52 protein-coding genes, 2 tRNA genes and 2 pseudogenes (1 of these 56 only partly in view) are annotated in these 57,146 nt (G+C 72.3%); 42 read left to right on the forward strand and 14 right to left on the reverse strand.

Translation table 11 applies throughout. From position 1 onward, the window contains the following. On the reverse strand, positions 1–226 hold the 5' portion of the coding sequence (locus tag OVA02_RS05470) for a dolichyl-phosphate-mannose--protein mannosyltransferase (protein WP_082460598.1). The gene continues 1,514 nt to the left of window position 1, outside the view; 226 of the gene's 1,740 nt are visible here — the first part of the coding sequence; it begins with the start codon at positions 224–226; its stop codon lies beyond the left edge, outside the window. A 46-nt stretch (positions 227–272) separates the two neighbouring features. On the opposite strand from OVA02_RS05470, the gene rsmI reads away from it, so the two are divergent. The 7 genes from rsmI (at position 273) to OVA02_RS05505 (ending at position 7,297) form a co-directional block, all read left to right on the forward strand. Further along, entirely contained in the window at positions 273–1,100 is an 828-nt protein-coding gene (gene rsmI / locus OVA02_RS05475) for a 16S rRNA (cytidine(1402)-2'-O)-methyltransferase (protein ID WP_056048904.1), read from the forward strand. Positions 1,101–1,193: 93 nt separating this feature from the next. Next, the gene (locus OVA02_RS05480; protein WP_082460597.1) at positions 1,194–2,186 is read left to right on the forward strand and encodes an NADP-dependent oxidoreductase; all 993 of its coding nucleotides are present in this window, start codon (positions 1,194–1,196) and stop codon (positions 2,184–2,186) included. Positions 2,187–2,282: 96 nt separating this feature from the next. After that, the gene (gene metG / locus OVA02_RS05485; protein ID WP_056049295.1) at positions 2,283–3,851 is read left to right on the forward strand and encodes a methionine--tRNA ligase; all 1,569 of its coding nucleotides are present in this window, start codon (positions 2,283–2,285) and stop codon (positions 3,849–3,851) included. Next, positions 3,848–4,825, forward strand: coding sequence for a TatD family hydrolase (locus tag OVA02_RS05490; protein ID WP_082460596.1), 978 nt, complete (start codon positions 3,848–3,850; stop codon positions 4,823–4,825). Before metG ends, OVA02_RS05490 begins: the two co-directional genes overlap by 4 nt. Further along, positions 4,825–5,727, forward strand: a complete 903-nt coding sequence (gene rsmA, locus OVA02_RS05495; protein ID WP_056048901.1) for a 16S rRNA (adenine(1518)-N(6)/adenine(1519)-N(6))-dimethyltransferase RsmA — start codon at positions 4,825–4,827, stop codon at positions 5,725–5,727. The genes OVA02_RS05490 and rsmA overlap by 1 nt, the downstream gene beginning before the upstream one ends. 3 nt (positions 5,728–5,730) lie before the next feature. After that, a complete protein-coding gene (locus OVA02_RS05500) occupies positions 5,731–6,345 on the forward strand; it encodes a hypothetical protein (RefSeq protein ID WP_056048896.1) in 615 nt (204 codons plus the stop codon). Between the two features lie 13 nt (positions 6,346–6,358). Further along, the gene (locus tag OVA02_RS05505; RefSeq protein WP_159827195.1) at positions 6,359–7,297 is read left to right on the forward strand and encodes a 4-(cytidine 5'-diphospho)-2-C-methyl-D-erythritol kinase; all 939 of its coding nucleotides are present in this window, start codon (positions 6,359–6,361) and stop codon (positions 7,295–7,297) included. Between the two features lie 75 nt (positions 7,298–7,372). Here the strand turns inward: OVA02_RS05505 and OVA02_RS05510 are convergent, their stop codons facing one another. Next, a complete protein-coding gene (locus tag OVA02_RS05510) occupies positions 7,373–9,040 on the reverse strand; it encodes a glycosyltransferase family 39 protein (protein ID WP_056048895.1) in 1,668 nt (555 codons plus the stop codon). Between the two features lie 31 nt (positions 9,041–9,071). Between OVA02_RS05510 and OVA02_RS05515 the strand changes: the two genes are divergently transcribed. After that, complete coding sequence (locus OVA02_RS05515) at positions 9,072–10,325, forward strand: ThiF family adenylyltransferase (protein WP_267659384.1); 1,254 nt, start codon at positions 9,072–9,074, stop codon at positions 10,323–10,325. 8 nt (positions 10,326–10,333) lie between these two features. On the opposite strand, the gene OVA02_RS05520 is transcribed toward OVA02_RS05515, so the two are convergent. Next, positions 10,334–10,663: a MoaD/ThiS family protein gene (locus tag OVA02_RS05520; RefSeq protein WP_267659385.1), complete on the reverse strand. Its 330-nt coding sequence runs from the start codon at positions 10,661–10,663 to the stop codon at positions 10,334–10,336. Between the two features lies 1 nt (position 10,664). After that, positions 10,665–11,759, reverse strand: coding sequence for a GTP 3',8-cyclase MoaA (gene moaA, locus OVA02_RS05525; protein WP_123571616.1), 1,095 nt, complete (start codon positions 11,757–11,759; stop codon positions 10,665–10,667). A 158-nt stretch (positions 11,760–11,917) separates the two neighbouring features. On the opposite strand from moaA, the gene OVA02_RS05530 reads away from it, so the two are divergent. Genes OVA02_RS05530 through OVA02_RS05545 form a run of 4 tightly spaced genes read left to right on the forward strand, consistent with a single transcriptional unit; the run spans position 11,918 to position 15,016 of the window. Next, positions 11,918–12,322, forward strand: a complete 405-nt coding sequence (locus tag OVA02_RS05530; RefSeq protein ID WP_056048887.1) for a TOBE domain-containing protein — start codon at positions 11,918–11,920, stop codon at positions 12,320–12,322. Between the two features lie 2 nt (positions 12,323–12,324). Next, on the forward strand, positions 12,325–13,140 hold the full coding sequence (modA, locus tag OVA02_RS05535) for a molybdate ABC transporter substrate-binding protein (protein ID WP_056048882.1): 816 nt from the start codon (positions 12,325–12,327) through the stop codon (positions 13,138–13,140). After that, positions 13,137–13,961 carry an ABC transporter permease gene (locus tag OVA02_RS05540; protein ID WP_056048879.1) on the forward strand — a complete coding sequence of 275 codons (825 nt, stop codon included), beginning with the start codon at positions 13,137–13,139 and terminating at the stop codon, positions 13,959–13,961. Before modA ends, OVA02_RS05540 begins: the two co-directional genes overlap by 4 nt. Then, entirely contained in the window at positions 13,958–15,016 is a 1,059-nt protein-coding gene (locus OVA02_RS05545) for a sulfate/molybdate ABC transporter ATP-binding protein (protein WP_267659386.1), read from the forward strand. The genes OVA02_RS05540 and OVA02_RS05545 overlap by 4 nt, the downstream gene beginning before the upstream one ends. Here the strand turns inward: OVA02_RS05545 and OVA02_RS05550 are convergent. After that, a complete protein-coding gene (locus tag OVA02_RS05550; protein WP_267659387.1) occupies positions 15,004–16,473 on the reverse strand; it encodes a glycosyltransferase 87 family protein in 1,470 nt (489 codons plus the stop codon). The genes OVA02_RS05545 and OVA02_RS05550 overlap by 13 nt on opposite strands. A gap of 75 nt (positions 16,474–16,548) precedes the next feature. Between OVA02_RS05550 and OVA02_RS05555 the strand changes: the two genes are divergently transcribed. Together OVA02_RS05555 and OVA02_RS05560 are read left to right on the forward strand one after the other, a co-directional pair. After that, on the forward strand, positions 16,549–17,907 hold the full coding sequence (locus OVA02_RS05555) for a molybdopterin-dependent oxidoreductase (RefSeq protein ID WP_056048872.1): 1,359 nt from the start codon (positions 16,549–16,551) through the stop codon (positions 17,905–17,907). Beyond that, complete coding sequence (locus tag OVA02_RS05560) at positions 17,904–18,410, forward strand: hypothetical protein (RefSeq protein WP_056048869.1); 507 nt, start codon at positions 17,904–17,906, stop codon at positions 18,408–18,410. Before OVA02_RS05555 ends, OVA02_RS05560 begins: the two co-directional genes overlap by 4 nt. Here OVA02_RS05560 and OVA02_RS05565 read toward each other — a convergent pair. From OVA02_RS05565 to OVA02_RS05585, 5 genes are all read right to left on the reverse strand, one after another. After that, the gene (locus OVA02_RS05565; protein WP_267659388.1) at positions 18,359–18,832 is read right to left on the reverse strand and encodes a class I SAM-dependent methyltransferase; all 474 of its coding nucleotides are present in this window, start codon (positions 18,830–18,832) and stop codon (positions 18,359–18,361) included. The genes OVA02_RS05560 and OVA02_RS05565 overlap by 52 nt on opposite strands. A 223-nt stretch (positions 18,833–19,055) precedes the next feature. Further along, positions 19,056–19,742 (reverse strand): TIGR04282 family arsenosugar biosynthesis glycosyltransferase, encoded by a 687-nt coding sequence (locus OVA02_RS05570; RefSeq protein WP_056048862.1) that lies wholly within the window; start codon positions 19,740–19,742, stop codon positions 19,056–19,058. Next, positions 19,739–20,407 (reverse strand): glycosyltransferase family 2 protein, encoded by a 669-nt coding sequence (locus OVA02_RS05575; protein ID WP_056048859.1) that lies wholly within the window; start codon positions 20,405–20,407, stop codon positions 19,739–19,741. The genes OVA02_RS05570 and OVA02_RS05575 overlap by 4 nt, the downstream gene beginning before the upstream one ends. A gap of 80 nt (positions 20,408–20,487) precedes the next feature. After that, a complete protein-coding gene (locus OVA02_RS05580; protein WP_235452831.1) occupies positions 20,488–21,585 on the reverse strand; it encodes an NAD-dependent epimerase/dehydratase family protein in 1,098 nt (365 codons plus the stop codon). Continuing rightward, positions 21,582–22,496 carry an MTAP family purine nucleoside phosphorylase gene (locus OVA02_RS05585; RefSeq protein WP_082460594.1) on the reverse strand — a complete coding sequence of 305 codons (915 nt, stop codon included), beginning with the start codon at positions 22,494–22,496 and terminating at the stop codon, positions 21,582–21,584. Before OVA02_RS05585 ends, OVA02_RS05580 begins: the two co-directional genes overlap by 4 nt. A gap of 38 nt (positions 22,497–22,534) precedes the next feature. On the opposite strand from OVA02_RS05585, the gene glp reads away from it, so the two are divergent. The 6 genes and pseudogenes from glp (at position 22,535) to OVA02_RS05610 (ending at position 27,285) form a co-directional block, all read left to right on the forward strand. Further along, positions 22,535–23,812 (forward strand): gephyrin-like molybdotransferase Glp, encoded by a 1,278-nt coding sequence (gene glp, locus OVA02_RS05590; RefSeq protein ID WP_082460593.1) that lies wholly within the window; start codon positions 22,535–22,537, stop codon positions 23,810–23,812. After that, positions 23,809–24,321 (forward strand): cyclic pyranopterin monophosphate synthase MoaC, encoded by a 513-nt coding sequence (gene moaC, locus OVA02_RS05595; RefSeq protein WP_056048856.1) that lies wholly within the window; start codon positions 23,809–23,811, stop codon positions 24,319–24,321. Before glp ends, moaC begins: the two co-directional genes overlap by 4 nt. Then, positions 24,318–24,923 carry a MogA/MoaB family molybdenum cofactor biosynthesis protein gene (locus tag OVA02_RS05600; protein WP_082460592.1) on the forward strand — a complete coding sequence of 202 codons (606 nt, stop codon included), beginning with the start codon at positions 24,318–24,320 and terminating at the stop codon, positions 24,921–24,923. Before moaC ends, OVA02_RS05600 begins: the two co-directional genes overlap by 4 nt. Further along, positions 24,920–25,414 (forward strand): molybdenum cofactor biosynthesis protein MoaE, encoded by a 495-nt coding sequence (locus OVA02_RS05605; RefSeq protein WP_082460591.1) that lies wholly within the window; start codon positions 24,920–24,922, stop codon positions 25,412–25,414. The genes OVA02_RS05600 and OVA02_RS05605 overlap by 4 nt, the downstream gene beginning before the upstream one ends. A gap of 122 nt (positions 25,415–25,536) precedes the next feature. Continuing rightward, positions 25,537–25,939 (forward strand): annotated as a pseudogene (locus OVA02_RS18130) (ATP-binding cassette domain-containing protein); the annotation flags it as partial. 11 nt (positions 25,940–25,950) lie between these two features. Then, positions 25,951–27,285 (forward strand): ABC-F family ATP-binding cassette domain-containing protein, encoded by a 1,335-nt coding sequence (locus tag OVA02_RS05610; RefSeq protein WP_402752482.1) that lies wholly within the window; start codon positions 25,951–25,953, stop codon positions 27,283–27,285. A 55-nt stretch (positions 27,286–27,340) separates the two neighbouring features. Here OVA02_RS05610 and OVA02_RS05615 read toward each other — a convergent pair whose 3' ends face one another. Further along, positions 27,341–27,835 carry a MarR family winged helix-turn-helix transcriptional regulator gene (locus OVA02_RS05615; protein WP_056048853.1) on the reverse strand — a complete coding sequence of 165 codons (495 nt, stop codon included), beginning with the start codon at positions 27,833–27,835 and terminating at the stop codon, positions 27,341–27,343. 126 nt (positions 27,836–27,961) lie between these two features. Here OVA02_RS05615 and OVA02_RS05620 point away from each other — a divergent pair. From OVA02_RS05620 to OVA02_RS05635, 4 genes are all read left to right on the forward strand, one after another. After that, a tRNA-Gln gene (locus OVA02_RS05620) sits at positions 27,962–28,033 on the forward strand. Positions 28,034–28,126: 93 nt separating this feature from the next. Beyond that, entirely contained in the window at positions 28,127–28,615 is a 489-nt protein-coding gene (locus OVA02_RS05625; RefSeq protein WP_056048850.1) for a DUF4126 family protein, read from the forward strand. Between the two features lie 121 nt (positions 28,616–28,736). Beyond that, positions 28,737–30,170 (forward strand): bifunctional UDP-N-acetylglucosamine diphosphorylase/glucosamine-1-phosphate N-acetyltransferase GlmU, encoded by a 1,434-nt coding sequence (glmU, locus tag OVA02_RS05630; protein WP_056048847.1) that lies wholly within the window; start codon positions 28,737–28,739, stop codon positions 30,168–30,170. A gap of 41 nt (positions 30,171–30,211) precedes the next feature. Further along, positions 30,212–31,189, forward strand: a complete 978-nt coding sequence (locus OVA02_RS05635; RefSeq protein ID WP_056048844.1) for a ribose-phosphate diphosphokinase — start codon at positions 30,212–30,214, stop codon at positions 31,187–31,189. Positions 31,190–31,920: 731 nt separating this feature from the next. On the opposite strand, the gene gndA is transcribed toward OVA02_RS05635, so the two are convergent. Next, on the reverse strand, positions 31,921–33,324 hold the full coding sequence (gndA, locus tag OVA02_RS05640; protein WP_123571738.1) for an NADP-dependent phosphogluconate dehydrogenase: 1,404 nt from the start codon (positions 33,322–33,324) through the stop codon (positions 31,921–31,923). Positions 33,325–33,525: 201 nt separating this feature from the next. Between gndA and OVA02_RS05645 the strand changes: the two genes are divergently transcribed. The 13 genes from OVA02_RS05645 to OVA02_RS05705 all read left to right on the forward strand — a co-directional run bounded on the left by OVA02_RS05645 (position 33,526) and on the right by OVA02_RS05705 (position 48,304). Next, complete coding sequence (locus OVA02_RS05645) at positions 33,526–34,068, forward strand: gluconokinase (protein ID WP_267659389.1); 543 nt, start codon at positions 33,526–33,528, stop codon at positions 34,066–34,068. 296 nt (positions 34,069–34,364) lie between these two features. Beyond that, positions 34,365–35,000 carry a 50S ribosomal protein L25/general stress protein Ctc gene (locus OVA02_RS05650; RefSeq protein ID WP_056048841.1) on the forward strand — a complete coding sequence of 212 codons (636 nt, stop codon included), beginning with the start codon at positions 34,365–34,367 and terminating at the stop codon, positions 34,998–35,000. A 60-nt stretch (positions 35,001–35,060) separates the two neighbouring features. After that, positions 35,061–35,651, forward strand: coding sequence for an aminoacyl-tRNA hydrolase (pth, locus tag OVA02_RS05655; RefSeq protein ID WP_123571603.1), 591 nt, complete (start codon positions 35,061–35,063; stop codon positions 35,649–35,651). Positions 35,652–35,804: 153 nt separating this feature from the next. After that, the gene (gene mfd, locus OVA02_RS05660; protein ID WP_159827150.1) at positions 35,805–39,416 is read left to right on the forward strand and encodes a transcription-repair coupling factor; all 3,612 of its coding nucleotides are present in this window, start codon (positions 35,805–35,807) and stop codon (positions 39,414–39,416) included. Positions 39,417–39,418: 2 nt separating this feature from the next. Further along, positions 39,419–40,219: a MazG nucleotide pyrophosphohydrolase domain-containing protein gene (locus OVA02_RS05665; protein ID WP_267659390.1), complete on the forward strand. Its 801-nt coding sequence runs from the start codon at positions 39,419–39,421 to the stop codon at positions 40,217–40,219. A gap of 425 nt (positions 40,220–40,644) precedes the next feature. Then, positions 40,645–41,226, forward strand: coding sequence for a TetR/AcrR family transcriptional regulator (locus tag OVA02_RS05670; protein WP_056048830.1), 582 nt, complete (start codon positions 40,645–40,647; stop codon positions 41,224–41,226). Between the two features lie 253 nt (positions 41,227–41,479). Next, positions 41,480–42,721 (forward strand): histidine--tRNA ligase, encoded by a 1,242-nt coding sequence (hisS, locus tag OVA02_RS05675; RefSeq protein ID WP_159827144.1) that lies wholly within the window; start codon positions 41,480–41,482, stop codon positions 42,719–42,721. Positions 42,722–42,823: 102 nt separating this feature from the next. Further along, positions 42,824–44,104, forward strand: coding sequence for a phosphopyruvate hydratase (gene eno, locus OVA02_RS05680; RefSeq protein ID WP_267659391.1), 1,281 nt, complete (start codon positions 42,824–42,826; stop codon positions 44,102–44,104). Positions 44,105–44,189: 85 nt separating this feature from the next. Beyond that, positions 44,190–44,747: an FtsB family cell division protein gene (locus OVA02_RS05685; RefSeq protein WP_056048823.1), complete on the forward strand. Its 558-nt coding sequence runs from the start codon at positions 44,190–44,192 to the stop codon at positions 44,745–44,747. Then, positions 44,744–45,301, forward strand: a complete 558-nt coding sequence (locus OVA02_RS05690; protein ID WP_123571598.1) for a DUF501 domain-containing protein — start codon at positions 44,744–44,746, stop codon at positions 45,299–45,301. Before OVA02_RS05685 ends, OVA02_RS05690 begins: the two co-directional genes overlap by 4 nt. Positions 45,302–45,306: 5 nt before the next feature. Continuing rightward, positions 45,307–46,554, forward strand: coding sequence for a S8 family serine peptidase (locus OVA02_RS05695; RefSeq protein WP_267659393.1), 1,248 nt, complete (start codon positions 45,307–45,309; stop codon positions 46,552–46,554). Between the two features lie 39 nt (positions 46,555–46,593). Continuing rightward, entirely contained in the window at positions 46,594–48,102 is a 1,509-nt protein-coding gene (locus OVA02_RS05700) for an NAD(P)/FAD-dependent oxidoreductase (RefSeq protein WP_173152865.1), read from the forward strand. Positions 48,103–48,230: 128 nt separating this feature from the next. After that, positions 48,231–48,304 (forward strand) — tRNA-Leu (locus OVA02_RS05705). Positions 48,305–49,314: 1,010 nt separating this feature from the next. Here the strand turns inward: OVA02_RS05705 and OVA02_RS05710 are convergent. Further along, complete coding sequence (locus tag OVA02_RS05710) at positions 49,315–51,534, reverse strand: Ig-like domain-containing protein (RefSeq protein WP_267659394.1); 2,220 nt, start codon at positions 51,532–51,534, stop codon at positions 49,315–49,317. Between the two features lie 236 nt (positions 51,535–51,770). Here OVA02_RS05710 and OVA02_RS05715 point away from each other — a divergent pair, with 236 nt between their 5' ends. Then, positions 51,771–52,352: a LemA family protein gene (locus tag OVA02_RS05715; protein ID WP_267659395.1), complete on the forward strand. Its 582-nt coding sequence runs from the start codon at positions 51,771–51,773 to the stop codon at positions 52,350–52,352. Between the two features lie 25 nt (positions 52,353–52,377). Continuing rightward, on the forward strand, positions 52,378–53,283 hold the full coding sequence (locus OVA02_RS05720) for a M48 family metalloprotease (protein WP_056048814.1): 906 nt from the start codon (positions 52,378–52,380) through the stop codon (positions 53,281–53,283). Here the strand turns inward: OVA02_RS05720 and OVA02_RS05725 are convergent. Next, positions 53,280–54,530: a winged helix-turn-helix domain-containing protein gene (locus tag OVA02_RS05725; protein ID WP_267659396.1), complete on the reverse strand. Its 1,251-nt coding sequence runs from the start codon at positions 54,528–54,530 to the stop codon at positions 53,280–53,282. The genes OVA02_RS05720 and OVA02_RS05725 overlap by 4 nt on opposite strands. Before the next feature lie 232 nt (positions 54,531–54,762). Between OVA02_RS05725 and OVA02_RS05730 the strand changes: the two are divergent. From OVA02_RS05730 to ilvA, 3 genes and pseudogenes are all read left to right on the forward strand, one after another. After that, positions 54,763–55,053 (forward strand): annotated as a pseudogene (locus OVA02_RS05730) (AI-2E family transporter); the annotation flags it as partial. Positions 55,054–55,174: 121 nt separating this feature from the next. After that, on the forward strand, positions 55,175–55,843 hold the full coding sequence (locus tag OVA02_RS05735; protein ID WP_267659397.1) for an AI-2E family transporter: 669 nt from the start codon (positions 55,175–55,177) through the stop codon (positions 55,841–55,843). Beyond that, entirely contained in the window at positions 55,836–57,074 is a 1,239-nt protein-coding gene (gene ilvA / locus OVA02_RS05740) for a threonine ammonia-lyase (protein WP_267659398.1), read from the forward strand. The genes OVA02_RS05735 and ilvA overlap by 8 nt, the downstream gene beginning before the upstream one ends. Positions 57,075–57,146: the final 72 nt, after the last annotated feature.

A 57,146-nucleotide genomic window follows, 5' to 3' on the forward strand; every position in this document is an offset into this window, starting at 1 on the left:
GGGTGCGCAGCACGCGCCCCCACCAGGCGTCGAGCCGGGTCGGGGGAGCCTCGCGGGCGTGGGCCGCGGTCGCGTCGTCGACCGGGGTGCCGACGGGCGGGACGGTCACCCGGTCGGTGAGCGGGTCGGCCGACGCGAGGCCCGGCTCGCCCGCCGTCGGACGGGCAGGAGGCGCGGTGCCGGCCTCGACGAGCGCGTCGAATTCGCGCTCGGGCCCGGTCGTCATCGGGCCATCGTAAGTGGGCGGTCCGGGACCGGGGGACAATGGGCGGGTGATCGTGCTCGCCGCCACCCCCATCGGAAACCTCGGCGACGCCAGCCGTCGCCTGATCGAGACGCTGTCGAACGCCGAGGTCGTCGCCGCGGAGGACACGCGCACGGCGATCCACCTGATGCGCGCCCTGGGCGTCGAGAACCGCCCCCGCCTCATCGCCCTGCACGAGCACAACGAGCGCGAGAAGGCGGGCGAGATCGTCGAGCTGGCCCGCGCCTCCGACGTGGTCGTGCTCACCGACGCCGGCATGCCCGCCATCAGCGACCCCGGGTTCCCGCTCGTCGAGGCCGCCGCGGCCGCGGGCGTCACCGTCACGGCGATCCCCGGCCCGTCCGCGGTGCTCACCGCGCTCGCCGTGTCGGGACTGCCCACCGACCGCTTCAGCTTCGAAGGCTTCCTGCCGCGCAAGCAGGGCGACCGTCTGCGCGTGCTGGGGGCGCTCGCCGACGAACGCCGCACCATGGTGTTCTTCGAGTCGCCCCACCGCCTGGCCGACTCGCTCGGCGACCTGGTCACCGCTCTCGGGGCCACGCGCCGCGTGGTCGTCTGCCGTGAGCTGACGAAGCTGCACGAAGAGGTGCGCCGCGGCAGCGCGGCCGAGCTCGCCGAGTGGGCGGCCGAGGGCGTCCGGGGCGAGATCTGCATCGTGGTCGAGGGCGCCCCCGAACGCGTCGTCGACCTGGCCGCCGGGCTCGCGCAGGTGCAGGCCCTGGTCGCCGACGGCACCCGCCTCAAAGAGGCCACCGCCGACGTGGCCGCCGCCACGGGTCTGTCGAGGCGCGACCTCTACCAGGCCGCCCTCGCCGCCCGCCCGCCCCGCGCGTAGGGCGTGGCGTACCCCGCCCAGCCCGGCGGGTGCAAGCTCGGAGGAGGCGCGTGCCCGGAGGAGGCGCGGCCCACCACGAGCAGGAGGTACGACATGAAGGCGGTCCGTTTCGAGCAGTACGGCGACATCGACGAGCTGAAGGTCGAACAGGTGGCGAAGCCCGAGGCGGGTGCCGGCCAGGTCGTGGTCGCCGTCAAGGCGGCGGGCCTGAACCCCGGTGAGGCGGCGATCCGCGCCGGACTGATGCACGACGCGTTCCCCGCGGCGTTCCCGTCGGGGCAGGGGACCGACTTCGCCGGCGTGGTCGACGAGGTCGGTGCGGGGGTCGACGAGTGGACCGTCGGTGACGAGGTCGTCGGGTGGGCCAACCGGTCGTCGCACGCCGAGTTCGTCGTCGTCGACCACGACGAACTCGTGGCGAAGCCCGAGAACGTGGCGTGGGAGGTCGCGGGCAGCATCAGCGTGACCGGACCCACCGCCTACGCCGCGCTGCGTGCCGTGCAGGCCACCGAGGGCGACACGATCGTCGTCTCGGCCGCGGCCGGCGGCGTCGGCGTGATGGTGTCGCAGCTCGCCGTCCTCGGCGGGCTCACCGTGATCGGCACCGCGAGCGAGCGCAACCACGACTTCCTGCGGCAGCTCGGCGTCACGCCCGTGGAGTACGGCGACGGCGTCGTCGACCGCATCCGTGAGGCCGCCCCCCAGGGCGTGGACGCGTTCGTGGACTGCTTCGGCCAGGGCAACGTCGGGTACGCCCTCGAGCTCGGCGTCGCGCCGCAGCGCATCGACACGATCATCGACTTCGCGGCCGTCGAGCAGCACGGCATCAAGGCCGAGGGCAGCGCCCAGGCGACGTCGCAGGCCGTGCTGTCCGAGCTGCTCGAGCTGATCTCGACCAACAAGATCATGGTGCCGATCGACGGGATCTTCCCCCTCGACGACGTCAAGGACGCCTACCGCGACCTCGAGGACGGCCACGCCCGGGGCAAGTACGTGCTCGGCATGGACGTCGTCGAGTACCCGGGCGAGCACGCCGGCGAGCGGGCGGGTTCCGACGACCGCACCGAGGAGCACGACGCGACCTGACCGGTCGACGCGACCCGCGCCTCCTCGTCCCCGGCGGCGGACGCAGGAGGCGCGGGTCGCGTCATCACGTCGGTGCCCCCACCTAAGATGGTCCCCATGCCCGCCGGCGACTCCTTCTTCATCGCAACGCCCATCTTCTACGTCAACGACGTGCCGCACATCGGTCACGCCTACACCGAGGTCGCAGCCGACGTGCTCGCCCGGTGGCACCGTCAGCGGGGTGACGACGCCTGGCTGCTGACTGGCACCGACGAGCACGGTCAGAAGATCCTGCGCACGGCCACGAGCCACGGCGTGACCCCGCAGGAGTGGGCCGACAAGCTCGTCACCGAGTCCTGGAAGCCCCTGCTCGAGACCGTCGACATCGCCAACGACGACTTCATCCGCACGACCGACGCCCGCCACGAGGCCGGCGTGCAGAAGTTCCTGCAGAAGCTCTACGACGACGGCTTCATCTACCAGGGCGAGTTCGAGGGCTTCTACTGCGTCGGCTGCGAAGAGTACAAGCAGCCGAGCGACCTGGTGCCCGGCACCGGCGCCTACGAGGGCGAGCAGGTCTGCGCGATCCACAGCATCCCGGTCGAGGTGCTGCAAGAGAGCAACTACTTCTTCCGCATGAGCGACTTCGAGCAGCGACTGCTCGACCTCTACGAGGCCCAGCCCGACTTCGTGCAGCCCGACTCGGTGCGCAACGAGGTCGTCTCGTTCGTCAAGCAGGGTCTGCGCGACCTGTCGATCTCGCGACAGAGCTTCGACTGGGGCGTCAAGGTGCCCTGGGACGAGAAGCACGTCGTCTACGTGTGGTTCGACGCCCTGCTCAACTACGTCACGGCCATCGGCTACGGCGTCGACGACGACGAGTTCCGGCGTCGCTGGCCGGCCGTGCAGCTCGTCGGCAAGGACATCGTGAGGTTCCACGCCGTCATCTGGCCCGCGATGCTCATGGCGGCCGGGCTGCCCGTCCCCAAGAACGTCTTCGGCCACGGCTGGCTGCTGGTCGGTGGCGAGAAGATGTCGAAGTCGAAGCTCACGGGCATCGCCCCTCAGCAGATCACCGACGTCTTCGGTGCCGACGCGTTCCGGTACTACTTCATGCGCGCCATCACCTTCGGTCAGGACGGCAACTTCAGCTGGGAAGACATCGCGGCCCGCTACCAGGCCGAGTTGGCCAACGGGTTCGGCAACCTGGCCTCACGCGTCGTGGCCATGATCACCCGCTACTTCGACGGCACCGTGCCCGTCGCCGGCGACCTCACCGAGGCCGACCTGGCCGTCCGCGAGACCGAACTGCGGGTCACGGCCGAGGCCGACGCGGCGATCGACCGGTTCGCCATCAACGAGGCGCTCGCGTCCATCTGGCAACTGGTCGACCAGCTGAACGGGTACATCACCGAGCAAGAGCCCTGGGCCATCGCGAAGGACGAGTCGCAGCGCGAGCGCCTGGCGACGGTCCTCGCCACCGCGCTGCGGGGTCTCGGCACCCTCACCGTGCTGCTGTCGCCGTTCATCCCGACGGCCACGCGCACCCTGTGGCAGTCGATCGGGCAGGGCGAGCTGACCAGCCAGCCCGTCGATCGTGCGGCCGAGTGGTCGAGCGCTCCCGACGTCCAGCCGCTCGCCGCCGGTCTCTTCCCGCGCATCGAACAGCCCGAGCCCGCGGCATGAGCGACGACACGTCCGGTGGCGGCGGCGCGACCTCCGGGCCGGCCGACGGAGTCCCGGCGACGCACGTCCGCCACCGCTCGTCGGGCGCGGACGGCCAGAAGCGCGACCTGACCTACCCCGCGCCTCCCCAGCCCCTCGTCGTGCCGGTCTACGACAACCACACGCACCTCGAGATCGCCGACGGCGTCGGAGACGACGGCGACGGCCCCCTCGACTACCGCGAGCACCTCGACCGGGCCTCGTCCGTGGGCGTGCGCGGCGTGGTGCAGGTCGGCACCGACCTCGAGACGTCCCGCTGGTCGGCCGAGATCGCCAGCCGCGAGCCCCGGGTGCTCGCCGCCGTCGCCATCCACCCGAACGAGGCCCCGGCCCTCGCGGCCGCGGGCACCCTCGACGAGGCGCTGTCCGAACTGGACGGGCTCGCCGCGAGGCCGCGCGTGCGCGCCGTCGGCGAGACCGGGCTCGACTTCTTCCGCACCGGCGACGACGGTCGGGCGGCCCAGCTCGAGGCGTTCCGCGGCCACATCGAGATCGCCAAGCGCCACGGCCTGGCCCTGCAGATCCACGACCGCGACGCCCACGACGACGTGGTCGACCTGCTGCTCGAGGTGGGCGCTCCCGAACGCACCGTCTTCCACTGCTTCAGCGGCGGGCCCGAGCTGGCGAGCATCCTCGCCGAGAACGGCTGGTACGCGTCCTTCGCCGGCACGGTGACGTTCAAGAACGCCCAGCCCCTGCGCGACGCCCTCGTGCAGTTGCCGCGCAACCTGATCATGGTCGAGACCGACGCGCCCTACCTGACGCCGGTGCCCTACCGCGGTCGCCCCAACGCGCCGTACCTGATCCCCTTCACGCTGCGGTCGATGGCCGAGACGATCGGCACCGACGTGTCCATGCTCGCGGCCCAGATCTCGTCGACGACCGAACTGGTCTACGGCAGCTGGGACAGCGAGCCCGTGACGGTCGAGGGCTGATGTCGCGCGCCACCCTGCTCGGCCCCGCCGAGATCCGTGACCTCGCCGACCTCCTCGGCGTGCAGCCGACCAAGAAGCTCGGGCAGAACTTCGTCCACGACGCCAACACCGTGCGTCGCATCGTCGCCGCGTCGGGTGTCTCGGCGGGCATGACCGTCGTCGAGATCGGCCCCGGGCTCGGCTCCCTGACCCTCGGCCTGCTCGAGGCGGGTGCCAAGGTCGTGGCCGTCGAGATCGACAAGCGCCTCGCCGAACAGCTGCCGAAGACCGTCGCGCAGCTGCAGCCGGCGGCCGACCTCACCGTCGTCGTCGACGACGCCCTGCGCGTGACGACCCTGCCCGACGAACCCACCCACCTCGTGGCGAACCTGCCGTACAACGTCAGCGTGCCGGTGCTCCTGCACTTCCTCGAGCACTTCGGCGGGCTCGAGCACGGGCTCGTCATGGTGCAGTCCGAGGTCGGTCTGCGCCTGGCCGCCGAGCCCGGCTCGAAGGTCTACGGCGGCCCGAGCATCAAGGCGGCGTGGTACGGCGAGTTCCGGGCCGCGGGCCAGGTCAGCCGCCAGGTGTTCTGGCCCGTGCCGAACGTCGACAGCATCCTCGTCGCGTTCGACCGCAAGCCGGCCCGCGGCAGCGAGCTCGAGCGTCGGGCGACCTTCGCCCTCGTCGATGCCGCGTTCCAGCAGCGACGCAAGATGCTGCGCCAGTCGCTGTCCTCCCTCTACGGGTCGTCCGCCGCCGCCTCCGAGGCTCTCGAGCGTGCCGGACTCGCCCCGACCCAGCGGGGAGAGCAGCTCACCGTCGACGACTTCCTCGCCGTGGCCCGGGTCAGCGACGTCGACGCCCTCGCCGGGGCGTCCGTCGCCGCCGTGCTGCACGCCGACGAGGGCGAGGCCGGCTGAGCCGTGCCCCGACGCAAGAACGGCCCCGACGGCGCGCCGTCCGGCAGGGCCAGGGGCAGGGACGGTGGCGGTGACGAGCGCGGGCACGGTGAGCAGCGGCTCAGTGACGCCCGGCTCGGGTCGGGCACCGGACGCGGTGCGGCCGAGTGGTTCGCACGGCTCGACGCCGCGGGGGCGGCGCGACTGTCCCACGAGCAGATCTCGCGCCTCCTGGTCGACGAGTTCGAGGTCGTGCCGTGGTGGGCCGAAGGGATCACGGTGCGCTACGAACAAGAACGCGGCGTCGAGCCGCCGGGGCGTCAGCCCGACGGCAGCTACGCGGTCACCGTCGGCCGCAGCCTGAGGGGTGCACCGCTCGAACTGTTCGACCTCGCCGTCGACCGGTTCGCCCGGTACGCCGGCGGTCCGCCCGAGGTCGTCGCCCGGTCCGCGACGCGTCCGACCGCCGACTGGACCCTCGCGCACGGGGACACGCTGCGCCTCCAGGTGGTGTCGACCGCCGGTCCGAAGTGCTCGGTGTCGTTGACGCAGGGCAGCCTGCGCCTGCCCGAACGGGTGCAGCCCGTGAAAGAGGGGTTGACGCGGGCGTTCGGCGTCATGAGTGATCGCCAGAACTGACTAGGTTGGACGCATGACGTCCGTGGCCGCCCCGACCGTGGTCCACACGCGTGCGCCGGGCAAGATCAACGTCTTCCTCGCCGTCGGTGACCTGCAGGACGACGGTTATCACGACCTCGCGACCGCCTACCAGGCCGTCTCCCTCTACGAGGACGTGCGCGCGCGTCGCGCCGACGACTTCACGGTCAGCGTCACGGGTGGCCCGTCCATCGACGTGTCGGGCGTGCCGACCGACGGGTCCAACCTGGCGATCAAGGCCGCCCGCCTGCTGGCCGAGACGACCGGCTACACGGGCGGCGTCGCCCTGACCGTCGACAAGGCGGTGCCCGTGGCCGGCGGCATGGGGGGCGGATCGGCCGACGCCGCCGCGACGCTGCTCGCGTGCGACACGCTCTGGGGAACCGGCGTCGGTCGTGACGAACTCCTGCGGCTCTCGGCCCGACTCGGTGCCGACGTCCCGTTCGCCTTCGCCGGGGGCACCGCGATCGGTACCGGTCGCGGCGACGAGCTCAGCCCGGCCCTGGCGAAGGGGCAGTTCCAGTGGGTCCTGGCCGTGGCCGACGTCGGCCTCTCGACGCCGCGCGTCTACGACGAACTCGACGCGCACCGTCTGCGGCACCAGGGCGAGATCCGCTCGGTGCGGCACCCCGTCGTCGACGCCGGCGTCCTGCAGGCACTCCGGGCGGGCGACCCGGGCATGCTCGCGGACGCCATGCACAACGACCTCCAGGCGCCCGCCCTGCACCTCCAGCCGGGCCTGGCCGACGTCCTCGAGCTCGGTGAGGGCAACGGGGCCCTCGCGGGCATCGTGTCGGGCTCCGGCCCGACGGTGGCGTTCCTCGCACCCGACCTCGACGGCGCTCTCGAGCTGCAGATCGCGCTGAGCGCAGCCCGTCTCACGGTCGTCCGCGCCACGGGCCCGGTCCACGGCGCCCGCGTCGTCACCGACTAGGCCCGGGCCCCAGGGCGTCGCCGAGCCCCCCCGCGCGCGCAGGGGGGCTCGGCGACGCCCCGGGGTCTCGCGGGCTCAGCGCTCGTACTTGAGCACGTTCGTGCGGGTGAGGTGCCACTCGTCGGCGACGTGGAAGCCCTTGGCGGCGAGGTCCGCGGTGACCCGGGGCCTCCAGTCCTGCTTGTCGCTCGTGATCAGCCAGACGACGTCGAGGTCGTCGGTGCGGTCGATGACGTCCTCGAGCGGGTGCTGGACCTCCCACAGCCCGCCGGTCTCGGCCGCGGGGGTCTCGAGCGTGAAGTCCGACATCCCTTCGAACGCCGCGGGGTACGTGTTCTCGATGATGCGCGACGTGGCCTTCGGGTGTCGACGCACGGGGCCGAAGACGACGCCTTCGGCCGTCCCGGCCGGTTCGAGCGCCCGTTGCTCGCTCACGAGGTCGGCCACCTGGTTCCACGCGGCCGAGTCCTTCGCCTCGGGCTGACGCTGACGTTCGTAGGTCGGGGCGGTGAGCACCACGGCGACCAGCAGGACGAGGGCGATCACCCGCCGCCAAGGGATGGCGGCCACGGCGACGGCCATCATGATCGCGACGGCCGGGGTGCCGAAGGTCAGGTAGCGGGGCGAGTAGAGCGGCTCGGTCACGAGCGAGACGCCCACGAGGCCGACGGTGGGCACGATCATCCAGGGCAGGACGACCTCGGCCAGTCCCCGGGCACGGGGCACGAGACCGGCGACCACGACGACCAGGCTGGCGAGCACCAGCATCCAGCCGAAGACGGCGAAACGGTCGTTCTGGTAGAACCACTGCGTCGTCAGCACCTGGTCGATCGTCGCGAAGCTCGGCCGGTCGAGCCAGCCGACCTGGCCGCTCTGCTCGGACGTGAAGTACACGACGGGCAGGCTCGCGAGTCCGGCGACGGCCGCACCGGCGAACCAGCCGAGGAACGAACCGCGTGCTCCGTGCGGTGCGCCGACGAGCGGGGTCGACGCCACGGCGTCCTGCGACGTCGCCACCGACCCCGAGGAGGCGCGGAGCCGGCGCTCGCGTCGCCACTGCACCAGCATGGTGACGCCGTGCCCCACCACGACGAAGGCGACGTACAGGAAGAAGAGAACCGAGACGACGGCGAGCACGGCGTAGGCGACCCACCAGCGGACGGCCGAGGCCCGGGTGCGGGTCTCGCCGACCTGGGCGGTCCGGCGCGAGGCGGTGACGAGGACGAGGGTCAGGGCGACGGCGAACATCGCCGAGAAGGCGTACGAACGGCCCTCGCCGCCCATCCAGGTCACGCGGGGGATCAGGCAGAACAGCAGGCCCGCCACGACGGCCGTCCGGCGGTCGGCCAGGGTGCGGGCGAGCACGACCGTGAACGCGGCGGCGAGCCCCGTGACGATCGTGCTGGGCACCCGGAGCGAGATCGGCGAGTACGGGAAGACGTCGAACCACAGATGCATGAACGCGTAGTACGTGGCGTGCACCAGGTCGACGGTCTGGACCATCTGCCAGAGCTGGCCCCAGCTGCGCGTCGCCGAGATGACCGTCGCGGCCTCGTCGTACCAGACGGACGGCACCCAGAGGAAGGCGCCCGACAGCAACGCGGCGAGCAGGCCGACGAGCACGGCGTCGAGATGACGCCAGTGCCGGAGGCGCGTGAGGGCCGTGCTGCGGCCGGTCCCGGGCGTCGTGGATACAGTGGGCGCGGTCGATCGACCGTCGGCCGGATGCAGGAGGTTCGTCATGTCGTCTCTTCCCCCTCTCGGAGGATCTCGCGTGCGACACGGGGGTGACGCGCGCGGGGCGGCCGTGCACGACGGTGGCGTGCACGGTGCCGGCGTGCGCGACGATGGACACGGCGGCGACCCCGTCGAGGGCGAACGCTACTCGCGAAGCGTGCGCCTGCCGGGGTTCGGTCTGGGCTCCCAGGGGCGCCTGGCGGCGTCGAGGGTGCTGGTGGTCGGGGCCGGCGGGCTGGGCGCGCCGGTCATCCAATATCTCGCAGCCTCGGGTGTGGGAACCCTGGGAATCGTCGACGACGACGCCGTCGATCTGTCGAACCTACAACGGCAGGTGCTCTTCCGCCCCGACCAGCTGGGCTTCCCGAAGGCCCGCGCCGCCGCCGACTGGGTGCGTGCCGCCAACCCGGACGTGACCGTCGTCGCCCACCCCGTCCGACTGAGCGACCGCACCGCCGACCTGCTCGACGACTACGACCTCGTGGTGGACGGCAGCGACTCGTTCGACACCTGCTACCTGGTGGCCGACGCCGCGGCCGAGCGCGGTCTGCCGGTCGTCTGGGGCAGCGTCAACCGCTGGGACGGACAGTTCAGCGTCTTCTGGGACGACGCCCCGGACGCCCGGGCGGTCGACTACCGCGACCTGCACCCTGCCCCGCCCGCCTCGGGCTGGGACGAGTCCTGCGCCGACGTCGGCGTGCTGGGGCCGCTGTGCGGGACGGTGGGCGCGGGCATGGCCGGAGAGGTCGTCAAGCTGCTGACCGGTCTCGGCGATCCGCTGCTCGGCCGGGTCGTGACCGTCGACGCCCTGGGCGGCACCTGGCGGGAGAGCCGGTTGGCCCGCGCCCCGCACCGGGCCGAGGCCCGGGCGACGGTGAACGACGCGCGCCGCGCCTCCTCGTCCTCGGTGCCCGAGGCGCAGGCGACCACCGCCGACGCGCCCGCGGCCCGTGGTCGCCGCGTCGGCCCCGACGTCGACGCGGCCGAGCTGACGACCCTGCTCGGGGCGCGAGCGACGGGCGATGCCGACTTCACGCTGCTCGACGTGCGCGAGGTCGACGAGCACGACTTCGCCCACATCTCCGGTGACGTGCAGGCTCCCGGGTACGGCACGCGCACCCGCCAGCGGCCCGAGCTCGATCCGGCGCAGCGGGTGGTCGTCTACTGCGCCCGAGGGCCGCGGGCCCGCGCCGCGGCCGACCTGCTGGCGGGCGAGGGCTTCGACGTGTCGGTGCTGCACGGCGGCATGCTCGGGTGGCAGCTCGCGCAGGGGGCACCCACGCGGCCGTAGGCGGGCGTTCAGCCGCCGGCGAACGGCGGCATGACGTCGATCACCGCGCCGTCGGGGACGAGCTGCTCGCGGTCCCGCGTGGTCAGGCCGTCGACGAGGAACGAGCAGCGCAGCAGCACGTCGCGGAAGTCCGCGGCCGATACGACCTCGACCGGGCGGACCTCGGTGAGCAGGCGCCCGATGGTCGGACGTTCGCCCGCGGGCACCTCGACGCGCTGGTCGTCGCGGCCCACGGCGGTGCGGGCGGCGGCGAAGAACCGCAGCGTCGCCGAGAAGGGGGCCGAGACGGGGGCCGGGGTGGCTCCGTCGACGGTGGGGGCGGGGTTCGTGGTCGTCATCTCAGCCTCCGATGGCGCTCATGGTGCGTTCCGGCTGCACGAAGTCCGGGTCGTCGATGCCGTGGCCCGAGGGCTTGGCCCACATGGCACCGCGCCAGGCGTCGGCCAGTTCGAGGTCGCTCGCCCCGCTCCGCAGCAGGTCGCGCAGGCCGGTCTCTCCGCCGCTGAAGAGGCAGCTGCGGATGCCGCCCTCGGCGGTCATGCGGGTGCGCCGGCAGTCGGCGCAGAACGGTTCGCTGACCGAGGCGATGATGCCGACCCGCCCGGCCAGTCCGGCGTCGTCACCGCGGCCGACGGCGTCGAACAGCTCGGCGGGTGCTCCGTCGCGCTCGACGTCGGCGGGGCTGAGGTCGAAGCGCGTGGCGATCAGCGAGTGGATGTCGCGTGAGGTGACGAAGGAGGCGCGGTCCCAGCTGCGGTCGGCGTCCAACGGCATCTGCTCGATGAACCGCAGCTCGTGGCCGCCGCGCAGGGCCCAGGCGAGCAGGTCGGGCGCCTCGTGGTCGTTGATGCCGGGCAGCAGGACGGCGTTGATCTTGACCGGGGTGAGGCCGGCCGCCGCCGCGGCGTCGACGCCGGCGAGCACCTTGTCGAGGAACGGACGACGCGAGACCTTCATGAACGTCTCGGCGTGCAGCGAGTCGAGCGACACGTTGACCCGGTCGAGCCCGGCGTCGGCCAGGGCCTGGGCGCGGTGCGCCAGGCCGATGGCGTTCGTCGTCAGCGACACCTCGGGCCGCGGGTCGATCGCGGCGACCCGTCGCACGATGTCGATCAGGTCGGCACGCAGCAGCGGCTCGCCCCCGGTGAACCGCACCTGCCGGACGCCGAGGTCGCGCACGCCGATGCCGACCAGGCGCACGATCTCGTCGGCGTCGAGCGCCTGTTCACGGGGGAGGGCCGGCAGGCCCTCCGCCGGCATGCAGTAGGTGCAGCGCAGGTTGCACTTGTCGGTCAGCGAGACCCGCAGGTCGGTCGCGGTCCGACCGAAGCGGTCGAGCAGTCCCGGAGCGGCGTCGCTCGACGGCCGCGCGGGCAGCAGGTCGTCGGCGGGGGCCCGGCCGGGCATGGTGGGCAGTCCGAGCGAGACGGTCATCCGTCGAGGTTAAGCCCGCGGGGCCGAACGTGGGGTGTCCATGGGAGGCGACCCGCGCCTCCTTTCGCTCCGCCGTGCACGACGCCCCGCCCCGCAGGCTCGTCCGGGGCCACTCGCTGCGGCTGCGCGACCGCGCATTCGGAACTAGGCTCGCGTCCATGACGCAGATACGGATCAAGGACGCGGCGGCGTTCCTCGGCGTGAGTGACGACACCGTGCGACGCTGGATCGACCTCGGCCTGCTCGAGAGCGAGAAAGACGATGCCGGGCGCGGCGTGGTCGACGGGCTCGCGCTCGCGACGCTCGCCCGGAAGAACGCCGTGCTGCCCGCCGACCCGTCCGAGGTGGGGCGGTCGGCACGCAACCGCCTGGTGGGCGTCGTGACCGAGATCACCGCCGACCGGGTCATGGCCCAGGTCGAGCTGCAGTGCGGCCCCCACCGCATCGTCTCGCTGATGAGCAGCGAAGCCGTCCGAGAGCTGGGCCTCGAACCCGGTTCGGTGGCCATCGCGGTCGTGAAGGCCACGACGGTCATCATCGAGACGCCCGGCGGGAAGGCCTGACCATGAGACGGACCCCCCGCGTCGTCACGGCGCTCGTCGGAGCCCTCGCGGTGGCGACGGCCCTCGCCCTGACGGGGTGCTCGGGCGCGACCGTCGACACGGCGACCAGCGCGACACCGACGGCCTCCGACCCGACCCTCGAGGGGTCGATCACCGTCTACGCCGCCGCCTCGTTGACGACGACGTTCACCGAGCTCGCCGACGAGTTCGAGAAGGCGAACCCGGGCACGACCGTCGACCTGACCTTCGCGGGCTCGTCCGACCTGGTGACGCAGATCACCGAGGGAGCCCCGGCCGACGTCTTCGCCTCGGCCGACGAGAAGAACATGGCGAAGCTGACCGACGCCGGACTCGTCGACCCGTCGGCCTCGGAGGACTTCGCCACGAACGTCCTCACCATCGCCGTGCCGCCGTCGAACCCCGCCGACGTCACGGGCTTCGCCGACCTCGGTAAGTCCGACGTGACGACCGTGGTCTGCGCGGCCCAGGTGCCCTGCGGTGCGGCGACGGTCGCGGTCGAGCGGGCCACCGGCGTCACGATCTCGCCGGTCAGCGAGGAGTCCTCGGTCACCGACGTGCTGGGCAAGGTCACCTCGGGGGAGGCCGACGCCGGGCTGGTCTACGTCACGGACGTCGAGGCCGCCGGCGACAGCGTGACAGGCATCGAGTTCCCCGAGGCCGACCAGGCCGTCAACACCTATCCCATCGCCCCTGTGGCCGACACGGCGAACCCGGCGGTGGCCGAGGCGTTCGTCGCCTTCGTCACCGGCGAGGTCGGGCAGGGCGTGCTGCGGGACGCCGGCTTCGGCGCGCCGTGACGCCCGCCCCGCACCGTGCCTACGCCGGCGTCCCGGTGTGGATCGCGGTCGTCGCGGCCCTGGGGGCGGCCTTCGTCCTGCTGCCCCTCGTCGCCATGGTGTCGAGGGTCGACTGGGCCGAGTTCGTGCCGCTGGTCACCTCCGAGTCGTCGGTCGCCGCGTTCTGGCTCAGCCTGCGCACGTCGGTCACGGCGACCCTCCTCTGCGTCGTGCTCGGCGTCCCGATGGCGGTCGTGCTGGCCCGCACCGGGTTCCGGGGCCAAAGGGTGCTGCGGTCGCTCGTGCTGCTGCCGTTGGTGCTCCCGCCCGTCGTCGGAGGCATCGCGTTGCTCTACACCTTCGGGCGCCGCGGCCTGCTCGGTCAGGCGTTCGACGCGCTCGGCGTGACGATCGCGTTCTCGACCACGGCGGTCGTGCTGGCCCAGACCTTCGTCGCCCTGCCCTTCCTGGTGCTGAGCCTCGAGGGCGCCCTCCGCACGGTGGGCACGCGCTACGAGGCCGTCGCGGCGACCCTGGGTGCCCGGCCCACGACCGTGCTGCGGCGGGTCACGCTGCCGCTCGTGCTGCCCGCCCTCGTCTCGGGCGCCGTGTTGTCGTTCGCGCGGGCCCTCGGCGAGTTCGGCGCGACGCTGACCTTCGCGGGCTCCTTGCAGGGCGTCACGCGGACCCTTCCGCTCGAGATCTACCTGCAACGCGAGACCGATCCCGACGCCGCCGTGGCGCTGTCGCTCGTGCTCGTCCTCGTGGCGGTCGTCGTTGTCGCCCTGGCCCATCGGGCGGGCGGGCCGTCCGGCGTCGCCACCCGGAGGCGCGGGTCGTGACGCTCGAGTTCGCGGCGGTCGTCGAGGACCGCGGCTTCGACGTCGAGCTGGAGGTGGCCGACGGAGAGACGGTGGCCGTCCTCGGCCCGAACGGGGCCGGCAAGTCGACGCTGCTGTCCCTGGTCGCCGGCCTCCTGCGACCCGACCACGGCACGGCCCGCCTGGGCGACCGCGTGCTGTTCGACGTCGACGGCCGCGGGCGCGGACCCTCGCTGCGCCCGCACGAGCGCGGCGTCTCGATGCTCGCCCAGGACGCCCTGCTCTTCCCGCACCTCAGTGCGCTCGACAACGTCGCCTTCGGTCCGCGCAGCACCGGGGTGCCTCGACGCGAGGCCGGCCGCCGAGCCCGCGACTGGCTCGACCGGGTCGACGCCACGGGGCTCGCCGAGCGGCGTCCGGCGCAGCTCTCGGGTGGACAGGCGCAGCGGATCGCCGTCGCCCGTGCCCTGGCCGCCGACCCCTGCCTGTTGCTGCTCGACGAGCCGATGGCGGCTCTCGACGTGTCGGTCGCGCCCGCCCTGCGACGGACCCTGCGCGACGTCCTCGCCGACCGCACGGCGGTGATCGTCACGCACGACGTCCTCGACGCCTACACGCTGGCCGACCGGGTCGTCGTGCTCGACGGCGGCCGGGTCGTCGACGCCGGCCCCACGCGCGCCGTCCTCGACCGTCCGACCACGCCGTTCGCCGCGGGGCTCGCGGGGCTCGACCTGCTGACCGGCACGGCCCGCGGGGGAGGCGTCCGGTTGGAGGACGGCACCCTGCTGACCGCCCGGTCCGCCGACGGGCTCCCGGCGGGCGCCGCGGCCGCGGTGGCCGTGCGGCCGAGCGCCGTGCGCGTGACGACCGGTACCCCCTCGGGTCCGACGTCGTCCGAGAACGTCCTCGACGTCGTCGTCACGGACCTCGAACCCCGCGGGGACGTCGTCCGGGTCCGGGCCGGCGACGTGTCGGCCGACGTCCCGCCCGGCGTGGTCGCCGGCCTCGACCTCGTGCCGGGCAGCGTCGTCCGGTTCTCCTTCGACGCCGGAGACGCCGTCGCCTACCTGGTCTGAGCGGGCCCGGGGCTCGACGAGGGGGCGGACCGTCGGCGGCCGACGACCCGACGCAACCGGTCGACGTCGCCCCCGACGGCGTCGAGCAACCGGTCCGTGAACCCGGGGCCGGCCCGCCAGAGCGTCACGAGCAGGATGACGAGCACGGCCGAGGCGAGCGACGCCCGCTGCAGCGCCATGCCCGGCTCGAGCTGGCGCACGAGCAGCGCGAGCGGGATCGCCAGCCACTCGACCCGCCCGGTCAGCGCGACGAACGGCACCAGCAGCAGGGCGTACCAGGGGTAGCGGGGGCTCACCGCCACGAGCGTCACGCCGATCATCACGAGCTGGCCGAGCCACGGGTCGTGAGCCGGGGTCTTCACCCACACGAGCACCGCCGTGACACCGACGATCAGCACGGCGACCGGTGTCGTCCACGCGTCCGGCATGAAGGCCGACAGGAACACGAAGCGCGAGCCGTCCTCGTAGCCCTCTTCGGTCAGGTAGCCCGGCAGGTACCCGAGCACGCCCCACCCGGTCATCGCGACGTAGGGCACGTAGAGCACGGCGAAGGTGACGACGGAGGCGCTGATCACCTTCCAGGGCTGCCCGCGCAGCAGGGCGGGTGCCGCGATCACCGGGATCAACTTGGTCGCGATGGCGGCCCCGAGGGCGATGCCGCCGCGGAAGCGCCGACCGGTGGCGACGAGCAACGACGCGGCGACCACGAGCACGGCACCCAGGAGGTCGACGTGCGAGTTCGTGACGCCCTCGCCGACCACGAGCGGGCACCAGCCCCACAGCGCGGCCCAGCGGGGGTCGAGACCCCGCCGGCGCAGGGTCGCCAGCAGGGCGACGGTCGTGCCCAGCACGAGCACGAAGCCCATCGCCTGCAGCGGGAAGAACCCGGCGTCGGGGCCGACCACGGCGGACACCGCCCAGAAGTACAGTTCGGCCATCGGCGGGTAGATGGTCGGCACGTCGGGCCGGTTGATCAGCGTGCAGACGACGTCGCCCGTCTGGCTGTCGTAGGCACGGTGGACCTGGCGGTCGGGTTCGCCGCAGCGCTCGCCGATCGTGCCGTCGTCGCGGGTGAACGGCGTCGACTCGGGGAAGATCCAGGCCGGCCGCAGGTCGCGCAGCTCGCCCGCGTCGGGCGTGTACTCGTACGGCGAGACGCCGGCGGTCTGCACGATGCCGTCCCAGGCGTAGCGCGCCGGGTCGGGGCTCGTGTTGGGCACGCCGGTCAGGCCCGCCCCGCCGACCAGGGCCGTGCCCGCCACGACGAGAGCGGTGACGTGGCGCACGGGCACCCGGCGCAGCAGCAGGACCGCCAGGGCGAACAACGCCCAGCACACGGCGGTCCAGACGACGAAGTCGGTCCGCAGGTCTTTCATGAGGAATCCGACGTTCACGACGCCCCAGGCGATCGCCCCGGCCAATCCGAGGACGGCCACGGCCGCGAACACAGTACGCACGCCCCCAGTCTGGCCGAATCGGCCCTGGGAGTCGTGCACATCGGAGATGATGAGCCACATGAGACGACCGACACCATGAGGCGCCTGCTGTACGAGGCGCGCCGCGCCGCCTCGTCGCCGAACCGCAACGCCCGGTCGGCGACCGTCTTCGGTCGCCTCCTCGGCGCCGCGTTCGTCATCTGCCTGCTGACCGGGCTCTACAGCCACTTCCTGCAGGAGCCGCTCGACGGGATGCGGTTCCCGACGAGTCCCGTCTGGCTCTACCAGGTGAGCCAGGGCGTCCACATCACCGCGGGCATCGCCTGCATCCCCCTGCTGCTGGTCAAGCTGCACTCGGTGTTCCCGCAGCTCTTCCAGCACCCGCCGATCAAGCACCCGGTCGACGTGCTCGAGCGCGCCTCCATCGCCCTGTTCGTGGCGACGTCGATCCTCCAGCTCGTCACCGGCCTGCTGAACACGTACCAGTACTACCCGTGGCCGTTCCCGTTCAAGCAGGTGCACTTCGCCCTGTCGTTCGTCATCATCGGCTCGCTCGCGATCCACATCGCCGTCAAGCTGCCGCTCATCACCCGCTACTGGCGGGCGCGGGACAGCTACGACGCCGAGGGGCGCTTCGTCGAGCCGTCGTCCGAGCTCGACGAGGCCCGCGCCGCGTTCGTGGCCGAGAGCGAGGCGACCGCCGAGCTCGCCCGGTTCCGTGCCGTGCGCGACGCCGACGGGACGCGACGCGACCGTGATCCGCACGCCGCGCCTCCTGCGCCCGCCCGCGGCCTCACCGGACGCGTCCTCCGCTGGATCGACTCCGCACACGAGGTCGACCGCGAACCGGGCCGCGCCCGGGTGTCCCGCCGCGGCTTCTTCACCGCCGCCGGCGTCGCCACCGGGGGAGTCGTCGCGCTCACGGCCGGGCAGTCCTTCGCCCCGCTGTCACCGCTCAACGCCTTCGGCCCGCGGCAGCGCGGGCTCGGCCCGAACGACCTGCCGATCAACCGCACGGCCGCCGCCGCCCGGGTGCTCGAGACGGCCATGGACCCCGACTGGCGGCTCGACGTCCTGGTGGGCGGCGTCGCGACCTCGTTCACGCTCGACGCGCTGCGCGGGTTCGACGGGGCCGACGAACGCCTGCCGATCGCCTGCGTCGAGGGCTGGAGCCAGACCGGCTCCTGGCGCGGCGTCCGCCTCGTCGACCTGCTGGCGGCTGCCGGCGCCCCGACCGACCAGCGCCTCCGGCTCACCAGCCTCGAAGAGAAGGGTGGCTACCGCGTGACCGAGATGGGCCCCGAGTACGCCTCCGACCCGCGCACCCTGGTCGCCCTCGAGCTGAACGGCGAGCCGCTCAGCATCGACCACGGCTACCCGGCGCGCATGATCGCCCCGGGCCGACCCGGCGTGCTGCAGACCAAGTGGCTCAGCTCGATCGAGGTGCTCTCGTGAGCGCCCGGGTGCCCTCGGCCGCGTCGAGTGCAGGAGGCGCGGGCACGTCGCGCACCGTCCGCGTCGTGCGCGGGGTGCTGATCGCCCTCGGCGTGGCCCTCGTCGGCCTCGGCGGCTGGGTGCTCACCGACACCGTCTCCCCGAACCGGTACGGCGGACTGCTGCTCTGGCTGGCCGGTTCGGTCGTCGTGCACGACGCCGTGCTCGCCCCCGTGGTCGCCGCGGTCTCGCTGCTCGTGCGGCGGACCGGACGCCGCGTCCGGCCCGCGGTCCTCTGGATCGTGCAGGGCGCGGTCGTCGTCGGGGCGATCTTCTCGCTCGTCGTCGTGCCCGAGATCGTGGCGAAGGCGAAGGGGCCGAAGAACGACACCGTGCTGCCGTTCGACTACGGCCTGCGCCTGGCCGTGCTGTGGCTCGTCATCGCGGCGCTGACGGCCGCTGTGGTCGCGCTCTACCTGGCGCGCAGGCGGCAGAAGGTGCGTCCGTCGACCGACCAGGTCTGAGCGACCCTCAGGCCCGCGCGTCGAGCGTGGCGGTGCAGCGCCTCGCGGCCGACCTCCGCCCAGGGGAAGGTCGCGCTGGCGTGACCCTGGTCGTCGACCACGTGGGCCTCGTAGCTGTCGTCGAGCGACGCCTCGGGGGCGGTCTCGACGACGACCGAGCCGGTCGCGGTGAGGATCTCGGCGCAGCGGGTCAGCAGCGCCGTCGGGTCGCCGCCGATTCCGACGTTGCCGTCCAGCAGCAGCGCGAGGTTCCACTGGCCCTCGCGGGGCAGCGGGTCGAAGACCGACCCGCCGGCCACGGGCAGTCCGGCCTCGCGGGCCATCGCGACGGCCGTGGGCGAGACGTCCAGCCCCAGGACGGTCAGGCCGCGGTCCACGGCGGCGCGGACCATGCGGGCCGGCCCGCAGCCGATGTCGAGCACGGGGCCGGTCTCGCCGTCGAGGGTGGTGAGGTCGGCCGCGTCGGCGTCGGCGCTCCAGCGCGCGACGTCGAACGCCTCGTCGTCGCCGGCCTCGGGGGCGACGCGGGGAGTCCGGCACCGCCGGCCGCGCGGACGAGTTGCAGGAGCCCCTCGTGACGCAGGGCGCGCGCGTACGGCTCCGCGCCTCCTGAACCGAAGGTGGCGGGCTGTTCGGGGGCGATGGTCATGAGGTGACCCCTTCGGTGGCGGGATCGGTCGTGCGGGCGACGCCGTTCGTGGTGGTGGTCGTGGGGGGCGCCTCGGCGTGCCGCAGGGCGGCGGCGAAGCGGCTGTCGGGTGCGACGGACGCGACGAGGCGGGCGTCGTCGATCGTGTCGACGTCGACGAGCTCGGGCAGCATGCGCACGGTCAGGCCAGCGTCGGCGAGTCGGCGGAGCTGGTGGGCACCCGTGTCGTCACGCGACATGGGGACGCCGCGCAGCAGGTCGCCGGTCGGCCGGGAGAGGCCCAGCGCCCAGAATCCGCCGTCGTTCGCCGGGCCGAACCAGGCGTCGACGTCGTCGGTCCACGCGTCGAAGACGGGGGCGAGGGCCTCGACCGTGACCTGGGGGGTGTCCATGCCGATCAGCACGGTCTTCCCGTCGACCTCGTCGAAGAGGGCGCCGAGGCGTGCGTCGAGGTCGCCACCGATCTGAGGGATCACATCGAAGTCTTCGGAGCCGACGGGCCTGCGGTTGCCGTCGAACAACAACACGCGACGCGTGGCGGGCAGCCGACGGACGACGTCGAGGGTGTCCTGGATCGCGGCGGCCGCGACGTCGGCGGCCTGCTCGAGGCTGAGCGGGGGGTGCAGGCGCGTCTTGACCTTGCCCGGGATCGTCTCCTTCGCGATCACCACGAGGGTCGTCATCGGCCGACCTCCCTCAGGAGTCGGGACATGTCCTTGATCGCGACGGACGTGCCGCGGATGGTGCCGGTCACCTTGCTGCGGCCGACCCGGGGCGAGTAGGGCGCGTCCTGTTCGACGATCCGCCAGCCGGCTTCGCTCGCGCGCAGCACCATCTCGAGCGGGTAGCCGCTGCGGCGGTCCTTCAGGTCGAGGTCGAGCAGTGCCCGGCGCCGCGCCACGCGCATGGGGCCGAGGTCGTGCAGGGCGACGCCGCTGGCCCGCCGCATGAGGTGCGAGAGGGCGAGGTTGGCGATGCGGGCGTGCACCGGCCAGGCGCCCCGGGTCGTCGGGCGCCGGCGGCCGAGGACGAGATCGGCGTCACCGGCCATCACGGGGGCGGCGAGGGCGACGAGGTCGGCGGGGTCCATCGACGCGTCGGCGTCGCAGAACGCGACGTAGTCGGCCGTGGCGGCCTCGAGACCGGCGTGGGCGGCGCTGCCGAAGCCGCGCCGCGCCTCCTGAACCACGGTCGCGCCGTGCTCGGCGGCGACGCGGGCGGAGTCGTCGGTCGAGCCGTTGTCGACGACGATCGCGTGCCAGCCCTCGGGCAGGCGGCCGAGGACCCAGGGCAACGCGCCTTCTTCGTCGAGACAGGGAAGCACGACGTCGACTCGGGGGCTGCTCATCCTCTCGACTGTACGGATGCGATCCCATGAAGGTGATGGGAGCGGGCGGTGCGCACCCGAACGGGGGCGGCCCCGCCCGCCTAGCGGACGACCGCGGCGCGCAGCGGGGCCGAGGCGAACTCGTGCATGCCCTGCTCGAAGGTCACGCTCGGTCGCCAGCCCAGCTCGCCCTGCAGCCGCGCCGACGACGCCGTCACGTGCCGCACGTCGCCCGCGCGGTACTCGCCGGTGACGACGGGCGTCGGTCCGCCGGCCTCGCGCGCCAGGGCCTCCGCCATCTCGCCGATCGTGTGCACCGTTCCGCTGCCGACGTTGAACGCGCGGAACGTGTCGGCCGGCTGGTTCGCGGTCCACTCGAGGGCCGCGAGGTTGGCGGACGCGATGTCGCGGACGTGGACGAAGTCGCGACGCTGGGCGCCGTCCTCGAACACGCGCGGGGCCTCACCGCGTTCGAGGGCGGAGCGGAAGAGCGAGGCCACGCCGGCGTAGGGCGTGTTCTGCGGCATGCCCGGGCCGTAGACGTTGTGGTAGCGCAGGGCGGCGGCCCGACCGCCGGTGCTGCGCGCCCACGAGGTCGACAGGTGCTCCTGCGTCAGCTTCGTGATGGCGTAGACGTTGCGAGGGTCGAGCGGGGCCTCCTCGCCGATCAGCTGCGGCTCGAGCAGTTCACCCGCCTCGTCACGCGGGTCGAAGACGCCCGCGTCGAGGTCGGCGATGCGGCGGGGTGCCGGGCGTTCGGTCGCACCGGTCGAGGTGCGGTAGCTGCCCTCGCCGTAGACGACCATCGACGAGGCGACGACGAGGCGGTCGACGCCGGCGCGGTCCATCGCCGCGAGCACGACGGCCGTGCCGAGCTCGTTCGACGAGACGTAGTCGGGCGCGTCCTGGAAGTCCACGCCGAGCCCGACCTTGGCCGCCTGGTGGCAGACCGCGTCGACGCCCACGAGTGCCCGGTCGACGGTCTCGGCGTCACGCACGTCGCCGTGCACGAAGTCGACGCGCGGGTCGACGTTCGGCTCGCCGCCGTGCACGTCGGCCCGCAGGGAGTCGAGCACGCGCACGCGCCAGCCGCGGTCGAGCGCGAGGTCGACGATCGCCGACCCGATGAAGCCGGCCCCACCGGTGACGAGCAGCAGGCCCGGGCCGTCGGTGGACGAGGAGGCGCCGGTCGCGCTCACCGCGCGGCCTTCCGATCCGAGACGGGCCGGGCGAGCACCTCGGCCACCGCCCCGGGCGGCATGAGCTCGCGGGGCGAGTAGTCGTCGGGCATCGCGGCGACGATCGACTCGATGGCCGCGACGATGCGCGGTTGGGCGGCCGCGAGCCGTTCGAAGACGAGCGAGGCGCTCACGGCGTCGGCGTCGGGTGCGTCGCCCTCGGCCGGGGCCAGGCCGGCGTCGCTGTCGGTCACGTACGAGAGGTTGACGGCTCCCATGCCGAGTTCGAGGGTGAGCGGGATCTCGGGGTACATCGTCATGTTGACCGTGTGCGCGCCCGCGGCCCGGAACCACAGCGACTCGGCCCGGGTCGAGAACCGCGGCCCCTGGATCACCACGCAGGTGCCGGTCGGGGAGAACGGCTCACCCTGCGCCTCGAGGGCCGCGATCGCGGCGGCCCGGAGCACGGGGTCGAACGGGTCGGCGGCGATCAGGTGCTGAACCTGCCCCTCGACGTCGAAGAACGTGTCGCGTCGTCCCCAGGTGCGGTCGATGAACTGGTCGGTCACGACCATGGTGCCGGGGGCGACGTCGGGGCTGACCCCGCCGACCGCCGACGACGACACGATGGCCTTCGCGCCGAGCGACGCCAGTGCCCACACGTTCGCCCGGTAGTCGATCAGGTGCGGTGCCACCGCGTGGCCCGCGCCGTGCCGGGTGAGGAAGGCCACGCGCTTGCCGCCCAACTCGCCGATCGTCACCTCGCTCGAGGTCGGGCCGTAGGGCGTCTCGACGACGTGCCGGGTCGCCTCGCCCTCGGCGAAGAGCGAGTACAGCCCCGATCCGCCGATGACGGCGACGTCGACGGGCGGCGGCCCCGAGGAGGCGCGGGTGGGCTGGGGGACGTCGGGCTCGGTCGCGGGGTCGGTCACCCCCGATACGCTACTGACGATCGCCCGAGAGGAACCGCGTGCGCACCATCGAGACCCACCTCGCCGAGGTCACGGCCGTCGTCGAGGCGGCCGTGCGGGCCCGTCCGGTCGACGCGTTGGTGGTGAGCCCCGAGGCGCTCGCCTCGCGCTCCGACCGGTACCGCGACCGCGTCCTCGCCGCCGACGTCGTCGCCCCGATCGACCTGCCGCCCTTCGCCAACTCGCAGATGGACGGCTACGCCGTCTCGACCGCCGGGCTCGACCCGGACGCGCCCACCAGCCTCCGGGTCGCCGCGCGCATCCCCGCCGGGCGGGCCGCCCCCGACCTGGTCTCCGGCGCCGCGGCCCCGATCATGACCGGCGCGGCCGTCCCCGCCGGTGCCGACGCGATCGTGCCCATCGAGAAGGTCTCGCCGGACGCCTTCCCTCCCGTGGGCGTCGAGGCCGTCGTCGAGGTGCCGTCGGGCGTCGCCGCCGGGGCCTTCGTCCGCGCCGCGGGCAGCGACGTCGCCGCGGGCTCCGTGCTCTTCGCGGCCGGGACGCGACTGACGCCCGCGCGGTGGGGCGTGCTCGCCGCCTCCGGGATCGACGCGGTCGAGGTACGGAGCCGCCCGCGCCTCCTGCTGGTGTCGACCGGCGAAGAGCTCGCCGCACCCGGTGCCCCGCTCGGGCCCGGCCAGATCCACGACGCAAACGGCGTCGCCCTGGCCGCGGCGCTCGCCGAGGTCGGCGTCGTCGTCACCTCCGCCCGGGTGACCGACGACGCGGCCGCCCTGCTCGCCGTCGTCGCCCGCCACGCCGACGAGGTCGACCTCGTGCTCACGAGCGGCGGGGTCAGCGCGGGTGCCTACGAGGTCGTCCGCGACGCCTTCGAGGGTGCCGGCGTCACGTTCGGTCCGGTCGCCATGCAACCGGGCGGGCCGCAGGGCTGGGGGACGATCCGCGTGCACGACCGAGAGCTGCCCGTCGTCTGCTTCCCCGGCAACCCCGTCAGCTCGCTCGTGTCGTTCGAGGCCTTCCTGCGCCCCGCCCTGCAGGGCGTCACCGGCGTCGGCCTGCCCCGACGGCGATGGACCGTGCCGATGGCGCACCCCGTGGACTCGCCGGTCGGCAAGCACCAGCTGCGTCGCGGCCGGGTCGACGTCGACGGGCGCGCCCACCTCGTCGGCGGGCCGAGCTCGCACCTGCTCGCCGCCCACGCCGAGGCCACCGTGCTCGTCTCGATCCCCGTCGGGGTCGACCGCGTCGACGCGGACGACCGGGTCGAGGTCTGGGCGCTCGACGACCCCGCCCCCCACGAGAAGGCCGACCGATGACCCCGACCCCGCCCGACGTGCCGCCGACCGACGCCCCGACCGACGCCCCGCTCTCGCACGTGCGCGAGGACGGCACCGCGCACATGGTCGACGTGACCGGCAAGTCCGAGACGAAGCGGATCGCCACCGCCCAGGCCGTGCTGACCACCCGGCCCGACGTCGTCGCGCGACTGGTCGACGGATCGCTGCCCAAGGGCGAGGCCCTCGGCACCGCCCGCATCGCCGGCATCCTGGCGGCCAAGCAGACGCCGACGCTCATCCCGCTGTGCCACCCGCTGCCGCTCGGCGCGATCACCGTCGACTTCGAGACCACGGAGGCGCAGGTCACCGTGATCGCCCGCGTCTCGACCCGGGGCGTCACCGGGGTCGAGATGGAGGCCCTGACCGCCGCGTCCGTCGCGGCCCTGACCCTCTTCGACATGATCAAGGCGGTCGACGCGCTCGCCGTGATCGGCGAGATCAAGGTGCTCGACAAGCAGGGCGGCAAGTCGGGGGACTGGTCGCGATGAGCGGCGCCCCGCACGAGACGGCCGACGTGACCGCGCCCGGCGTGACCGCGCCCGGCGTGACCGCGCCCGGCGTGACCGCGCCCGACGAGACCGCGCGCCGTCGGGCCGTCGTCGTCGTGGCGTCCACCCGGGCCGCCGCCGGCACCGCCGACGACACGACCGGGCCGGTCATCCGCGACTGGTTCGTCGCGCGGGGGTGGCTGGTCGAGGGGCCCGTCGTCGTGGCCGACGGCGAACCGGTCGGCGCGGTGCTCGAGGCCGCCCTCGAGTGGGGCGTCGACGCCGTCGTCACCACCGGCGGCACCGGGGTGTCGCCGACCGACGCGACGCCCGAGATGACCCTGCCGCTGCTCGACCGCGAACTGCCCGGCATCGCCGAAGAACTCCGGCGCAGGGGTGCGGCCTCGACGCCCCTGGCCGTCCTCTCCCGGGGGCTCGCGGGCGTGGCCGGCGGCACCTTCGTCGTCAACCTGCCCGGCTCGCGCGGCGGGGTGCGCGACGGGCTCGCGGTCCTCGAGGACGTCCTCGACCACGTGGTCGACCAGTTGCACGGGGTCGACCACGCCCAGAACCGCCATCCCAGTCCCGAGGGGGCCGCATGACCACCGACGATCCGACCCTCCTGCCCGGCGGCGCCTCCGCCGGGGCGCCCGCCGCGCCTCCCGCCTCCGAGCGCGTGCTGCTCGCCCGCGTCGTCGACGTGACCGTGTCGGTGGCCGAGTGCTCCGCGCTCGTGACGAGCCGCGCCTCCGGGGCGGTCGTGACGTTCGAGGGCGTCGTCCGCGACCACGACGAGGGGCGGGGGGTCGAGGCGCTGCACTACGAGGCGCATCCGACGGCGACCGAGGTGATCCACGAGGTCGCGGTCGCCGTGGCCGAGGCGCACCCCGAGGTCGCGATCGCGGTCGAGCACCGCTACGGCGACCTCGTCGTGGGCGACGTCGCGCTGGCCTGCGCGGTGGCGTCGGCCCACCGCGCCGAGGCGTTCGCGGCCTGCGCCGCGCTCGTCGACGAGGTCAAGGCCCGCACCCCGATCTGGAAGCGCCAGGAGTTCACCGACGGCTCGGACGAGTGGGTGGCGTCGCTGGGCTGACCCCGGTCGCGCACCGTCGAGTCGGCCGCCCGGCCCGGGCCGTCTACGCTTCTGTGGTGGCTCATCTACTCGGCGCAGAAAACCTCCGTCTCGAATTCCCGACCAAGGTCGTCCTCGACGGGGTGACCCTCGGCATCGACGAGGGCTCCCGCATCGGTGTCGTCGGCCGCAACGGTGACGGCAAGTCGACGCTCATGTCGGTGCTCGCGGGTCGGCTCGAACCCGACGACGGTCGTGTCACGACCCGTCGCGGCCTGACCATCGGCATGCTCGACCAGCGCGACGTCCTGCCCGAGGGCGCCACGGTCGGCAGCCTGATCGTCGGCGACCGCGACGAGCACGAATGGGCCGGCGACGCGCGCATCCGCGACGTCATCTCGGGCCTCGCCACCGACATCCCGTGGGAGGCGCGGGTCGAGGACCTCTCCGGAGGTCAGCGTCGACGCGTGGCCCTCGCGACCCTGCTCGTCGGCGACTGGGACGTCCTGTTCCTCGACGAGCCCACCAACCACCTCGACGTCGAGGGCGTCGCCTGGCTGGCGCAGCACCTCTCGCGTCGCTGGTCGACGAATTCGGGCGCCCTCGTGGTCGTGACCCACGACCGGTGGTTCCTCGACGAGGTCTCGACCGACACCTGGGAGGTCCACGACGGCATCGTCGAACCCTTCGAGGGCGGCTACGCGGCCTACGTGCTCCAGCGCGTCGAGCGGGACCGCATGGCGTCCGCCTCCGAGGCCAAGCGCCAGAACCTCATGCGCAAAGAGCTCGCCTGGCTCCGTCGCGGGGCCCCGGCGCGCTCGACCAAGCCCAAGTTCCGCATCGACGCGGCCAACGAACTGATCGCCGACGAGCCGCCCGTGCGTGACGCCGTCCAGCTGTCGCAGATGGCGACCGCTCGCCTCGGCAAGGACGTCGTCGACCTCGTCGAGGTCGGCGTCTCGTTCGGCGACAAGCGCGTGCTGCAGGACGTCGAGTGGCGCATCGCGCCGGGGGAGCGCACCGGCGTGCTCGGCGTGAACGGCGCCGGCAAGTCGACGCTGCTGAAGGTCGTCACCGGGGCCATCGCCCCCACCGAGGGGCGCGTCAAACAGGGCAAGACGGTCAAGTTCGCGATCCTCGACCAGCAGCTCGCCGACCTCCACGAGGTCGCGCACGAGCGGGTGAACGACGTCATCGGCCGGCAGCGCACCTCGTACGTCACCGGGGGCAAAGAGATGACGCCCGGGCAGCTGCTCGAGCGCCTCGGCTTCACCAGCGCTCAGCTGCAGACCCCCATCAAAGACCTGTCCGGTGGCCAGAAGCGCCGCCTGCAGTTCCTGTTGATCCTGCTGAACGAGCCGAACGTGCTCATCCTCGACGAGCCCACCAACGACCTCGACACCGACATGCTCGCCGCGATGGAGGACCTGCTCGACGGTTGGCCCGGCACCCTGCTCGTCGTCTCGCACGACCGGTACCTGCTCGAGCGCGTCACCGACCAGCAGTACGCCGTGCTCGAGGGCCGCTTCCGGCACCTGCCCGGGGGCGTCGACCAGTACCTGCAGCTGCGTCGCGAGGCGACCCAGAACCAAGGAGGCGCGACCGACCGCCCGACGGCCGTCCAGGGGGCCTCGGCATCGGTCGCGGCCTCGGCCGCCGCCTCGGGCCTGTCGGGAGCCGAGAAGCGCAACGCCGAGAAAGAGCTCGGATCGATCGACCGCAAGCTCGCGAAGGCCTCGGGCGAGCGAGAGACCCTGCTGGCCCAGTTCGCCTCCTTCGACCAGTCCGACTTCGACGGCCTGGCCGCGTTGCAGGCGAAGCTGACGGCGCTCGACCACAAGACGGGCGAGCTCGAGGTGCGCTGGCTCGAGCTGAGCGAGTTGCTGGCGTAGCGAGCGAGCGAGCGAGCGGGCGAGCGGGCTGGCGTGCTCCGCAGGTCGCCCCGACTCAGTCGCCGAGCGTGAGGCTCAGCGTCCGCAGCAGGTCGGTCAGGCGGCGGCGGTCGTCGTCGCTGAGGTCGCTGAGCAGGGTGCCCTCGGCCGTGACGAGACGTTCGATCGCGGCGTCGACCGCGCGCCGTCCGTCGCCCGTCATCGTGACCAGGATGCCCCGGCCGTCGTTCGGGTCGGTGCGGCGTTCGACCAGGCCGCGGGCCACGAGCCGGTCGATGCGGTTGGTCATCGCGCCGCTCGAGACGAGGGTCTGCTGCAGCAGCGTCTTGGGGCTCAGCTGGTAGGGGGCACCGGCCCGACGCAGCGCCGAGAGCACGTCGAACTCCCACGACTCGAGGTCGCTGGCGGTGAACGCCTCGCGACGGGCGCGATCGAGGTGCTTCGACAGCCGCCCGACGCGCGAGAGCACCTGGAGCGGCGCGAAGTCGAGGTCGGGTCGCTCGTGGCGCCACGCCTCGACAATGCGGTCGACCTCGTCCTGCTCGGGCATCAGCCCATCATGCCCGAGGCCGTCGTCGGGTGCGGGAGGCGCGGTGCGGCCCGGCGGGCCCGTCGCCCCGCGCGGGCACCTCGGTCGAGTCGTGGTCTGGCAGAATGGACCGGCGCGCACGCGCGGTCCGCCATGGTGTAACGGCAGCACGACAGCCTTTGGAGCTGTTAGGTCTAGGTTCGAATCCTGGTGGCGGAGCCCCGAGCGTCGCAGGTCGCGGTCGGCTCGTCGGGTCCGTCCCGCCCCGACCGCGGGCGCCCTGGCGTCCATCCGACGACGAGGACTCCTGCCATGTCGAAGACCGATCCCACGCCATCCCTCGTCCGGGCCGTCCTGCTCGGCGTCCTCAGCGGGTCGCGCTCGGCGACGCCGCTCGCCGTCCTGGCCCTGAACCACGACGCCCAGGAGGCGCGGGGCCCCTGGCAGCGCTGGCGCCTGTTCCGCTCACCCCTCGGCCGCGGTGCCCTGGTGGCCGCGGGCCTCGGTGAGCTCGTCGGCGACAAGCTGCCGGCCACGCCGAGCCGGGTCGGTGCCGGCCCGCTGTTCGGTCGCGCGGTCTCCGGCGCCGTCGCGGGGATCGCGATGGCCGGCACCGGCCGTCGCGGCACCCCCGTGGCCGCAGCGCTCGCCGGGGCGTCCGGCGCCCTCGTCGGCAGCTGGCTCTTCTACCGGGCACGGAAGGCCGTCGTCGACGGGACCGGGTTGCCCGACGTCGCCGTCGCGCTCGTCGAGGACGCCGTCGCGGTCTCGGGCTCGGTCGCCGTCGTCCGCTCCCGCTGACTCCTCACCACCGCGTCTCGGCGTCGGCGGCGTCCCCACGCCGGGCGGGTGACCCGTGGTCGGGCGGCCTCCCGTGGGAGGATCGGCGGTGATCACGCGCCACCCCTCACCAAGGAGCACCATGCCCGAACGTCAGCTCGCCGTCGTCGTCCTCGCCGCAGGGCAGGGCACCCGCATGAAGTCCTCGACCCCGAAGGTCCTGCACCGCCTGGCGGGGCTGCCGCTGATCCAGCACGTGCTCGAGAGCGCCGGCGCGCTCCGGCCCGACCACCTCGTCGCCGTGGTGCGGCACGAGCGCGACCTGGTCGTCGCGAGCGTGCTCGACACCGCCCCGCACGCGCTCGTCGTCGATCAGGACGACGTGCCCGGCACCGGTCGAGCCGTCGAACAAGCGGTGGAGGCGCTGCCCGCCGAGTTCACCGGCGACGTCGTGGTCGTCAGCGCCGACGTGCCCTTCCTCGACCACGCGACGCTCACCGCCCTGCTCGACCAGCACCGTGCCGCCTCCGCCTCGGCGACGCTGCTGAGTGCCGTGCTGCCCGACGCCACCGGCTACGGGCGGGTCGTCCGCCGCGAGTCGGGCGACGTCGACCGCATCGTCGAGCACAAGGACGCCACCGACGACGAGCGGGCCGTGCGCGAGATCAACTCGGGCACCTACGTCTTCACCGTCGCCGCCCTGCGCACCCACCTGCCCCGCATCGGGTCGGCCAACGCGCAGAACGAGAAGTACGTCACCGACATGGTCGGCCTGCTCACCGGTGCCGGCGAGGTCGTCGCCGCACGGGCGATCGACGAGACGTGGCGCCTCGAGGGCATCAACGACCGCGTGCAGCTCGCCGCCGCGGCCCGTCGGCTGAACGACCGCATCGTCGAGCACTGGCAGCGCGAAGGCGTCTCGATCGTCGACCCGCAGACCACCTGGATCGACCGCGACGTCTCCCTCAGCCCCGACGTCGAACTGCTGCCGGGCACCCAGCTCCGCGGCGCGACCTACATCGCCCCGGGCGCGGTCGTCGGCCCCGACACCACCCTCGTCGACACCGAGGTGGGCGAGGGGGCGACCGTCAAGCGCACGGACGCGACGCTCGCCGTCATCGGTGCCCGCGCCTCCGTCGGGCCGTTCGCGTACCTGCGTCCCAACACGCTCCTGTCCGCCGACGGCAAGATCGGCACCTTCGTCGAGACCAAGAACGTGCAGATCGGCGCCGGGTCGAAGGTGCCGCACCTCAGCTACGTGGGCGACACCGAGGTGGGCGAGGGGTCGAACATCGGCGCCGGCACCATCACGGCCAACTACGACGGCGTGGACAAGCACCGCACCGAGGTCGGGTCGCACGTCCGCACCGGGTCGCACAACGTCTTCGTCGCCCCCGTTAGGATTGGCGACGGAGCGTACACAGGCGCCGGAACGATCGTCCGCAAAGACGTGCCGGCCGGTGCCCTGGCCTTGAGCATCGCTCCACAGCGCAATGCGAGCGGATGGGTCGAGGCGAACCGCCCCGGCTCGGCGGCTGCCGAGGCCGCCGCTCGCGCCGAACGAACGACCGACTGAACCCGGTCGGGTTGGCCCCTCGGGGCCGGAGAGCGAGTGACGTGTCCGGAATCAAGATCACCGGCGAGAACCGACTCGTTCTGATCTCGGGGCGTGCGCACCCCGAACTGGCCAACCAGATCGCCGCCGAGCTCGGCAGCGAGCTGATCCCGACCGACGCCCGCACCTTCGCCAACGGCGAGCTCTACGCCCGCTTCGACGAGAGCGTCCGTGGCTCGGACGCCTTCGTCATCCAGTCCCACTCGGCGCCGATCAACGAGTGGCTGATGGAACAGCTGATCATGGTCGACGCCCTGAAGCGGGCCTCGGCGAAGCGCATCACCGTCGTGGCGCCGTTCTACCCGTACGCCCGGCAAGACAAGAAGGGCCGGGGTCGCGAGCCGATCTCCGCCCGGCTCGTCGCCGACCTCTTCAAGGCGGCCGGAGCGCACCGCATCATGAGCGTCGACCTGCACGCCCCGCAGATCCAGGGCTTCTTCGACGGCCCGGTCGACCACCTCTTCGCCATGCCCGTGCTGCTCGAGCACTTCCGCGCCAAGCTCGACAACACCACCCTGACGGTGGTCTCGCCCGACATGGGCCGCGTTCGCGTCGCCGACATCTGGAGCGAGAAGCTCGACGCCCCCCTCGCGATCATCCACAAGCGCCGTGACCCGTTGGTGCCGAACCAGGTCACCGTCCACGAGATCGTCGGCGACGTCTCGGGTCGCGTGTGCCTGCTGGTCGACGACCTGATCGACACCGGTCGCACCATCGTCAAGGCCGCCGAGGCGCTCAAGGCCAACGGCGCGATCGGCGTCGTGGTCGCCGCGACCCACGCGGTCTTCAGCGACCCCGCCCCCGAGATCCTCAACAGCGAGTTCATCGACTCGGTCGTCGTCACCGACACCCTGCCGCTCACCGAGCACCAGAAGTTCGACAAGCTCGAGATCCTGCCCATCGCCCCGCTGATCGCCCGGGCCATCCACGAGGTCTTCGACAACGGCTCGGTCACCTCGATGTTCGACGGCGCCGCGTAGCCCCCGCCCGACACCTCCCGTCGCCTCGGCGCACGGAGTCGACCGGCCCGACCCGCCTGGCCCCGACCGCCCGGCTCGCCTGGCTCTCCGACCGCCCGGCTCGCCTGGCTCCGACCGCTCGGCTCGCCTGGCTCCGACCGCTCGGCTCGCCTGGCCCCGACCGGCCCGGCTTGCTCGTCCGATGTCGGCAACTCCGGAGTCCGGCTGCGCCGCGCCTCCTGCGGGCCGTTTCGGCGGTCGTTCTCCTGACTTGCCGACGTGGACCTGCTCGCCCCCACCGGGCCGCTCGGCCCCGACCGGCCCGGCTTGCTCGTCCGATGTCGGCAACTCCGGAGTTCGGCTGTGCTGCGCCTCCTGCCCGCCGTTTCGGCGGTCGTTCTCCTGACCTGCCGACGTGGATCTGCTCGACCCGCCCGCCCGCCCGCCCGCCCGGCCGCCCGGCCCGTGCCGCCTGGGTCACGGGACCGGCAGGCCACGGCGGCCCGAGCGGCCCGCCTGGCCCTCGACCTGCCCGTGCGAAGTCGACAACTCAGGAGTTCGGCTGCGCCGCGCCTCGAGAGGGCCGATTCGGCGGCCGTTCTCCTGAGTTGTCTACGTCGACGTCGGAAGCTCCGAGATCCGCTGCGGCGGAACGACGAACGGGCGTGCCTGATGCCGCCCGCCGCAGCGGCACCGCATCGACGGGCACGCCCGTCAGGACGCAGGAGGCGCGGTGAGCGCCCCCGCACCCGTCAGTGGGTCGACGGCTCCGTCTCGATCTCGGACCGGTCGCCCGACCAGAGGGTGTGGAACGTGCCCTCCTCGTCGACGCGCTGATAGGTGTGTGCCCCGAAGAAGTCCCGCTGTCCCTGGATGAGGGAGGCGGGCAGGCGTTCGGACGCGAGCGAGTCGTAGTACGACAGGGCCGAGGCGAACCCGGGCACGGGGATGCCCGAGAGGGCGGCCTTGGCCACGATGCGGCGCCAGGCCTCTTCGCCGTCCCGGACGGCCGCGGCGAAGTAGTCGTCCTCGAGCAGGGTCGCGATCGACGCGTCCTTCTCGTAGGCGTCGACGATGCGGTTGAGGAACTGTGCCCGGATGATGCAGCCGCCGCGCCAGATCTTGGCGATGGCGCCCTTGTCGATGTCCCAGTCGTACTCGTCGGCACCGGCGATGATGGCGTCGAAGCCCTGGGCGTAGGCGACGATCTTCGAGGCGTAGAGCGCCTTCTGCACGTCGTCCTCGAAGCCGTCGCCGGCCTCCTGGATCTCGGGCCGTCCCTGCAGGGTCTTCTGCACGGCCGAGCGCTGGGCGGGCTTCGACGACACGGCGCGGGCGAAGACGGCCTCGGCGATCCCACCGACCGGCACGCCCAACCCGACGCTGTTCTGCACGGTCCAGACGCCCGTGCCCTTGGAGCCGGCCTGGTCGACGATCGAGTCGACGAGCGGGCCGCCCGTCTTGGCGTCCGTCTGGCGGAGCACCTCGGCCGTGATCTCGATCAGGTACGACTCGAGCTCGCCCGTGTTCCACTCCTCGAAGACCGAGGCGATGGCGGCGGGCTCGTGGCCGCCCACCCGGCGCAGCAGGTCGTACGACTCGGCGATGAGCTGCATGTCGGCGTATTCGATGCCGTTGTGGATCATCTTGACGAAGTGGCCCGCGCCGTCGGCCCCGACGTGCGTGACGCAGGGCTCGCCCTCGGCCACCGCCGCGATCGACGCCAGGATCGGGCCGAGCGTCTCGTAGGCCTCCTTCGAGCCGCCGGGCATGATGGACGGCCCCTTCAGGGCGCCTTCCTCGCCGCCCGAGATGCCGGCGCCCACGAAGTTCAGTCCGCGCTCCTTGAGGGCGGCCTCTCGTCGGCGGGTGTCCTGGAAGTTCGCGTTGCCGCCGTCGACGATGATGTCGCCCTCGTCGAACACGTCGGCGAGCTGGCTGATGACGGCGTCGGTGCCGCGGCCGGCCTGCACCATGACGATCGCGGTCCGCGGCTTCTGCAGGGATGCGGCGAAGTCCTCGATCGACTTCGAGGCGATGAATCCGGCGTCACCGTGCTCGTCCATGAGGGTGTCGGTGCGCTCGGGGGAGCGGTTGTAGACGGCGACCGTGTTGCCCTCGCGACTGGCCAGGTTGCGCGCCAGGTTCGAGCCCATGACGGCCAGGCCGACGACTCCGATGTTCGCCTGGGCGGTGGACTGCGATGCTGCTCCGTGTTCGGTCACGGTGCCTCCTTCTCGGTCGGTGGTGTTCGCAGACTATGCCTCGGTGCCGAGCGTCCGACAGGCTCCGTCCGTACCCCTCCACGGCGGCTCGCCTAGGGTTGACGCAACCGTTTCCCCGATCGAAGGCCGTCCGTGACCGACCAGCCCCACCCCGCTCCCTTCCCGCCCGTCGTCGTGATGGGGGTCTCCGGATCGGGCAAGTCGACCGTGGGCGAGCTGTTGGCTGAGACCCTCGGCGTCCCGTTCGTCGACGCCGACGACCTGCACCCCGAGGCCAACCGGCTCAAGATGGCCGCCGGGCAGCCGCTCGACGACGACGACCGGTGGCCGTGGCTCCGCATCGTCGCCGACCGCATCGCCGCGGCGGGCGACGCCTCGGTGGTCGTCGCCTGCTCGTCCCTGAAGAAGGCGTACCGCGACGTCCTGCGGGAGGGCGACCCGCGCCTCCGGTTCGTGCACCTGACCGGCGTGCGGGACCTCGTCGCCCGACGTCAGCGCGAGCGCAAGGGGCACTTCATGCCGGCCGGCCTGATGGAGTCGCAGTTCGCCACCCTCGAGCCGCTGACCGACGACGAGGCTGGTTTCGAGGTCGACGTGGAGCCCGGTCCCGACGACGTCGTGGCGGCCGTGACGGCCCACCTCGGGGCCGTGCGACGAGGTGAGCTCGAGCACTGACGAGCCCGACTCGGGCGCTGAGGGGGCGCCCTCGCGGACGGACGAGCCGAGGAGGCGCGGGTTGGCGACACGCCCGGCCGACGTGTAGCCTTGGTAGCTGAACCTCGGCGAGGGGTGCTCCGGCACCCGTGATCGACGCGGTAGGCAGGCGCTCGGTGCTCACGCACCACTCGTGCAGCGGTGATCGTCCCTCGGGCGGCACCCCTCGGGTTGCGGGTCCTTCCTCACGCGATTCGCGTTCGAGTTGACACCGACCACACACCCCCGGGCCGTCACGGCCCCTGCAAGGAGACGACATGTCCGACCAGAACAACCTCAGCGCCCTCGTGCGCACCAGCTTCGGCAAGGGCGCGGCCCGCAAGATCCGTGCCAAGGACCAGATCCCCGCGGTCATCTACGGCCACGGCACCGACCCCCAGCACGTCACGCTGCCCGGTCACGAGACCATGCTGATCACGCGTCGTGCCAACGCCGTCATCACGCTCGACATCGAGGGCACGAACCAGCTCGCCCTCGTCAAGGACATCCAGCGCGACCCGGTCAAGCAGACCATCGAGCACATCGACCTCATCGTCGTCCGCCAGGGCGAGAAGGTCACCGTCGAGGTGCCCGTGCACGTCGAGGGCGAGTCGGCTCCCGGCACGATCCACGTCGTCGAGCTCAACGCCGTCGAGCTCGAGGTCGAGGCCACGCACATCCCGCAGAACGTCGTCGTCTCGATCGAGGGCCTCGAAGAGGGCGCCCAGATCTCGGCCGCCGACCTCGTGCTGCCCAAGGGCGCGACCCTGGTCAGCGAGCCCGAGACCCTCGTGCTCGCCGTCTCGGTGCCCCAGCTCGACCTGACGACCGACGCGGTCTCCGACGAGGACGGCGAGGCCGCCGAGGCCGAGGGCGACGTCGAGTCCATCGAGGACGAAGAGCGCTCCGAGTAACACGACGCAGCTCGAACACCCTGCCGGCGCAGACCCACTGAGAGAACGACGACCACGACGATGGCACTCGACGACCAGTGGCTCGTGGTCGGGCTCGGCAACCCCGGGCCCGGCTACGCCGGCAACAGGCACAACGTGGGGCAGATGGTCCTGGCCGAACTGGCCGACCGACTCTCCACCGGGTTCAAGAACCACCGCACGAACGCGACGGTCGCCGAGGGGCGCACCGCTCCCGGCGGCCCTCGCTTCGTGTTGGCCAGGCCCGCGACCTTCATGAACGTCTCGGGCGGGCCGACGCAGGCACTGTTGAAGTACTACGACCTCGACGTGTCGCGCCTCATCGTCGTCCACGACGAGCTCGACATCGACTTCGACGTCGTCCGGCTGAAGCACGGTGGCGGCCACGGCGGCCACAACGGCATCCGCGACATCATCGCCGCCACGGGGTCGAACGAGTTCACCCGGGTTCGGGTCGGCATCGGCCGTCCGCCCGGCAGGCAGCCAGCCGCCGACTTCGTCCTCAAGGACTTCTCCTCCACGGAACGCAAAGAACTTCCGTTCCTGGTCGCCGACGCGGCCGACGCGGTCGAGATGATCGCCACCGACGGGCTCACCGCGGCGCAGCTGAAGTTCCACACCGCGAAGAGCTGACGCGTCCGGAGCCCGGCCGACCACGGACGTGGTCGAGTCGCGGACCGCGACGAGCGGGTCCGTCCCGCCGGTGACCGACCTCCGGGCGCCTCCCGGTGTCGCCGACAGCGAACCCCGACCGCGGTGTCGTTGGTGCCGCGTAACATCGTCCGGGTGATACTCGCGGGCTTGATCCAGGCGCTCTCGCGCGCCTCCACGTTCTCTGCCGCCCTCGACCGGGCCGCACGCAGCACCGATTTCTCCGTCGTCGACGGCCTCCGCGTTCCCCTGCTGGCCGGTCTGCTCGACCGTCGCGAGGGTCCGCAGGCGATGCTGGTCGTCACGGCCACGGGTCGGGAGTCCGAGGCGGTGCGGGGGTCGCTCACCAGCTACCTGCCCGAGGCCGAGGTCATCGAGTTCCCCGCGTGGGAGACCCTGCCCCACGAACGTCTCAGCCCCAGCGCCGAGACGGTCGGCAAGCGGATCCACGCCCTGCGGCGTCTCGCCACCTGGCGGCAGGAAGCTGCCGAGGCGCCGGGTTCCGTCCGCCCCATCGTCGTCGTCGCCGGTGTGCGCGCCGCCCTCCAGCCGCTCAGCGACAACCTCGTCGAGCTCGACCCCGTGCGGCTCACCGTGGGCGAGCGCGGCCACGACCTCTCGGGCATCGCCGTCCATCTCGTCGACCTGGCGTACGCCCGGGTCGACATGGTCACCCGCCGTGGCGAGTTCGCCGTCCGCGGCGGCATCCTCGACGTGTTCCCGCCCACGGCCGAACACCCGGTGCGCGTCGACTTCTTCGGCGACGAGGTCGACCAGATCCGTCGGTTCTCCGTGGCCGACCAGCGAAGCCTGGACGGCGAGGTCACGTCGGTCGAGCTGCCGCCGAGTCGCGAGATGCTGCTCACCGAGGCGGTCCGTCAACGGGCTCGCGAGATGCAGCACGAGTTCCCCAGCCTCTCGCAGATGCTCGCGAAGATCGCCGAGGGCATCCCGGTCGAGGGCATGGAGAGCCTGGCACCCGCGCTCGTGCACCGGCTGGTGCCGGTGACGCACTACCTGCCGGCCGGCGCCTCCATCGTCGTCCTCTCACCCGAGCGGGTCGTGTCGCGCGCCCAGAGCCTGGCCGAGACGAACCGCGAGTTCCTGTCGGCCGCCTGGAACGCCGCGACGGCCGGTGCCGAGGCACCCATCGACCTCGACTCGGGCGACTTCCTCAGCCTCCGCGACCTGCGTGACGCAGCGGGCGACCGGTCCTGGTTCACGATGAGCGGCTTCGACTCGGGCGAGGTCCTGTCCGACGACGAGGCGGTCGCGGCGGCCGGCGACTACGTCCGCGTGGACGCGGCCGTCGTCCCGAGTTTCAGCGGACACGCCGAGGGGGCGCTCGAGCACGTCGTCGAGCGCGTGCGCGACGGCTGGTCCGTCGTCGTCACGGCCCGCGGCACGGGGCTCGTCGAGCGGGCCCGAGACGTCCTCGCCGAGCGCGAGGTCGCCGCCCGCCTCGAGGAGAGCCTGCCCGAGACCCTCGAACCCGGCGTCGTCCACCTCGTGGCCGGTGGTGTCGAGGCCGGTTTCGAACTGATGGAGTCCAAGATCGCCGTCCTCGGCGAGTCCGACTTCTACGGCCGTTCGGCCAACTACGACTCGCGGCAGGTCAAGAAGCTCGCGACCCGACGCAAGAACGTCGTCGATCCCCTCCAGCTCAAGCCGGGCGACGTCGTCGTGCACTCGACCCACGGCATCGGCAAGTTCCTCGAGCTCACCAGCCGCGAGGTGTCGAGCGGTGGCAAGAACGCCGTCAAGCACTCTCGCGAGTACCTCGTGCTCGAGTACGCGCCCTCGAAGCGCGGTTACCCCGGCGACAAGCTCTACGTCCCGACCGATCAGCTCGACCTGCTCAGCCGCTACGTGGGTGGCGAGGCCCCGACGCTCAGCAAGATGGGCGGCGGGGACTGGGCGGCCGCCAAGGGCAAGGCGCGCAAGGCCGTCCGCGACATCGCGGTCGAGTTGGTCAAGCTCTACTCGGCCCGCATGGCGAGCAAGGGCCACGCGTTCCCGCCCGACACCCCGTGGCAGCGCGAGCTCGAAGAGGCGTTCCCGTTCGCCGAGACCCCCGACCAGCTCACGACCATCGACGAGATCAAGGCCGACATGGAGCGCCCGATCCCGATGGACCGCCTGCTCTCGGGCGACGTCGGCTACGGCAAGACCGAGGTCGCCGTCCGAGCGGCGTTCAAGGCCATCCAGGACGGCAAGCAGGTCGTCATGCTCGTCCCGACGACCCTGCTCGTGAAACAGCACTTCGACACCTTCAGCGATCGCTTCGCCGGGTTCCCCGTGCACCTCCGGAGCCTCAGCCGGTTCCAGTCGGCGAAAGAGTCCAAGGAGACGATCGCCGGGCTCGGCGACGGCACCGTCGACATGGTCATCGGTACTCATCGACTGTTGAGCGAGGGCATCTCGTACAAGGACGTCGGCCTCGTCATCATCGACGAAGAGCAGCGTTTCGGCGTCGAACACAAGGACGCCCTGAAGAAGCTCAAGACCAACGTCGACATCCTGGCCATGTCGGCGACCCCGATCCCGCGGTCGCTCGAGATGGCCGTCACGGGCATCCGCGAGATGTCGACCCTGGCCACCCCGCCCGAGGACCGCCACCCGATCCTCACCTTCGTGGGCCCCGAGAGCGACCGGCAGAAAGCCGCCGCGATCCGGCGCGAGCTGCTGCGCGAGGGCCAGGTGTTCTACGTGCACAACCGCGTGTCGAGCATCAACCGCATCGCGGCGCAGATCGCCGAGCTCGTGCCCGAGGCCCGCGTCGCCGTCGCCCACGGCCAGATGGCCGAGTCGACGCTCGAGCAGGTGATGGTCGATTTCTGGGAGCGCAAGTTCGACGTCCTCGTGTCGACCACCATCATCGAGACCGGTCTCGACATCGCCAACGCCAACACGTTGATCATCGACCGGGCCGACAAGTACGGTCTGAGCCAGCTGCACCAGCTGCGTGGGCGGGTGGGTCGAGGCCGGGAGCGAGGCTACGCGTACTTCCTCTACGACGCCGACAAGCCGCTCAGCGAGACCGCACAAGACCGGCTCGAGACGATCGCCGCCAACAACGAGCTCGGTGCGGGCATGCAGGTCGCCTTGAAAGACCTCGAGATCCGTGGGGCCGGCAACCTGCTCGGCGGAGAGCAGTCGGGGCACATCGCCGGGGTCGGTTTCGACCTCTACCTCCGCATGATCGGTGAGGCCGTCAGTTCCTTCCGCGGGGACGTCGCCGAGGGGCAGACCGAACTCCGGCTCGAACTCCCGGTCGACGCCCACGTCCCCGAAGAGTACGTCGAGAGCGAGCGGCTGCGCCTCGAGGCCTACCAGAAGCTCTCGACAGCCAGCTCGCCCACCTCCACCGACGACCAGATCGACTCGGTGCTCGACGAACTCACCGACCGTTACGGTGAGCCCCCGGCACCCGTGCTGGCGCTGATCGAGGTCTCCCGCCTGCGTCGGGCGGCCCAGAAGGCAGGCCTCAGCGAGGTCGTGGTCATGGGCAGCAACCTGCGGGTCTCGGGCGTCGACCTGCCCGACAGCATGCAGGTCCGTCTGCAGCGGATGTACCCGGGTGCGCGGTGGTTCGCGCAGACGAACGCCGTCAGCGTGCCCCTGCCGCGAGCCCACGGGCAGGCACCGAGCGACGACGAGTTGATCGTCTGGGTCGAGCAGCTGCTGTCGGCGATCTACGCGGCCCCGGTCGCGCGTCCGGCGACCGACACGGCCGCGGCGAGCTGACCGTGTCGGGTCGCCCGGACGGAGCCCACGACGAGGAGGCGCGGGGCGCCTCCGAACCCGGGGCGGGCGCTCGGCTCGACGAGCTCGTCCGCGTGGTCGACGCCCTCCTCGCCGACGAGGGCGGCTGCGCCTGGAACCGTGCGCAGACCCCACGGTCCCTGATGACCTACCTCGTCGAAGAGACCTACGAGCTCGTCGAGGCGATCGAGGACGGCACCTCGGACGACGTCCGGGAAGAGCTCGGGGACGTGCTGTACCAGGTGGTCCTGCACGGCGCCCTGGCCGCCCGCGCCTCCTCGGGGTCGTTCGACCTCGCCGACGTCGTGCGTGACGTCGCCGAGAAGACCGTGCGGCGTCACCCCCACGTGTTCGGGGCAGACCGTGCCGACGACGTCGACGAGATCGTCCGACTCTGGTCGGCGGCGAAGGCCGACGAGAAGTCGCAGCGGACGAGTGCCTACGACGGCGTCCCCGTCGGGCAGCCCGCTCTCGCCCGCGCCCAGAAGCTCGATGCGCGACGGGCTGCCGCAGGTGGCGTCCGCCCCGAGCCCGATCGGGCACCGACCACGACGTCGGGCACGGAGGTGACGGGCACGGAGGTGACGGGCACGGAGGTGACGGGCACGGTGGCGACGGACGCCCGGGCCGAGTCGCGCGAACTCGCGTGGGGCCGAGCATTGCTCGCGCAGGTCGACGAGGCCACCGACCGGGGCATCGATGCCGAGCGCGCGCTCCGGGCCGCCGTGCGCGAGCGCGAGATTCTCCTGCGGCGAGACGAGGCCGAACCGGCCGAAGGCGGGTAGCTCGAGGGCGGCCAGGCGGAAGACGAGCAGCCCGAAGGCGGGCAACCCGGGGGCACCCAGGCCGAAGGCGGCACGATCGAGGGCCGTCCCGTCGAGCAGGTGCCCCCTCAACCCGAATGAGGGGGCACCTCGGCGTCGCCCGCTCAACCCGAATGAGCGGCGAGGCCGGCGCTCGTCCACCAGAGGGTCGGCCCGAGGGGCAGCGACCCGGTGGGGTCCGAGTGGTGTCCTCAATGTAGAGGATGTGTGTTGACATGTCAAAAGCCGACATGTCGGTCCACTCGGCGTCCCGCCCGGGGTGCTCGGGGGCCTCACGGGTGCCGGTCGACCGACCGGTCGGCCACGACAGACGTCTGTTATGGTCCACTACGACGACGGCGACCGCGCAGGGCGAGTACGACTCGTCGGCACGAAGGAGCGGCACCATGCCTCGCAAGCCTGATCCCACCCGCAAGCCCGAGCTCCTCGGCCAGATCCTCGAGCACCTCCGGGGTCGCTCCCTCGCCACCGTGTCGTTCCGCACCCTGGCCGAGGCCCTGGGGGTCAGCACGTACGTCTTCGTCTACCACTTCGGCAACCGGGCGGAGCTCATCGCCGAGATCGTCCGCGCGGTCGTCGCCCGCAACGACGCCTTGCTGTCGGTCGCGGTCTCCGAGCTCGACCGCGAGGCCTTCGGCAAGCACCTGGCCAAGGTCTGGCACGAGGTCACCACCGAGCGGGGCCGGGACCTGCACCGCCTCGAGCTCGAGGCGGCCCTGCTCGAGACCGTGGCGGGCGAGGTCGGCGGCACGGCCCGCGGGGCGGTCGGGCGATGGGTCGACCACGTGGCGGGCTGGGTCTCGGCGAACGGGGTCGCGCCGGCCGAGGCCAAGGTCGCGGCGCGGGTCTTCGTCGATGCGTTGTTCGGCCTGCAGTACGACGCCATCGTCTCGGGGGACGGACGTCGTGCGTCCGCAGCGTACAAACATGCCGTCGAGACCCTCGTCTCGCGCGTTCCTCAGCACTGACCCTGCTCGCCGTCGGCCTCGGGGTGGGTGGAACCTGATGGTGTCGGCGGGCGTCGGGTCGGGCTGAACCGGGCCGAGCGCTCAGCGCCCGGCCCGGCCAGGGCCCTCACCGCAGGGAAGGGAGGGCCGAGTGGTGTGACCGACACGCAACCCGATTCGCGCCGACCACCCGAGAAAACCATAACGTAGAATGTGACATGCCTGCAAGTCGGTACCGACGTCAGGGGTGCGGCGTCTCTGGGATGATGTCCTCATGCCGACCCCCGTCAACCCGCCGCGCGGCATGCGCGACCACCTGCCCGCCGACAAGAGGCGCCGCGAGGGCGTGCTCTCGGTCATCCGAGGCGTCTACCGCTCCTACGGCTTCGACGAGATCGAGACGCCCGTGGTCGAAGAGAGCTCGCGCCTCCATTCCGGGCTCGGGGGCGACAACGAGAAGCAGGTCTTCGCCGTCCTCCGGCGGGGCCTCGACCTCGACGATCTGCGGTCGGCCGAGAGCGTGCTCGGACTCGCCGACCTCGGACTCCGCTTCGACCTGACGGTGCCGCTCGCGCGCTTCTACGCGTCGCACCGAGCCGAGCTGCCGACGGTCTTCCGCTCCGTGCAGATCGCCCCGGTGTGGCGGGCCGAGCGTCCGCAGAAGGGCCGCTACCGCCAGTTCGTCCAGTGCGACATCGACGTCCTGGGAGAGGCCGGGCCGCTGGCCGAGATCGAACTGATCCAGGCCACGACCGCCGTGCTCGACGCCCTCGGCCTCACCGGCACGACGATCCGCGTGAACGACCGCCGCATTCTGCTGGCGATGCTCGCCCACTGGGCGGTACCCGAGGCGCTGACCGACCAGGCGCTGATCGTCGTCGACAAACTCGACAAGATCGGCGTCGACGGCGTCGTCGCCGAACTCGCCGACCTCGGCGTCACCACGCCGGGTCTCGGCGAGGCGCTCACCCAGCTGGCCGGCGCCTCCTGGGCCACCGGTGAGGCCACGGACGTCCCGTGGCTCGACCGTGCGGCGTTCGCCGACCTCGTCGCGCTGCGCGAGGCGCTGCCGGGCTCCACCCTCGAGTTCGATCCGACCCTGGTCCGCGGCATGGGGTACTACACGGGCACGATCTTCGAGATCGCCCACCCGGACGTGCCCTATTCGCTCGGCGGCGGCGGTCGCTACGACGGCATGATCGGACGCTTCCTCGGCAGCGACGTGCCCGCGGCCGGTTTCTCCCTCGGCTTCGAACGCCTCGTCGACCTCGTGACCCTCGAGGCCGACGGCGACGAGGGGCTCGCGGTGGTCTACGACAAGAAGGTCGAACCGGTCGAGCTGCTCGCCCTGCAGCGCGCGTTGCTGGCGGGCGGCGAACGGCGCGTGCGCCTCGAGAAGAAGGCCAAGAACTTCACCAACCAGCTCGACGGGCTGGCCGCGGCGGGGTTCGGCCGCTTCGTCACCGTGCGCGGGGGCGAGTCGGCCGCCGACCTCGAGGTCCGCACGATCGGCTGACCGTCGCCGACGGCTCCTCGCCACGAACCAGGGCAGGAGGCGCGGCTAAGCTGGGCCGCGGACCTCGCGTCCCCAGACGAACGACTACTAAGGAGCTCTCCAGTGGCAGCAATCGACGCCGTAGGCGCCCGCGAAATCCTCGACTCGCGGGGCAACCCCACCGTCGAGGTCGAGGTCTTGCTCGAGGACGGCACGGTGTCGCGTGCGGCCGTCCCCTCGGGTGCATCGACCGGGGCCTTCGAGGCCTACGAGCTGCGTGACGGCGACAAGAGCCGTTACCTCGGCAAGGGCGTGCTCAAGGCCGTCGCCGCCGTGATCGACGAGATCGGCCCCGAGGTCGAGGGGCTCGACGCCACCGACCAGCGCCTGATCGACCAGGCCATGATCGAACTCGACGGCACCGACAACAAGAAGCGTCTCGGCGCGAACGCCATCCTCGGCGTCTCGCTGGCCGTGGCCCGGGCGGCGGCCGACTCGGCCGACCTGCCCCTCTTCCGCTACCTCGGTGGGCCGAACGCGCACACGCTGCCCGTCCCCATGCTCAACGTCATCAACGGCGGTTCGCACGCCGACAGCAACGTCGAAATCCAGGAGTTCATGATCCTGCCGGTCGGCGCGTCCTCGTTCGCCGAGGCGCTGCAGTGGGGTGCCGAGACGTACCACGCCCTGAAGAGCGAGCTCAAGGCCAAGGGCCTCTCGACCGGTCTGGGCGACGAGGGTGGCTTCGCGCCGAACCTCGACAGCAACCGCGCCGCGCTCGACCTGCTCGTCGAGGCCATCACCAAGGCCGGCTTCACCCCGGGCAAGGACCTCGCCCTGGGTCTCGACGTGGCCTCGAGCGAGTTCTACGCGGACGGCAGCTACACCTTCGAGGGCGAGAAGCGCGACTCCACCTTCCTCGCGAACTACTACGCCGACCTCGTCGCGTCGTACCCCCTCGTCACCATCGAGGACCCGCTCGACGAGGACGACTGGGAGGGCTGGGCCCACCTGACGAGCGAGATCGGCTCGAAGACGCAGATCGTCGGCGACGACCTGTTCGTCACGAACCCCGAGCGACTCGCCAAGGGCATCAAGGCCGGCGCTGCCAACTCGATCCTCGTGAAGGTCAACCAGATCGGCACGCTGACCGAATCGCTCGACGCCGTCGCGCTCGCCCAGCGCAGCGGCTACACGACGGTCCTCTCGCACCGTTCGGGTGAGACCGAGGACACCACGATCGCCGACCTCGCCGTCGCGACCGACGCCGGCCAGATCAAGACCGGTGCCCCCGCCCGCAGCGAGCGCGTGGCGAAGTACAACCAGCTCCTCCGCATCGAGGAAGAGCTCGGCGACGCCGCGGTCTACGCCGGGTACAGCGCTTTCCCGCGCTTCTCCGCCTGACGCGACCCGCGCCTCCTCGGGGCCCGTCCTGCTCGTGCGGGGCGGGCCTCCGTCGTTCCCCAGAGACGTCCTTTAGGCTCGTCCCATGCCCCGTGAGACCGCGAACCGCCGTGTGCCGGTGACCCTGCCGACCGGCGAGACGCCGACGGGCCACTGGCTGCGGTCGATCCGGTTCTCGGGGTTCAGCGTGCTCATGCTGGTCATCCTGGTAATGTTCGTCGTCATCCTCGCGCCCTCGCTGCGCACCCTGGTGCAGCAGCAGCAGCAGATCGCGGCCCTCCAGGACGACGTCCGGCAGCAAGAGCAGTCCGTCGACGAGTTGAAAGAAGACGTCGCGCGATGGAGCGATCCGGCGTACATCGAGGCCCAGGCACGCGACCGCCTGCTCTACGTCTACCCGGGTGAGTACAGCTACCTCGTGATGGGCGACGACGCGGCCCAGGCGCCCGGCACGGCTCCCGGCACCGGCACGACGATCAGCGACTCGCTCCAGACGCCCCAGGTCGACTGGGTGGCGGCGATGACGGCCTCGGTGCTCGACGCCGGGCTGAGCGACGAGCCCGCGACCGAACTCGTCGCCCCCGACATCAGCGGCAGCCAGGTGCCCGCCCCGACCTCCGAGCAGACAGGTGGCACGCCGTGACCACGCCCCCCTTCGACCCCGTGACCGACCACGACGTCCGTGTCGTGACCGCCCAGCTCGGGCGGCCCGCGCGCGACGTCATCGGCATCGCCGCGCGCTGCGTCTGCGGCGCACCCACCGTCGTGGCGACGAAACCGCGGCTGACCGACGGCACGCCCTTCCCCACGCTCTACTACTTGTGCCACCCCGGTGCCACGGCTGCCGTGTCGACCCTCGAGGCCACCGGGGTGATGGCCGAGTTCACCGAGCTCCTCGAGTCCGACCCCGAGTTGCGAAGCCGATACCACGCCGCGCACGAGGCGTACCTGGCCGACCGCGAGGGCATCCAGCACGTGGACGAGATCGACCACGTCACGGCGGGTGGCATGCCCGAGCGGGTCAAGTGCCTGCACGCCCTCGTCGGTCACTCGCTGGCGGCCGGGCCGGGGGTCAACCCCTTCGGCGACCTCGCCCTCGAGCGGGCGTCGTGGAGTCCCGACGTGTGCCGGTGCCCCGACTTCCTGGCCGACGACCAGCAGGCCGCCGCCTCGCCCGAGATCGGTGGGGGAGCCTGACGCGCGTGCGCCGTTCCGGGGGGTTCGTGGTGGCGATCGTGCTGGGGGCCCTCGTCGCTGCCGTCGTGCCGGCGTCGGCCGCATCGGCCGACCAGGTCCGCGATGCCGAGTACTGGCTCGCCGACTACGGCATCCAGCGGGCGTGGCAGACCACACGGGGGGCGGGGACGACCGTGGCCGTGATCGACACCGGCGTCGATTCGTCGGTGCGTGAACTCCAGGGCGTCGTCGTCGGCGGCACCGACGTGTCGGGGCTCGGCTCGGCCGACGGTCAGACGCCCGTCGGCGACGACCCGAACCACGGCACGCTGGTCGGATCGATGGTCGCCGGCCGTGGCACCGGGTCCGGCGACGGCGTGATCGGCGTCGCGCCCGAGGCCGACCTGCTCTCGGTGTCGGTGGGCTTCGGCTCGTCGGCGGTGGACTCCGACGACCAGATCGCCCGGGCGGTGCGCTGGGCGGTCGACGCCGGGGCGGACGTCATCAACATGTCCCTGACCCGCAACACGCTCGACTGGCCGACCAGCTGGGACGACGCCTTCCTCTACGCCATGCAGCACGACGTCGTCGTCGTCGCGGCGGCCGGCAACCGCGGCAGCGGCACGACCGAGGTCGGCGCGCCCGCGACCATGCCGGGCGTCCTCACCGTCGCCGGTGTGGATCGCCAGGGCACGGCGAGCTTCGACGCGTCGAGCCAGGGCATCACGATCGGTGTGGCCGCCCCGAGCGAGGACCTCGTGGGTGTCGGTCCCGGTGACGTCCACTACAGCTGGAGCGGCACGAGCGGTGCCACGCCCCTCGTGGCGGGCATCGTCGCCCTCGTGCGCAGTGCCCATCCCGAGCTCGACGCCGACGACGTCATCAACCGCGTCGTCGCGACGGCCACGCCGAAGGGCGCCACGACACCCGACCCGCTGTACGGGCACGGTCTCGTCGACGCGGCCGCGGCCGTCACGGCCTCGGTGCCGACGGTCGCCGAGAACCCCATGGGCGACCTGGCCGAGTGGATCCGGGTGCACCGGCGGGCGGACGTGCCGGCGCCGTCGGCGCAGGCGACGAACCCGACCGTCGAGGCCCCCGTGCCGACACCGGTGACCGATCCGGGTCAGCCGTTGGCGGTCCTGCTGCCCACGGTCGAGACCATGAGGTCGACGGGCATCCCGTTGATCGTCCTCACGGTCTTCGGGGGAGCGGCCGTCCTCGTCGTCGTCGGGGCGGTCCGCCAGTTCAGGCGTGCGCGGCGCTCGGGGTAAGGTCGTCTGCGACACCCCCATCTCAAGGAGACATTCGCCGTGCCCAAAATCCTGATCGTCGGCGGCGGCTACGCCGGTTTCTACACTGCCTGGAAGCTCGAGAAGTGGTTGCGCGCGGGTGAGGCCGAGGTCACGATCGTCGACCCGCTGCCCTACATGACGTACCAGCCGTTCCTGCCCGAGGTCGCCGCCGGGTCGATCGAGCCGCGCCACGCGGTCGTCGCCCTCCGCCGCCACCTCAAGAAGACGAACGTCGTCACGGCCAAGGTCACCGGCGTGGACCACGCCTCGAAGACCGCCACGATCACGCCCGAGGTGGGCGACGCGTGGACGATGCAGTACGACCAGATCGTCATGACGGCCGGCGCCGTGTCCCGCACCTTCCCGATCCCGGGCGTCGCCGACGAGGCCATCGGCCTCAAGACCATCGAAGAGGCCGCCGCGATCCGCGACAAGGTGCTCACGAACTTCCAGAAGGCCGCCAACCTGCCGGCCGGTCCCGAGCGCGACCGCCTGCTCACGGTCGTCGTGGTCGGCGGTGGCTTCGCCGGCATCGAGGTCTTCGCCGAGCTGCGCAGCTTCGCCAGCGACCTGCTCAAGAACTACCCCGACCTCACCATCGACGACACGCACTTCCACCTCGTCGAGGCGATGGGCCGCATCATGCCCGAGGTCTCGCTCGAGACGAGCCACTGGGTGCTCAAGAACCTCGCCGAACGCGCCGCGACGGTCCACCTCGACACGCAGCTGCAGTCTGCGGTCGGCGGGAAGATCGAACTGTCCACGGGCGAGTCGTTCGAGTCCGACCTCATCGTCTGGACGGCCGGCGTCATGGCCAACCCGATGGTCCGCGGCACCGACTTCCCGCTTGAACAGCGCGGACGCATCACCGTCAAGGCCGACCTTCGCATCGTCGACGGTGAGACCGTCGTTCCCGACGCCTGGGCCTGTGGTGACGTCGCCGCCACCCCCGACCTCACCGGGAAGGGCGTGGGCGGCTTCTGCGTGCCGAACGCCCAGCACGCCGTCCGCATGGGCAAGCGTCTCGCGAAGAACATCGTCGCCTCGCTCCGCGGAGAAGGACTCGTCGACTACAAGCACGAGAACCTCGGAGCCGTCGCCGGCCTGGGGCTGAACGTCGGCGTCTTCCAGAGCGGCAAGTTCGCCATGAAGGGCTTCCCGGCCTGGGCCGCCCACCGCGGGTACCACGGCCTGGCGATGCCCTCCTTCGAGCGTAAGTTCCGCGTCGTCGGCGGTTGGTGGAACAACTTCTGGTTGGGACGCGACATCGTCTCGCTCGACAACCGTGAGCGTCCCCGGGCGGCCTTCGAAGAGTTCGCCTCGCGTCCCAAGGCGGCTGTCGAGACGCCCGCCGAGGCTCCCGCGCCCGCATCCGTCGGTGCCGGCCAGCCCGCCGGCGAGGCGGGGCCCGCGTACGCGAACCCGGTCGAGGACGACGGAACGGCCAAGAAGGGCACGGCCGAGGTCGGCGAGGCAGCGACCGGTACTCCTCGCAAGGCGCCCGCGCGCAAGCCCGCCGCCAAGTAGGAGATCACCGGCGAGACCTCGGTGACCGACGGGGTGCCCGCCTCCGAGTGACCCTCGAGCACGTCCGAGACGCCCGCCCGCTGCCTGCAGCGTGGCGGGCGTCCGCGTCTCGTAGGCTGGTCGCTCGGGCCCCCGTAGCCCAATCGGCAGAGGCAGGCGACTTAAAATCGCTTCAGTCAGGGTTCGAGTCCCTGCGGGGGCACGCGCCGCCCCTCGCGGGGCCCGTGTCGCCCCGCGGTGGCGAGGTCGCATCTGCCCCGGCACGCGGTGTCGATCGCGGCCGGGCCCCTGCGGGACGCAGGCGCCTCGCGGACGAACCCGCCCGCGCCTCCTGCTCTCGCGTAGGCCCCCGCCCGCGCCTCCTTCTCTCGCCCCCGCCTCCTGCTCTCGCCTAGGCCCCGAGCCCGAGCCCGAGCCCGCGCCCTCGCCCGCGCCTCCTGCTCTCGCGTAGGCCCCCGCCCCCTCGCCCGCTCGTCCGTTCCCACCCCGTAGCCCCGCCAGCTCTGCCAGCCAGACCGCCCGCCCGACCGCCCGCCCGCGCGGCGCGAGCATCGTCGGCAACTCAGGAGATCGGCGTGCTCCGGGGCACGTCGCGCGCGTTCCGGCGTCGTTCTCCTGAGTTGCCGACTTCAGGCGTCCGGCCGGCGGTCGCGTCCGCCGTGTGGCCGCATCGCCTCGGCCCCTGTCGCGCGCTGTCCGCCCGCGTGTTCCGCTCCGCCGCCCCCTGCCGCGCCCCGAGCTACCTCGCCGCACCCTGCCGGCCGCGCTCAGCCCTGCTCTGCCGCGCTCTGCCCCGCTCCGCCCTGTCCCTGTCCCTGCCCCGCCCCGTTCCGCCCTGCCCCGCTCCGCCCTGCCCTGCCTGGCCCCGCTCCGCCCTGCCCTACCCTGCCCTGCTCCGTCTGCCCTGCCCTGCCCTGCTCCGTTTGCCCTGCCCTGCCCCGCCCGCCCTGCCTAGCCCCGCCCTGCTCTACGTCGACAACTCAGGAGATCGGAGGATCGGCAGGCCGTTTCCGTCCGTTCGTGCATCGGTTTCCTGATTTGCCGACGACGACGACGACGACGGCGGCGGCAGGCAATGCGGCAAGTCCGGGACCACCGGCAGCCCGACGGCCTGGCAGCCGTCCGCGCGACATCCGCCGCCCCGCCCGCCGCCGCCCCGACCGCCGTCGCGTGGACCGCAGTCGGGACGGCCGGCGACGGAGGCGCGTCAGGTCAGGCGTCGTCGGTGTCGATCTCGACGAACGACGTCCAGAGCCAGGCCGCGACGCAGAGGCCCGCGGTCACGGCGGCGGCCACGACCGCGCCTCCGACCGGGAAGGACGACGAGCCGCCCGTGAGCACGGCGGCGGCCGCCGTGACGCCGACGACCGTGAGCGCCACGTGCAGCGGGCGCGACCAGGCCCAGAGGCGTCGACCCGGCAGGGAGCCCACCGGCACGAGCGCGAGCACGAGCGATCCGAGCCCGGTCAGGCAGACCGTCGCGCTCGTCTCGAGGGCCAGCTCGGTGAAGAACCCACCGGTGGCGGGGAGGGCGCCGTGGACGGCCCAGGCTCCGGCCGCCACGACCACCAGGGCGGCGACCTGGACGAGCGCGAGCAGCCCTGCTTCTCGATCGCCCACCTCACCGGTCCGGCCGTGGTGCGCCTCCGACCTGGGCGCTGCGGCGAGGCTTCCGACGAGCACCACCCCGAGCACGAGGGGCGGGTCCAGGCCGAGCGACCGCGTCACCGCGCAGGCGACGACGGCGACGAGGAGGAGGCGCGGTGACATGCGGATGCGCGCCTCGCGGTCCGGGGAACGCCCCATCACCAGGGTGGGGACGACGACCGCGAGCACGTTGACCAGGGCGACTCCGACGACGATCCCGGCGAACAGGCGTGCGTAGCGGACCTCGTCGTCGAGGCCGGCCGCCAGCCCGACCACGGCGGCTCCGGCCGCGATGGTCAACCCAGCGGCGAGGCGCGGGTCGAGTGTGGCGGTCGAGAACGAGGTCGGGAGTTCCCGACGACGGTTCCGGCCGGTGAGCCGCGGGGCGCGCGGCGCGAGGCGACCTCGCATCGCCGTGGCCAGCAGACGTGCCGGGGCGACGACGAGCAGCACGAACGCGGCTGCGAGGCCGAGAGCGATCAACCATCCCGTCCCGGTCATCGTCCGGCCGAGGGACGGCAGGTCGCGACCGAACGTCGTCGCGGCCGCCCAGGAGTCCGCCGTCGGTGTGGAGGCTTCGGGTGGTACCTCGCCGTCGCCACCGGGAGCGCCTCCCGGCCCGTCACCGGTCCCCGGGGCTCCGGGCGTCCCGGGAGACGGCTCGGAGGGGACGGCGCCCCCGGACGCGCCGGGCGCCGCCGTCGGTGCCGGAGCGGCCGAGGACGAAGGAGGCGCGGGCTGCGCGGCCGACGACGTCACCGTGATCGAGATGCCCGCGCTGGGCGGCCCGACGTTCACCGACGGGTCGATCTGGGCGGCCTGGACCACGTGCTCTCCGTCGGCGAGGGCGGCGTCGGACGACGTGCAGGCCCACGCGCCGCCGGAGACCGTGGCCTGACAGACGGGGGTGCTGTCGACGTAGGCGGTGACGGTCGCGCCGTCTTCTCCCGTCCCCGAGAAGGTGAGCGGTTGCGAGGCGACCCGTTCGCCGGCCCGGGGCGAGAGCACGGCCGGCGGGGCGGGTGGGTCGCGGTCGATCGTGACGGTGACGCCGGTGGAGGTCGAGGACCGGGGCACGGCGGGAACGGAGTCCGAGGACTGGGACGCCGTGACGGTGTACCGGCCGGTCGGCCAGGTCGCCGACGGGAGGACCGCCGACCAGGCCCCGGCGCCGTCGGCCGTCGCCGAGACCGGCGCCGCGCCTCCGCCGACGATGATGCGGGCACCGGGGAACGCGGTGCCCGCGACCTTGCCACCGACGGCGGGTCCGCCCTGGACCGTGGGAGGGCCGAGCACCGAGAACGGAGCGCTGACGGCGTCGTCGACCACGGCGGCATTCGTCACGTCTCGGACCGTGAGGGTCTGGTCGGCACCGTCCTCCAGCGTCACCGGGCACGACCAGGGGACGCCGGCCGGGTCACCGGTGGGCAGGATGACCTCGCAGAGGGCTCGACTGGGGACGCGGGGGTCGAGCACCCTCACGGTGGCTCCGGGCGTGCCGGTCCCGCCGACCACGACGGCGTTCACGTCCCGGTCTCCGACGTCGCCGATCGTGGGTGCGACCGGACCGGGAGGGGACTGGCCGAGCGACGGGCCGGGTGCGGGAGTACCCGACGGGCTGCCCGCGGCGAGCGCGCCGACTCCGCCCGTCAGGGCGAGCGAGAGACCCAGCACGACCGTCGCAAGGGTCGAGGCGACACGTCGTCCGTGTCGCGGCTCGACCACGAGCCGTCCGTCGACGGGGGTCGACGGACGCGGGGGACGCAGGGTCGGCGGCTCGAACACTGTCACCCATTCAGCACGTTCGCGGGGTACAAGTCAATCCGTTGTGCGGGGGAGTCGTGCGGGGGAGAAGCCCGGTCGGGCCCTCCTCGGGAGTCTGCTTCGAGATCACCCGGCGGGCAGGGACCCCACATGCAGCGCATTTATAGTGTCCAACGGAATCCCGACGACCCGACCCCGGTCGCGGGCGACCATCCGGCGCCCGCCGTCATCGGTCCACCACCTAGGAGTGACACGTCATGCAACCGGCCACGATCGGCATCTTGGTAGCAGCAGGGATCATCGTCCTGCTCGCGGTCATCATCGGCATCTACCTCTGGGCCACCTACAACTCGTTGGTGACCCTGAAGGTGCGCGTCGACGAGGCGTGGAGCGACATCACGATCCAGCTCAAACGCCGGGCCGACCTGATCCCCAACATCATCGAGGCGGTCAAGGGATACGCCTCGCACGAATCGTCCGTCTTCATGAACGTGACGGCGGCCCGTGCCGAGACCATCGGGGCGGGCACACCGGCCGAGGCGTCGGCTGCCGAAGGGCACATGCAGACCGCCCTGAAGAGCATCTTCGCCGTGGCCGAGGCCTACCCGCAGCTCCAGGCGAGCCAGAACTTCCTGCAGTTGCAGTCCGAGCTGGTCGACACCGAGGACAAGATCCAAGCCGCGCGCCGCTTCTACAACGGCGGCGTCCGCGAGTTCAACACCAAGAACCGCGTCTTCCCCAACTCCCTCTTCGCGAAGCGGCTCGGCTTCAGCGAGCGGGACTTCTTCGAGGTCTCCGAGCCGTCGGCGATCGCCGAACCGCCGCGCGTCCAGTTCTGATCCTGCCCGAGTCGTCCTCGACACCGTGTACTCCGCGATCTCGCGCAACAAGCGCAACACCGTCTTCATCGTCCTGATCTTCCTGGTGATCGTCGGGGCCCTCGGGTTCGCCGCGAGCGCCATCTGGAACAACGGGTCGATCGGTTTCCTGGTTCTCGGCGGTGCCGCGGTGTACGCCGTGATCCAGTACTTCGCGGCCAGCGGGCAGGCGCTCTCGATGAGCAACGCCCAGCAGGTCGACGGTGTGACGGCTCCGCGCTTGTACCGCACGGTCGAGAACCTCAGCATCACGATGGGCATGCCGATGCCCAAGGTCTACGTCGTGGTCGATCCGGCCCCCAACGCCTTCGCCACGGGCCGCGACCCGGAACACGCCGTGGTCGCCGCCACGACCGGCCTGCTCGAGATCATGGACGACAGCGAGCTCCAGGGCGTCATGGCTCACGAGCTCGGTCACGTGAAGAACTACGACATCCGTGTGTCGACCATGGTGTTCGGCCTCGTCGTGGCCGTGGGCTTCCTGGCCGACATCCTGTTGCGCATGTCGTTCTTCAGCGCGTTGTCAGGGGGGAACCGCAACTCGAACAACAACGGTGGGGGCGGCGGGAACCCCGTCTTCCTGGTGCTCGGTCTGGTGGCCATGATCATCGCCCCTCTCGCCGCAGCAGGTGTCCAGGCGGCCGTCTCGCGTCAGCGCGAGTACCTCGCCGATGCCACCGGGGCGTTGACGACGCGGTACCCCGAGGGTCTCGCCCGAGCCCTCGAGAAGCTCGGTGCCCAGGGGCGGCCCATGCGGCAGCAGAACACCTCGATGTCGCACCTCTGGATCAGCGATCCGATGAAGCCCGGCGTGATGGACCGACTCTTCAGCACGCACCCTCCGCTCGCCGATCGCATCCAGCGGCTGCGACAGAACGCCGGGACCTTCTAACCGAGGGGGTCGGCCGGGCCGGCCGCGTCGGCCCGGCCGGTCAGCACCATGCGGAGTCGGCCCGCCAGGTCGCCCCGATCGGCCACCTCGACGGCGTCCAGTCCCTGCCAGGCGGCCGCTCGGCGCAGCGTCGTCGCGAGCCGCTCGACGTCGACGGGGAGGTCGCGCTCATGCCATGCCGCCTGCACCCGCAGGACGCCCGCCTGACGATCGCTCTTGAGGTCGACCCGTGCCACCAGCTGGTCGTCCTGCAGGACGGGGAGGACGTAGTAGCCGTGCACGCGTTTCTCGCGCGGGGTGTAGATCTCGATGCGATAGCGGAAGTCGAAGAGGCGTTCCGCCCGGGGCCGGTGCCAGACGACGGGGTCGAACGGTGACAGCACGGCGTCGGCCTCGAGCCGACGGGGTACGCGGGCGTCACGGTGCAGCCACGCGGTCGCACCCCAACCCGGCACGTCCACGGGTTCGACGACACCGTCGTCGTGGAGCTCGCGCAGGGCGGGTACGACGTCGGCGGCCTTGAGGCGGAAGTAGTCGGCGAGGTCGGCGGCCGTCGCGACCCCGGAGGCGCGGGCCGCGTGGGCGACGAGGCGCCGGTGGGCCTCGTGACGGTCGACGTCGACGGCCAGGACCTCAGCCGACAGCACCTGTTCGGGCAGCGCGTAGACGCGCTCGAACCGACGGCGACCGGCACTGACCAGGGCGCCCGTGCGGAACAGCGACTCGAGGCCGCGCTTCACGTCACCCCACCCCCACCACGGGCCGGTCCGGTCTGGCTGGGGGAAGAGGGCGGCGTCGGCCTCGACCAGGCTGGCCGGCAGCGGCCCCTTGTCGCGGATCTCGTCGAGCAGCCAGCGTTCCATGCGCGGACTCGTCGACAGCCACGAGGAGGCGTCCCCCCGCCACTTCGCGTCGTAGTCGCGCATGCGCCACCGCAACAGGGGCCAGGTCGACACCGGGACGATGGCGGCCTCGTGGGCCCAGTACTCGACGTACCGCCCGCGGGGAGCGAAGGTGAGGCGGTCGAGGGTCGCGCGGTCGTACGCTCCCAGTCGTGCGAACGCGGGCAGGTAGTGGCTGCGCTCGAACACGTTCACCGAGTCGATCTGCAGCAGGCCGAGGCGATCGACGAGGCCGTTCAGCTGCCGCGTCCCCGGGCGGGCAGGGCCGTCGACGGGCCTCCCGAAGCCCTGGGCCGCCAAGGCGACACGACGGGCCTGGGCGGGGGAGAGCTGCTGACGGGGCACGCGGACGACTGTAGCGACGGCCACCGACGCGCGCCGCGCCTCCTGGTGTCGCCTGGTCCTCGTCGACACATGCGTGCAACGGCATGTGGAGGGGTAGGTGACCGGCCCCGCAGGGCCATAAACTGACGCGATGATCTGGCGGAACCGCCCCACGCGCGGCGACGAGGTGCAGGGCGACGTCACGAGCGGTCGCGCGGCCGGTGTCGTCGCCGATCCGTCGGTGCCGCGGGGCATGGTCATCGCCGGGGCCTGGTCCTGGCGCATCCTGGTGATCGTGGCCGTGGCCGGCGTCGTCATCTGGTCGATCACCCAGCTGCGGGTCATCGTCATCCCCTTCTTGGTGGCCCTGTTGATCTCCGCGCTGCTCGTCCCGCTCTCGGGGTGGCTGCAGCGGCACCGCTGGCCCAAGTGGTTGGCGGTCGTGTCCGTCCTGGTGGGGTTCCTCGTCGTGGTCTCGGGCCTCGTCGTCCTGGTCGTCCTCCAGATCGTCGACGGCTGGCCCTCGTTGCGTGATCGCTCGATCGCCTCCTACGGCGACTTCAAGGACTTCCTGCTCACCTCGCCGTTGCACCTCACCGAGGCGCAGATCAACGGGTACGTGTCCGGACGCGGTGGCGGCCGTCCAGCAAGACAGTCAGCCGCTCGTGCGCGGTGCGCTCTCGGTCGGGTCGACCGCGGGTCACGTCGCTGCCGGGCTCGTGCTGGGGCTCTTCGCGACGATCTTCGTGCTCGTCGGCGGGGCCGAGATCTGGCGGTGGGTCGTCCGGCTCTTCCCCCGGGCCTCGCACCCGGCGATCGACGGGGCGGGCCGCGCGGGTTGGCTCACCCTGACCAACTTCGTCAAGGTACAGATCTTCGTCGCGTTCGTCGACGCCGTGGGCATCGGGTTGGGGGCGCTCTTCCTGGGCCTGCCCCTGGTGGCACCGATCGCCATCGCGGTCTTCCTCGGGTCGTTCGTGCCCGTCGTGGGCGCCGTCGCGACCGGAGCCGTCGCCGTCGTCATCGCCCTCGTCTACAACGGCTGGGTCGTGGCCCTGCTCATGCTCGCCGTGGTGATCCTCGTGCAACAGATCGAGGGGCACCTGTTGCAGCCGTTCGTCATGGGCAGCGCCGTCAAGGTGCACCCGTTGGCCGTCGTCTTCGCCGTCGCGGCCGGCACCCTGGTCGCCGGGATCCCCGGCGCCCTCTTCGCGGTCCCGTTCGTGGCCGTGCTGAACGTCATGATCACCTACGTCGCGAGGGGTACGTGGCGAGAGAAGCCGCGACCCGTCGAGCACGACGTCACGCGGCCCGGAGGCCTCACCGATGTCTGAACGCACCCTGGCCGGTCCCACCCTCGTCGAGATCGAGGAGGCGCGCGACCGCGTCTCGCAGGTCGTCCGCGTCACCCCGATGGAGACCTCGCAGTACCTCGCCGAGGTGCTCGGCTCGCGGGTGCACCTCAAGTGCGAGAACCTGCAGCGCACCGGGTCGTACAAGATCCGGGGCGCCTACAACCGCCTGACCCAGCTGAGCGACGACGAGAAGGCGCGCGGGGTCGTCGCCGCCTCGGCCGGCAACCACGCTCAGGGTGTCGCCCTGGCGGCCCGTGAACTCGGCATCGTGGCCACGATCTTCATGCCCGTCGGCGTGGCCCTGCCCAAGCTGCAGGCGACCCGGCACTACGGCGCCGACGTCGTCCTCCGGGGGCACACGGTCGAGCAGTCGCTGCGAGCCGCACAAGAGTTCGCCGACACGACCGGCGCTGTCTTCATCCCTCCGTTCGACCACGCCGACGTCGTCGCGGGCCAGGGCACGCTGGGGCTCGAGATCCTCGAACAGGTGCCCGACGTCGACACCGTGATCGTGCCCGTCGGCGGAGGTGGGCTGGCGGCCGGCGTCGCCAGCGCCCTGAAGCAGAGCGCGGCACGCACCGGGCGCGACGTCCGCATCATCGGCGTGCAGGCGGCCAACGCCGCCCCGTACGCCGTCTCGATGAAACTCGGCGTGCGGACCGACATCGACGCCCAGCCCACGATCGCCGACGGCATCGCCGTGGCGAAACCCGGCGTGCTCAACTTCGAGATCATCCGCGACACGGTCGACGAGATCGTCACGGTCAGCGACGACGACACGGCCCGGGCGATGCTCGTGCTGCTCGAGCGCGCGAAGCTCGTCGTCGAGGCCGCGGGTGCCGTGGGCATCGCCGCCATCCTCACCGAGCAGGTGCGTGACCTCGGCACGACCGTGGTGATCCTCAGCGGCGGCAACATCGACCCGCTGATGATGGAGCGCGTGATCGGTCGCGGCCTCGCGGCCGCCGCCCGCTACGTCAAGCTGCGCATCGGCATGCCCGACCGCCCCGGCCAGCTGACCCGCGTCAGCGAAGTGCTGTCCGACGCCAACGCGAACGTGGTCGAGGTGCTGCACACCCGCCACGGTCGCGGGCTCCAGATCAGCGAGGTCGAGCTCGAGCTCAGCGTCGAGACGCGCGGGCCGGACCACGTCGAAGAGGTCCTGCAACGGCTCCGCGACGCCGGGTACGAGCCCAACATCGACTTCTAGCCGACTCCGCGAGACGCGCCCCGCGCCCCGCGCCTCCTGACGGTGTCCGCGCCTCCTGACGGTGGCCCGCGC

This window comes from Frigoribacterium sp. SL97, assembly GCF_026625765.1.
Classification (GTDB): domain Bacteria; phylum Actinomycetota; class Actinomycetes; order Actinomycetales; family Microbacteriaceae; genus Frigoribacterium.

Excerpts from the sequence above, each read along its gene's own strand:
- glmU (WP_056048847.1), top strand. The coding sequence starts at position 28,737 with ATGCCCGAACGTCAGCTCGCCGTCGTCGTCCTCGCCGCAGGGCAGGGC.
- OVA02_RS05480 (WP_082460597.1), top strand. The coding sequence starts at position 1,194 with ATGAAGGCGGTCCGTTTCGAGCAGTACGGCGACATCGACGAGCTGAAG.
- rsmA (WP_056048901.1), top strand. The coding sequence starts at position 4,825 with ATGTCGCGCGCCACCCTGCTCGGCCCCGCCGAGATCCGTGACCTCGCC.
- pth (WP_123571603.1), top strand. The coding sequence starts at position 35,061 with ATGGCACTCGACGACCAGTGGCTCGTGGTCGGGCTCGGCAACCCCGGG.
- OVA02_RS05685 (WP_056048823.1), top strand. The coding sequence starts at position 44,190 with ATGCCCCGTGAGACCGCGAACCGCCGTGTGCCGGTGACCCTGCCGACC.
- OVA02_RS05570 (WP_056048862.1), bottom strand. The coding sequence starts at position 19,742 with ATGACGACCCTCGTGGTGATCGCGAAGGAGACGATCCCGGGCAAGGTC.
- OVA02_RS05490 (WP_082460596.1), top strand. The coding sequence starts at position 3,848 with ATGAGCGACGACACGTCCGGTGGCGGCGGCGCGACCTCCGGGCCGGCC.
- OVA02_RS05505 (WP_159827195.1), top strand. The coding sequence starts at position 6,359 with ATGACGTCCGTGGCCGCCCCGACCGTGGTCCACACGCGTGCGCCGGGC.
- metG (WP_056049295.1), top strand. The coding sequence starts at position 2,283 with ATGCCCGCCGGCGACTCCTTCTTCATCGCAACGCCCATCTTCTACGTC.
- ilvA (WP_267659398.1), top strand. The coding sequence starts at position 55,836 with ATGTCTGAACGCACCCTGGCCGGTCCCACCCTCGTCGAGATCGAGGAG.
- modA (WP_056048882.1), top strand. The coding sequence starts at position 12,325 with ATGAGACGGACCCCCCGCGTCGTCACGGCGCTCGTCGGAGCCCTCGCG.
- OVA02_RS05520 (WP_267659385.1), bottom strand. The coding sequence starts at position 10,663 with ATGACGACCACGAACCCCGCCCCCACCGTCGACGGAGCCACCCCGGCC.
- OVA02_RS05600 (WP_082460592.1), top strand. The coding sequence starts at position 24,318 with ATGAGCGGCGCCCCGCACGAGACGGCCGACGTGACCGCGCCCGGCGTG.
- OVA02_RS05510 (WP_056048895.1), bottom strand. The coding sequence starts at position 9,040 with ATGACGAACCTCCTGCATCCGGCCGACGGTCGATCGACCGCGCCCACT.
- OVA02_RS05650 (WP_056048841.1), top strand. The coding sequence starts at position 34,365 with ATGTCCGACCAGAACAACCTCAGCGCCCTCGTGCGCACCAGCTTCGGC.
- OVA02_RS05615 (WP_056048853.1), bottom strand. The coding sequence starts at position 27,835 with ATGCCCGAGCAGGACGAGGTCGACCGCATTGTCGAGGCGTGGCGCCAC.
- hisS (WP_159827144.1), top strand. The coding sequence starts at position 41,480 with ATGCCGACCCCCGTCAACCCGCCGCGCGGCATGCGCGACCACCTGCCC.
- gndA (WP_123571738.1), bottom strand. The coding sequence starts at position 33,324 with ATGGGCTCGAACCTGGCGCGCAACCTGGCCAGTCGCGAGGGCAACACG.
- OVA02_RS05670 (WP_056048830.1), top strand. The coding sequence starts at position 40,645 with ATGCCTCGCAAGCCTGATCCCACCCGCAAGCCCGAGCTCCTCGGCCAG.
- moaC (WP_056048856.1), top strand. The coding sequence starts at position 23,809 with ATGACCCCGACCCCGCCCGACGTGCCGCCGACCGACGCCCCGACCGAC.
- OVA02_RS05625 (WP_056048850.1), top strand. The coding sequence starts at position 28,127 with ATGTCGAAGACCGATCCCACGCCATCCCTCGTCCGGGCCGTCCTGCTC.
- moaA (WP_123571616.1), bottom strand. The coding sequence starts at position 11,759 with ATGACCGTCTCGCTCGGACTGCCCACCATGCCCGGCCGGGCCCCCGCC.
- OVA02_RS05530 (WP_056048887.1), top strand. The coding sequence starts at position 11,918 with ATGACGCAGATACGGATCAAGGACGCGGCGGCGTTCCTCGGCGTGAGT.
- OVA02_RS05575 (WP_056048859.1), bottom strand. The coding sequence starts at position 20,407 with ATGAGCAGCCCCCGAGTCGACGTCGTGCTTCCCTGTCTCGACGAAGAA.
- OVA02_RS05605 (WP_082460591.1), top strand. The coding sequence starts at position 24,920 with ATGACCACCGACGATCCGACCCTCCTGCCCGGCGGCGCCTCCGCCGGG.
- OVA02_RS05715 (WP_267659395.1), top strand. The coding sequence starts at position 51,771 with ATGCAACCGGCCACGATCGGCATCTTGGTAGCAGCAGGGATCATCGTC.
- OVA02_RS05555 (WP_056048872.1), top strand. The coding sequence starts at position 16,549 with ATGAGGCGCCTGCTGTACGAGGCGCGCCGCGCCGCCTCGTCGCCGAAC.